This window comes from Kiritimatiellia bacterium (genome assembly GCA_018001225.1).
Taxonomy (GTDB): domain Bacteria; phylum Verrucomicrobiota; class Kiritimatiellia; order CAIQIC01; family JAGNIJ01; genus JAGNIJ01.
Window position 1 is genome coordinate 1 of the sequence record JAGNIJ010000022.1, and the last position, 55,705, is coordinate 55,705.

General features: G+C 68.0%; 55 protein-coding genes (1 of these 55 cut by a window edge). 30 read left to right on the plus strand and 25 right to left on the minus strand.

The features are described from left to right. The 3 genes from KA248_08660 to KA248_08670 form a co-directional block, all read right to left on the minus strand. The coding region (locus tag KA248_08660; GenBank protein MBP7829972.1) for a LamG domain-containing protein at window positions 1-997 on the minus strand (997 nt) is incomplete at its 3' end. Between the two features lie 89 nt (window positions 998-1,086). Next, a complete protein-coding gene (locus KA248_08665; protein MBP7829973.1) occupies window positions 1,087-2,160 on the minus strand; it encodes a HEAT repeat domain-containing protein in 1,074 nt (357 codons plus the stop codon). Window positions 2,161-2,205: 45 nt separating this feature from the next. Beyond that, on the minus strand, window positions 2,206-2,613 hold the full coding sequence (locus tag KA248_08670; protein ID MBP7829974.1) for a hypothetical protein: 408 nt from the start codon (window positions 2,611-2,613) through the stop codon (window positions 2,206-2,208). 200 nt (window positions 2,614-2,813) lie between these two features. Between KA248_08670 and KA248_08675 the strand changes: the two genes are divergently transcribed. The 4 genes from KA248_08675 (at window position 2,814) to KA248_08690 (ending at window position 6,939) form a co-directional block, all read left to right on the plus strand. Next, window positions 2,814-3,386, plus strand: coding sequence for a hypothetical protein (locus KA248_08675; protein MBP7829975.1), 573 nt, complete (start codon window positions 2,814-2,816; stop codon window positions 3,384-3,386). Window positions 3,387-3,541: 155 nt separating this feature from the next. Next, the gene (locus KA248_08680) at window positions 3,542-4,372 is read left to right on the plus strand and encodes a hypothetical protein (protein ID MBP7829976.1); all 831 of its coding nucleotides are present in this window, start codon (window positions 3,542-3,544) and stop codon (window positions 4,370-4,372) included. 125 nt (window positions 4,373-4,497) lie between these two features. Beyond that, window positions 4,498-5,733, plus strand: coding sequence for a DUF1566 domain-containing protein (locus tag KA248_08685; protein ID MBP7829977.1), 1,236 nt, complete (start codon window positions 4,498-4,500; stop codon window positions 5,731-5,733). Window positions 5,734-6,294: 561 nt separating this feature from the next. After that, window positions 6,295-6,939 carry an SGNH/GDSL hydrolase family protein gene (locus KA248_08690; protein MBP7829978.1) on the plus strand — a complete coding sequence of 215 codons (645 nt, stop codon included), beginning with the start codon at window positions 6,295-6,297 and terminating at the stop codon, window positions 6,937-6,939. 23 nt (window positions 6,940-6,962) lie between these two features. Here KA248_08690 and KA248_08695 read toward each other — a convergent pair whose 3' ends face one another. Next, window positions 6,963-7,922 (minus strand): magnesium transporter CorA family protein, encoded by a 960-nt coding sequence (locus KA248_08695; GenBank protein ID MBP7829979.1) that lies wholly within the window; start codon window positions 7,920-7,922, stop codon window positions 6,963-6,965. 133 nt (window positions 7,923-8,055) lie between these two features. Between KA248_08695 and maf the strand changes: the two genes are divergently transcribed. Further along, the gene (maf, locus tag KA248_08700) at window positions 8,056-8,667 is read left to right on the plus strand and encodes a septum formation inhibitor Maf (protein ID MBP7829980.1); all 612 of its coding nucleotides are present in this window, start codon (window positions 8,056-8,058) and stop codon (window positions 8,665-8,667) included. A gap of 143 nt (window positions 8,668-8,810) precedes the next feature. Here the strand turns inward: maf and KA248_08705 are convergent, their stop codons facing one another. Continuing rightward, window positions 8,811-9,092, minus strand: coding sequence for a DUF503 domain-containing protein (locus tag KA248_08705; GenBank protein ID MBP7829981.1), 282 nt, complete (start codon window positions 9,090-9,092; stop codon window positions 8,811-8,813). A 523-nt stretch (window positions 9,093-9,615) separates the two neighbouring features. On the opposite strand from KA248_08705, the gene ruvB reads away from it, so the two are divergent. After that, window positions 9,616-10,632 (plus strand): Holliday junction branch migration DNA helicase RuvB, encoded by a 1,017-nt coding sequence (gene ruvB / locus KA248_08710; protein ID MBP7829982.1) that lies wholly within the window; start codon window positions 9,616-9,618, stop codon window positions 10,630-10,632. 74 nt (window positions 10,633-10,706) lie between these two features. Here ruvB and msrA read toward each other — a convergent pair whose 3' ends face one another. Next, window positions 10,707-11,243, minus strand: a complete 537-nt coding sequence (gene msrA, locus KA248_08715) for a peptide-methionine (S)-S-oxide reductase MsrA (GenBank protein ID MBP7829983.1) — start codon at window positions 11,241-11,243, stop codon at window positions 10,707-10,709. 162 nt (window positions 11,244-11,405) lie between these two features. Here msrA and KA248_08720 point away from each other — a divergent pair, with 162 nt between their 5' ends. From KA248_08720 to KA248_08730, 3 genes are read left to right on the plus strand one after another with little or no spacing between them, the layout of a single operon-like run. Further along, window positions 11,406-12,629 (plus strand): HlyC/CorC family transporter, encoded by a 1,224-nt coding sequence (locus KA248_08720; GenBank protein MBP7829984.1) that lies wholly within the window; start codon window positions 11,406-11,408, stop codon window positions 12,627-12,629. Continuing rightward, window positions 12,626-13,591 carry an HlyC/CorC family transporter gene (locus KA248_08725; GenBank protein MBP7829985.1) on the plus strand — a complete coding sequence of 322 codons (966 nt, stop codon included), beginning with the start codon at window positions 12,626-12,628 and terminating at the stop codon, window positions 13,589-13,591. Before KA248_08720 ends, KA248_08725 begins: the two co-directional genes overlap by 4 nt. A gap of 12 nt (window positions 13,592-13,603) precedes the next feature. Beyond that, window positions 13,604-15,262, plus strand: coding sequence for a tetratricopeptide repeat protein (locus KA248_08730; protein MBP7829986.1), 1,659 nt, complete (start codon window positions 13,604-13,606; stop codon window positions 15,260-15,262). 10 nt (window positions 15,263-15,272) lie between these two features. On the opposite strand, the gene KA248_08735 is transcribed toward KA248_08730, so the two are convergent. The 4 genes from KA248_08735 to KA248_08750 all read right to left on the minus strand — a co-directional run bounded on the left by KA248_08735 (window position 15,273) and on the right by KA248_08750 (window position 22,323). Then, window positions 15,273-16,997 (minus strand): glycosyltransferase family 39 protein, encoded by a 1,725-nt coding sequence (locus KA248_08735; protein ID MBP7829987.1) that lies wholly within the window; start codon window positions 16,995-16,997, stop codon window positions 15,273-15,275. A gap of 80 nt (window positions 16,998-17,077) precedes the next feature. After that, window positions 17,078-19,576 carry a DUF5110 domain-containing protein gene (locus KA248_08740; GenBank protein ID MBP7829988.1) on the minus strand — a complete coding sequence of 833 codons (2,499 nt, stop codon included), beginning with the start codon at window positions 19,574-19,576 and terminating at the stop codon, window positions 17,078-17,080. Window positions 19,577-19,756: 180 nt separating this feature from the next. Further along, on the minus strand, window positions 19,757-21,127 hold the full coding sequence (locus KA248_08745) for a sigma-54-dependent Fis family transcriptional regulator (protein MBP7829989.1): 1,371 nt from the start codon (window positions 21,125-21,127) through the stop codon (window positions 19,757-19,759). Then, window positions 21,124-22,323: a PAS domain S-box protein gene (locus tag KA248_08750; GenBank protein ID MBP7829990.1), complete on the minus strand. Its 1,200-nt coding sequence runs from the start codon at window positions 22,321-22,323 to the stop codon at window positions 21,124-21,126. The genes KA248_08745 and KA248_08750 overlap by 4 nt, the downstream gene beginning before the upstream one ends. A 118-nt stretch (window positions 22,324-22,441) precedes the next feature. On the opposite strand from KA248_08750, the gene KA248_08755 reads away from it, so the two are divergent. From KA248_08755 to mutS, 3 genes are read left to right on the plus strand one after another with little or no spacing between them, the layout of a single operon-like run. After that, complete coding sequence (locus KA248_08755; protein ID MBP7829991.1) at window positions 22,442-23,056, plus strand: HNH endonuclease; 615 nt, start codon at window positions 22,442-22,444, stop codon at window positions 23,054-23,056. Window positions 23,057-23,076: 20 nt separating this feature from the next. Continuing rightward, window positions 23,077-23,364, plus strand: coding sequence for a hypothetical protein (locus tag KA248_08760; protein MBP7829992.1), 288 nt, complete (start codon window positions 23,077-23,079; stop codon window positions 23,362-23,364). Between the two features lie 51 nt (window positions 23,365-23,415). Continuing rightward, on the plus strand, window positions 23,416-25,932 hold the full coding sequence (mutS, locus tag KA248_08765; protein ID MBP7829993.1) for a DNA mismatch repair protein MutS: 2,517 nt from the start codon (window positions 23,416-23,418) through the stop codon (window positions 25,930-25,932). Window positions 25,933-26,288: 356 nt separating this feature from the next. On the opposite strand, the gene KA248_08770 is transcribed toward mutS, so the two are convergent. The 7 genes from KA248_08770 to KA248_08800 form a co-directional block, all read right to left on the minus strand. Next, complete coding sequence (locus KA248_08770) at window positions 26,289-26,717, minus strand: type II toxin-antitoxin system VapC family toxin (GenBank protein MBP7829994.1); 429 nt, start codon at window positions 26,715-26,717, stop codon at window positions 26,289-26,291. Further along, window positions 26,714-26,959, minus strand: coding sequence for a type II toxin-antitoxin system VapB family antitoxin (locus KA248_08775; protein MBP7829995.1), 246 nt, complete (start codon window positions 26,957-26,959; stop codon window positions 26,714-26,716). Before KA248_08775 ends, KA248_08770 begins: the two co-directional genes overlap by 4 nt. Window positions 26,960-27,049: 90 nt before the next feature. After that, window positions 27,050-30,376, minus strand: a complete 3,327-nt coding sequence (gene ygfK / locus KA248_08780; protein ID MBP7829996.1) for a putative selenate reductase subunit YgfK — start codon at window positions 30,374-30,376, stop codon at window positions 27,050-27,052. Between the two features lie 67 nt (window positions 30,377-30,443). After that, window positions 30,444-31,004 (minus strand): FHA domain-containing protein, encoded by a 561-nt coding sequence (locus KA248_08785; GenBank protein MBP7829997.1) that lies wholly within the window; start codon window positions 31,002-31,004, stop codon window positions 30,444-30,446. A 60-nt stretch (window positions 31,005-31,064) separates the two neighbouring features. Continuing rightward, complete coding sequence (locus tag KA248_08790) at window positions 31,065-32,024, minus strand: SDR family oxidoreductase (protein MBP7829998.1); 960 nt, start codon at window positions 32,022-32,024, stop codon at window positions 31,065-31,067. A gap of 357 nt (window positions 32,025-32,381) precedes the next feature. Further along, window positions 32,382-33,284 carry a decaprenyl-phosphate phosphoribosyltransferase gene (locus KA248_08795; GenBank protein ID MBP7829999.1) on the minus strand — a complete coding sequence of 301 codons (903 nt, stop codon included), beginning with the start codon at window positions 33,282-33,284 and terminating at the stop codon, window positions 32,382-32,384. Further along, complete coding sequence (locus KA248_08800) at window positions 33,281-34,042, minus strand: polyprenol monophosphomannose synthase (protein MBP7830000.1); 762 nt, start codon at window positions 34,040-34,042, stop codon at window positions 33,281-33,283. Before KA248_08800 ends, KA248_08795 begins: the two co-directional genes overlap by 4 nt. Before the next feature lie 91 nt (window positions 34,043-34,133). Here KA248_08800 and def point away from each other — a divergent pair, with 91 nt between their 5' ends. From def to KA248_08830, 6 genes are all read left to right on the plus strand, one after another. Beyond that, window positions 34,134-34,700 (plus strand): peptide deformylase, encoded by a 567-nt coding sequence (def, locus tag KA248_08805; protein ID MBP7830001.1) that lies wholly within the window; start codon window positions 34,134-34,136, stop codon window positions 34,698-34,700. 178 nt (window positions 34,701-34,878) lie between these two features. After that, complete coding sequence (aroE, locus tag KA248_08810; protein ID MBP7830002.1) at window positions 34,879-35,739, plus strand: shikimate dehydrogenase; 861 nt, start codon at window positions 34,879-34,881, stop codon at window positions 35,737-35,739. Then, window positions 35,736-36,560 (plus strand): prepilin peptidase, encoded by an 825-nt coding sequence (locus tag KA248_08815; protein MBP7830003.1) that lies wholly within the window; start codon window positions 35,736-35,738, stop codon window positions 36,558-36,560. The genes aroE and KA248_08815 overlap by 4 nt, the downstream gene beginning before the upstream one ends. A 151-nt stretch (window positions 36,561-36,711) precedes the next feature. Beyond that, window positions 36,712-36,936, plus strand: coding sequence for a cold-shock protein (locus KA248_08820; protein MBP7830004.1), 225 nt, complete (start codon window positions 36,712-36,714; stop codon window positions 36,934-36,936). An 84-nt stretch (window positions 36,937-37,020) separates the two neighbouring features. Next, window positions 37,021-37,548 carry a shikimate kinase gene (locus KA248_08825; GenBank protein MBP7830005.1) on the plus strand — a complete coding sequence of 176 codons (528 nt, stop codon included), beginning with the start codon at window positions 37,021-37,023 and terminating at the stop codon, window positions 37,546-37,548. Between the two features lie 67 nt (window positions 37,549-37,615). Then, window positions 37,616-38,410, plus strand: coding sequence for a tetratricopeptide repeat protein (locus tag KA248_08830; GenBank protein MBP7830006.1), 795 nt, complete (start codon window positions 37,616-37,618; stop codon window positions 38,408-38,410). On the opposite strand, the gene KA248_08835 is transcribed toward KA248_08830, so the two are convergent. Then, window positions 38,370-39,077 (minus strand): CpXC domain-containing protein, encoded by a 708-nt coding sequence (locus KA248_08835; GenBank protein MBP7830007.1) that lies wholly within the window; start codon window positions 39,075-39,077, stop codon window positions 38,370-38,372. The genes KA248_08830 and KA248_08835 overlap by 41 nt on opposite strands. Before the next feature lie 159 nt (window positions 39,078-39,236). On the opposite strand from KA248_08835, the gene KA248_08840 reads away from it, so the two are divergent. Then, window positions 39,237-39,884 (plus strand): hypothetical protein, encoded by a 648-nt coding sequence (locus KA248_08840; GenBank protein ID MBP7830008.1) that lies wholly within the window; start codon window positions 39,237-39,239, stop codon window positions 39,882-39,884. A 2-nt stretch (window positions 39,885-39,886) separates the two neighbouring features. Here KA248_08840 and hpt read toward each other — a convergent pair whose 3' ends face one another. Together hpt and KA248_08850 are read right to left on the minus strand one after the other, a co-directional pair. Continuing rightward, on the minus strand, window positions 39,887-40,438 hold the full coding sequence (gene hpt / locus KA248_08845) for a hypoxanthine phosphoribosyltransferase (protein MBP7830009.1): 552 nt from the start codon (window positions 40,436-40,438) through the stop codon (window positions 39,887-39,889). Window positions 40,439-40,470: 32 nt separating this feature from the next. Then, complete coding sequence (locus tag KA248_08850) at window positions 40,471-40,899, minus strand: response regulator (GenBank protein ID MBP7830010.1); 429 nt, start codon at window positions 40,897-40,899, stop codon at window positions 40,471-40,473. Window positions 40,900-41,084: 185 nt separating this feature from the next. On the opposite strand from KA248_08850, the gene KA248_08855 reads away from it, so the two are divergent. The 11 genes from KA248_08855 (at window position 41,085) to KA248_08905 (ending at window position 50,884) form a co-directional block, all read left to right on the plus strand. Beyond that, the gene (locus KA248_08855) at window positions 41,085-41,381 is read left to right on the plus strand and encodes a hypothetical protein (protein MBP7830011.1); all 297 of its coding nucleotides are present in this window, start codon (window positions 41,085-41,087) and stop codon (window positions 41,379-41,381) included. Then, entirely contained in the window at window positions 41,378-42,733 is a 1,356-nt protein-coding gene (rsxC, locus tag KA248_08860) for an electron transport complex subunit RsxC (protein MBP7830012.1), read from the plus strand. Before KA248_08855 ends, rsxC begins: the two co-directional genes overlap by 4 nt. A gap of 62 nt (window positions 42,734-42,795) precedes the next feature. Further along, entirely contained in the window at window positions 42,796-43,164 is a 369-nt protein-coding gene (locus tag KA248_08865; protein MBP7830013.1) for a four helix bundle protein, read from the plus strand. 72 nt (window positions 43,165-43,236) lie between these two features. After that, the gene (locus KA248_08870) at window positions 43,237-44,244 is read left to right on the plus strand and encodes an RnfABCDGE type electron transport complex subunit D (GenBank protein MBP7830014.1); all 1,008 of its coding nucleotides are present in this window, start codon (window positions 43,237-43,239) and stop codon (window positions 44,242-44,244) included. Between the two features lie 9 nt (window positions 44,245-44,253). Continuing rightward, window positions 44,254-44,808: an FMN-binding protein gene (locus KA248_08875; protein MBP7830015.1), complete on the plus strand. Its 555-nt coding sequence runs from the start codon at window positions 44,254-44,256 to the stop codon at window positions 44,806-44,808. 148 nt (window positions 44,809-44,956) lie between these two features. Next, window positions 44,957-45,619 (plus strand): electron transport complex subunit RsxE, encoded by a 663-nt coding sequence (gene rsxE / locus KA248_08880; protein ID MBP7830016.1) that lies wholly within the window; start codon window positions 44,957-44,959, stop codon window positions 45,617-45,619. Then, entirely contained in the window at window positions 45,616-46,350 is a 735-nt protein-coding gene (locus KA248_08885; GenBank protein MBP7830017.1) for an RnfA-Nqr electron transport subunit, read from the plus strand. The genes rsxE and KA248_08885 overlap by 4 nt, the downstream gene beginning before the upstream one ends. A 9-nt stretch (window positions 46,351-46,359) precedes the next feature. Then, window positions 46,360-47,274 carry an RnfABCDGE type electron transport complex subunit B gene (locus KA248_08890; protein MBP7830018.1) on the plus strand — a complete coding sequence of 305 codons (915 nt, stop codon included), beginning with the start codon at window positions 46,360-46,362 and terminating at the stop codon, window positions 47,272-47,274. Window positions 47,275-47,310: 36 nt separating this feature from the next. After that, window positions 47,311-48,180 (plus strand): sulfide/dihydroorotate dehydrogenase-like FAD/NAD-binding protein, encoded by an 870-nt coding sequence (locus KA248_08895; protein ID MBP7830019.1) that lies wholly within the window; start codon window positions 47,311-47,313, stop codon window positions 48,178-48,180. Between the two features lie 92 nt (window positions 48,181-48,272). Then, entirely contained in the window at window positions 48,273-49,679 is a 1,407-nt protein-coding gene (gltA, locus tag KA248_08900; protein MBP7830020.1) for an NADPH-dependent glutamate synthase, read from the plus strand. A gap of 26 nt (window positions 49,680-49,705) precedes the next feature. Beyond that, window positions 49,706-50,884: a M23 family metallopeptidase gene (locus KA248_08905; GenBank protein MBP7830021.1), complete on the plus strand. Its 1,179-nt coding sequence runs from the start codon at window positions 49,706-49,708 to the stop codon at window positions 50,882-50,884. 367 nt (window positions 50,885-51,251) lie between these two features. Here the strand turns inward: KA248_08905 and KA248_08910 are convergent, their stop codons facing one another. The 5 genes in view from KA248_08910 to KA248_08930 are tightly spaced (at most 13 nt apart) and all read right to left on the minus strand, a layout consistent with a single transcriptional unit that may run on beyond the window. Beyond that, window positions 51,252-52,013 (minus strand): 4Fe-4S dicluster domain-containing protein, encoded by a 762-nt coding sequence (locus KA248_08910; GenBank protein ID MBP7830022.1) that lies wholly within the window; start codon window positions 52,011-52,013, stop codon window positions 51,252-51,254. Between the two features lie 13 nt (window positions 52,014-52,026). Beyond that, window positions 52,027-53,544: an NADH-quinone oxidoreductase subunit C gene (locus KA248_08915; GenBank protein MBP7830023.1), complete on the minus strand. Its 1,518-nt coding sequence runs from the start codon at window positions 53,542-53,544 to the stop codon at window positions 52,027-52,029. After that, complete coding sequence (locus KA248_08920) at window positions 53,541-54,977, minus strand: NADH dehydrogenase FAD-containing subunit (GenBank protein ID MBP7830024.1); 1,437 nt, start codon at window positions 54,975-54,977, stop codon at window positions 53,541-53,543. The genes KA248_08915 and KA248_08920 overlap by 4 nt, the downstream gene beginning before the upstream one ends. A gap of 10 nt (window positions 54,978-54,987) precedes the next feature. Continuing rightward, window positions 54,988-55,617: a hydrogenase gene (locus KA248_08925; GenBank protein ID MBP7830025.1), complete on the minus strand. Its 630-nt coding sequence runs from the start codon at window positions 55,615-55,617 to the stop codon at window positions 54,988-54,990. A 7-nt stretch (window positions 55,618-55,624) separates the two neighbouring features. Beyond that, window positions 55,625-55,705: the 3' end of an NADH-quinone oxidoreductase subunit H gene (locus tag KA248_08930; protein ID MBP7830026.1), read on the minus strand. It continues 831 nt past the right edge of the window; only the last 81 of its 912 coding nucleotides appear in the window; its start codon lies beyond the right edge, outside the window; it ends in the stop codon at window positions 55,625-55,627.

Sequence of the window (55,705 nt, forward strand, 5' to 3'; positions counted from 1 at the left end):
GGACGGTAGTATCTCCTATCTGCGCCATAGGCCCGCCCCAGACCGTTATCCCGTGGTTTTGCTCCAATGGACCCCCATTCGGAAAGTTTGACCGCACAAAAACGGAAACTTTGAAATCCTCACCACACTTGAAGGTATGGGTCTTGACCTGGCCCGGCGAGATCAGGCGCGCCTGCGGAACCGTGTCGTCGGGCTCGTTCTCCATCATCTTGTGCAGCGTGGCCACCTCGCCGGTCGAAAGGACCCGGTCGAAAATGCGGAAGTCGTCCAGGTAGCCGTTGGGGGAGTTGGTGGCGCTGATGCCGCCTTCCCCGTCGCTGGCGGAGCCGAGGACCATCGGGAAATTCGGCCGGGCCAGCCGCAGGACGGTGCCCGACGTTTCGCCCGGCGCGAGTTCGACGCTGTCGAGCAGCAGCCGGATGCTGGCGGGGTTCGTGCCGACCAGCAGGGCCACGTGGTGCCACTCGCCGTCGTCCACGCCGGTGGCGCCGTAGCGGCGCTGGTTCAGGTTCCCCTCGTCGTCGTACAGCCGGAAGAAAATCTCCCCCTGGCTCGAGAAGTTGGCGCCCAGCTCGAACCGGTTGGTTGTGGCGCCCGAGCCGCCCGTCGTGCCGGCCCAGTACGAGCCGCGGAGTTCGGTCTCGATCTGGCGGGTCCAGAAGGACAGGCTGAAGCCCTCCGAGAAGTTGGTCCAGTTGAACATCGGCCCGGCGGTGATGTACTCGTTGCTGCCGTGGAAGCGGTACGCCCCTTTCGAGATCCCGAAGGCCGACCACTCTAGGTTGGTCGTGACCAGGCCGAGGTTGCCCCCGCCGCTCTGGTCGGGCACGGTCGCCCCGTTGTCGGTGTCGAAAGAGTAGTGCAGCATCAGGCCGTTGGTCGGCAGGCCGGCCATCGCGCGGGACGCGGCCATCGCGCCGAGGACCAGGGAGAAGGCGAGCAGGATGGAAGCCCGGCCCCCTGCTCCCGGAACGCGAGCATTTTTCCCTTCGTCCATACCGTTACCCTGTCGGTTGCGCCCCTCCCGCCGCGCCACTATGGCTTGGCGGCGCGCGGCGCGTCAAGCGGAAGCCCGCCCGCCCCGCATCAGGAACGCACCTTCTCCAGGGCCTCCTGTGCGGCCCGGCGGACCGCTGCGTCTCGCTCGGTCGAGACCATGCTGCCGAGCAGGCTCTCCACGTACTCCGGCATGAAATTGCCGAGCGCGCGTGCGGCCGCCGCGCGCGCGGCGGGGACGAGGCTCCCGTCCGTCGCCGCCGAGATCAGCAGGGGCAGCGCGTCCGCCTCGACGACCCATGAAAGAGCCTCGCCGTACGCCGCCCGCTCTTCGGGGGCCCCGGCCGCGATGAGCCGGTCCAGCAGGTATTCGACGGCCTCGGGCGACCCGATCATGCCCAGCGTCTGGAGAACAGCCGTGGCCGGGTCGCCGCCGGGCTGCCGCTCCGCCATGCCGATCAGCGCGGGCACGCGCGACGGGCTGCGGATCTGGTAGAGGATGCCGAGCAGGCGCGCCTGTTCATCCGGGGTGCCCGCCGTTTCGTACCGGTACAGGATTTCGTCCAGCAGGACCGAATCCGCCATGCGGGCGAGGGACAGTGCCGCCGCGGTCGTCAGGTCCGATTCGCCGCTGGCGGCCAGCAACTGGAACAGGAGTTCCGCGGACTCCGGGTTGGAAAGGGTGCAGGCCGCGCTGAAAATCTCGTCCCGGACCTCGTCGCTCGGCGCCTCGTGGTACAGCTTGATTAACTCGATCACGTCCTCGGGCGTCCCGCGCAGGGCCAGCATCTGTTCCCGGGGCATGACGGCCACCGGGCGCTGATTCTCCAGCAGGGTCTTCAGGGCGTCGGCCAGCTCCGGCCGTTCCGCCAGCAGTTGGCCCAGGGGAGCTTGCTCTATGTGTTCGGCCGCCCCGGACTTTTCGGCCCGGGGCGGCGCGGGTTCTTCCACCAAGGCCGCCGTCACGACGGGCGCCGGTGCCGTTTTGACGGAACGGCCGGCGGGATGGCGCACGGCCTTCGGATGGCTTGCCGCCGGCCGCTCTTCTTCCGGCCCTCTCGCCGCGCCCAGCAACAGGGCCACGCCTGCCAAGGGAACCGCAACCAGGCCCCAGCACCACCGCCGGCGGACTTTTCCTGCGAAGGAGTCATGCGTGTTTTTCATTTCATCACCGGGGCTCTGGTGGCATGGCTTGATTTGTCTGATGCGCTACGGGACGCGAAGGATCAGCGAGCGCTTGTTGTCGGTTTCCCGGCCTTCCCGCACGACGCAGGTGCTGTCCGCAAAGCCCCACAGCTTGTGCTCGCCGCGGGCCAGCGCCGGCAGGGCATACAGGTAGAACCGGTTGGCGCCCGGCCGCAGGAACCCCAGCCACTGACGCCCATAGCCCGGATTCCCGCACGCCGGATCGGACGGGGGATCGATGTACACGGTGACAAACCCGTTGGAACTGGCCGTGTTCCCCTCATTGCTCACCCGGACCCAGAGCTGCTGCACGCCGTTGGTCGCCGTGGTGACCCGCATCTCGCGCAGCACTAGGTTGGGCAGCGCCCGGGCCGCCGTCGCGAACGCCATCACCGCCCCCGCCACCAGCATCATCTGAATCCTCTTCTTCATGATCTTTCTCCTGTCTTTCCTTGTTGTTGGACCGGTCAGTCGAACCTCCCCCGATTCAATCCCGCCGCTCCGTTCATGGGTGGGGTCGTGCCGGGCCGGCGGTTTGTCGCACCTCATGAAAAAAAGCCGGCCGTGAGACAAAGCGCCTCCGGGCGGCGACTGCACCGGCGGAGGCAGTAAAAAGGAAAAAGGAGAAGGCGATGAATACAAAATGGAATGTTCTGTGGGCGATGCTGTGCGCGGCGGCGATGGCCTTTGCGCTGACGGGCTGCGAGGACAGCGACGGCGGCGGCCATGCCGAGACGGTGGTGGTCACCAACGTCGTGGACGGCGAGGTCGTGGTCGAGACCGTGGTCGTGGAAGAGGCCGGCGGGGCCGCGGCGGAGTCGGTCGAGGGCGAGGCGGAGGAAACAGAGGGCCTGACGGACCAGCCGGCCGACGAGGGCGTCGTGGACGACGCGGGGGGCGAGGAGGAAGAGACCGCGCGCGTGCCGTTCGGCAAGCAGATCCCGACCGGGTTGGCGGCGACCAAGGTCGGCGGCGGCGTGCTGACGCCCCTTCGGTACACCTTGAGCTGCAATCCGGTCCCGGGCGCGGCGCGCCATGTGTTCACCACGAGCCTGGGTACGTCCGACACGGCCGGGGCCCTGAACCCGCAGGTGACCGTCTCCATCCCCTTGAGCGGCGAGAAGAAAGTCATCTTCGAGGTCTATGCCGTGGACCGTTTCGGGATGCCCAGCCGCACGGCCCGCCACACCTTCATGCCGCGCTGAAGCCGGGCATGACACAGGACTCCAGCCCGCCGGGCCAGGACCGGCCGGCGGGCAAGGCGGAAGGAGGTGGCGAGCGAACATGTAGCAGCGGGGCCCGCACCACGGGTCGCCTGAATTCACGAAAGCGGTAAACCAGTACAAGAAGGGGAATACGTATGAAGCAGTGTGCAAAAGCAGTCATGGTGGCGGCGGCGGTTTTGCTGGCGGGGGCCTTTTCCTCGGCGGCGCAGTCGCCGATCAGGCTGGTATTCGCCGCGCCGATCGAGGGCGCGGCCGGCGGGGTCAGTTGGTCCTACAGCGACGTCTACGTGCACGTGGACAGCATGGACGGCCTGGGCGGGGCCTGGAGAGCCTTCGTGCATCATGACGGGGGCGCGGGAGGCGCCTGGGTCGACACGGGCATGTCGCTGGTCGGGCATTACGGAACGCACATGCTGTTCTACGCGCGCGTGCCGAGGGCCCGGATGCGGTTCGCGATCCGCGCCACCTGGAGCTACGCCGTCTCGGGCATGACCTTTACCCACGATTACTGGGATAATAACGGGGGCGCCGACTACTCGGTCATCGTTCACGGCGGCGCCGCCGACGGCCTCGTGGGCGGCAAGGTGGGGCTTGTCGTCGCCAGCAATTATCACCGCGTGGCCAGCAGCGTGCCGGGGCTGCCGCGCCGGTACAACCAGTACGTGGCCGGGACCCTGGTCGTCCAGAGCACCGCGCCTTCGCTGACGGCGGGCATCCGGGTCACCACCGACAACTGGGCCACGTACACCGATGTGCCGATCGTGAGTTCCACGAGTTACGGCTTCGGTTATGGCAGCGCCCAGGTCCAACTGTGCCGGTTCGAGCGGCGCGTCGGAACCCTTCTCACCAAGCCGAACCGCACCGCCAAGTTCGCGGTCTATTACCGGGATGCCTCGGGACGCGAGTTCTGGGACAACAACTTCGGGCAGGACTACACCGTCAAGTCCGGCGAAACGATACGCTGATTGCGGCGGGAGGACCCGGCGCGAGGGAGGCCCGGCAGGCCGCCCTCGCGCCGGAAAGGCTCGCGGTTATGGGGTTGAAGGGGCGGCGAAACATGGCTATGCTACGCAGGCATAAGGAGGAACGCATGAAGAAGCTTGTTGCTCTCGGCGCGGGGCTGCTGGTCCTGGCGGGGCCGGCGGCGCGGGCCCAGGAGCGGTGTCTCTGGGAGCGGTCGGAGCGGCGGTTCTACCGGCTCAACGGTACGTACGACAGCGCCATCGTCAACATCATGGAAAGCGACGCGGCGCTCGTGACCCACCACGACACGATCGGCGGCACGACCATGCTGGAAACCGCCTTCTGCGTCCTGGCCAGCAACTGGGTCAGCCAGATTCACTCGCGGAGGCAGGTGGTGGCGGCCGATATACTCATCGAGGTGGACGATCCGTCCTGCATCGCCCGGACCGGCCAGACCAACACGTACCACAGTTACGACGACGGGGAGCTGAAGTCGGGCCACTCCTGGCCCGAGCCGCGCTTCGTCATCCAGGCGGACACCAACCTGGTGGTGGATACGCTCACCGGCCTGATGTGGACCCGCAGCGCCAGCGCCGGAAGCGGGACCTGGAACACGGCTGTCGGCGCCTGCTATTTCACCCCGCGCCACAGCTACGAGGACTGGCGCCTGCCGTCCGTCCGCGAGATGGAGAGCCTGGTGGACCTCGAGCGGATCCTGCCGGCGCTGCCGATGGGGCATCCCTTCAACAATCTCCAGTTCAATTACTGGACCGGCACGGGGGACATCGTCGATACCAACCGGGCCTGGGTGCTGGGCCTGGCCGACGGCACGATCGCCCGCTGGGCGCGCACCAACACCGCGCCGCACTACTGGCCCGTGCGCAGCCATACAATGGGCAAGTCCCCGGTCCCCAAGACCGGGCAGACGAACAGCCTGGCCATCGGCGACGACGGCTACCTCCAGCCCGGCGTGCCGTGGCCCGTCCCGCGCTTCACCGTCATGTCGGATACCAACCTGGTCTTCGATAACCTCTGGGGCCGGATGTGGACACGCAAGATCGGGATAGACGCCACCACGTCCTGGGCCCTTGCCGTGGACCATTGCAAGGCCCTGATCTTCGCGGGCCACGAGGACTGGCGGCTGCCCTCCCGGCGCGAGGCCTGGAGCCTGATCGACTTCGGGAGCGCGACGTTACTCCCCGCGGGCCATCCCTTCAACGGGGCCCCCGGCTCGTTCTTCTGGACCAGCAGCACCTACAAGGGCGACACCACCCGCGCCTGGGGCGTGGAGCAGGGATACCTCGGCTCCTATCTGAAGTCCAATATCGGCGGCGGCGTCTGGCCCGTGCGGGGGGAATGGTAGGCCGCCACTTTTCCAAGTCGGCCATGGACAGGGAGAGAGGCCCGACGGGGCCTCTCTTTTTTTCAACGTTTTCGCGCGGGAGGGGACAAATAGAAAGGAGCGGGCGACGGTAGCCATGAGGGCGGGTCGGCAATAATACAGGCCGCGGAACATTATACACGATGGGAAGAAGAGGGCGGACCCATGAAATCGGTCAACATTCTTGGCAAATGCTGCGTGTGCGGCCTCGTGCGGGTTGACGGTCGCTGGGTGTTGCCGGGCCAGGCGGTCGAAGAGGTGGCCCGATACTCGCACGGCTTCTGCCCCTCCTGCCTGAAAAGGGCCCTGACCGATCTCGCGCGGGCTGAATGGTGCCTGGCGGCCTGGACGGGCGCCCGGGCTCCTGCCCTCGCGGACCGGCGTCCCGCCCCTGTGCCCGCGCCCTCCCATTAAAACTTTAAACCTGGGATGATGATCCCGAACCCGGACCTGGGGGCCGGTGTGCGTCTGAACTTTTTTTTCCTGCGCACGATAAACCGTGCCTCCGCGCCGACCGTACCCTTGGAGACAGAAAGGAACCCTATGAAAATCATCGGCGCGTACGGACTGCTGGCCCTGGCCCTGATCCTGGCGGGGTGCGAATCGGATTCGGGCGGCAGCGGCGTCATCCCGCCGGGCGAGGGGACGATCCTGATGTGCGGGCGCTCGGTGATGGCGGGGTGGATGGACTACCTCGGCGGCGACGTGGGCGGCCGCGCGCCGGTCTACGGCGGGCTGGAGACGCCGCCCGGCATCGTGGGCTCGTTCTCCGCACAGGTGGCGGCCAACCCGGAAGCACGGATCGCGTTCTTCAAGCTGTGCTTCGAGGACTTCGCCGGCGGCGACCGCGACACCGCGGCCGCGAACCTCGAGCGGAACAAGGCCTATGTCGAACAGGCCTACTCCGCGTGCGCCAACGCCGGCGTCGGGATGATCGTCGGCAACGCCCTGCCACAGGTGTCGGCTTACACCGACGGCGACCTGGTTTGGAATCACCGGCAGTACAACGCGTTCCTGCAGGACTTTGCGGCGAGCCATGCGAACTGCTGGGTCTTCGACTTCTATGGAACCCTTGCCGGTCCGGGCGGAAGCCTCAAGGGGAGCTATGCCTCGGGCTCCGAGGACAGCCATCCGAACGGCGCGGCGTACCGGGCGCTGTCGGGGAAACTGCGCGACCTCTTCGAGTAGCGCCGTGAAGCCCGGAACGGGTCTTACAGCCAGCGGGAGCGCTTCATAAACAGCAGCAGGCCCGCGGCGATCAGCGCCACCGCGAACCAGAACGCGGGATAGGCGAACCGCCAATTCAACTCCGGGATGTGCGCGAAGTTCATCCCGTAGACTCCGCACAGGAAGGTCAGCGGCAGGAAGATGATGCTGATCATCGTCAGGCGCTTGAGCAGGCGGCTCGTGTGGTGGCCCACCATGCCCATGTAGAGGTTCAGCGTGTCGGTGAGCACGTCGCGCTCGGTGGCCAGGTCGCCGCCCAGGCGGTCGAGCGTGCCCGCCAGCGTTTCGATGAACGGCTGCGTGGTTTCCGGGATAAACGGCGACTTGCGAGAGGCGATCTCGTGCAGCAGCTCGCGCGAGGCGGTCACCGACTTGCGGCACTCCAGGATATGGCGCGTGAGCTCGGCCACGCTGCGGAAGATGTCGTCGTCCGGGCTGGAAAACAACTGCATCTGAACGCGCTGCACGGATTCGCCGATCGCCAGCAGGGCGCTCCGGTAGCCGTCCACCAGGTGGTCGGCCAGCTCGAACACGAGGAACCCGTGGCTGCGGCTGTACGCGAGGAAATCCTCGCGGTAGGTCTGCCGGAGATGCGTGATCATGGCCACCGGCCCGGCGTGAAACATCACCAGGCCCCGCTCGTTGAGCAGGACATGGACCGGTGCGCGGGTCAGATCGCGGTTTTCGAAGCGGACCTCGTTGAAATAGAGGTATACCGAGCGCGGCAGCAGTCGGTAGACCACCTCGTCGCCGGACTCCAGGGCCTCCGTGGCGGCGTCGGGGTCGAAGCCGAGGGTTTCGAGGATCGGTCGCAAGTCCGTGGGGACGACGGACTCGGCGTCCACCCAGCAATACCAGCCCTCGGCCGCGGCCACGGCGACCTTGTCCGCCGGCACCGCCGTTTCCCGCTTGCCCGCGAAATCGAGCCCTGTCACGGAGATCATGTCCGCTCCTCGCCCGCGCTTGGGCAAATAGAATACACCATCTCTGCCGTGCCGGCAGCGGGAAAAGATGCAAAGGCTTGCTTTGACGCGGCCGTCTCCCCCAGTATGGAGCGCGCCGCTGGACGGAGCCCTTATGGAAAAAAAGGAATCGCTAGTACTGGCCAGTGCGTCGCCGCGTCGCCGCGCATTCCTGCGGTCGCTGGGGCTGAAGTTCCGCATCGTGCCCCCGGAACTTAACGAGACTCCCAACCGCGGGGAGCGGCCCGCGCACTATGCGCGCCGCCTCGCGGAGGACAAGGCCACCGAGGTGGCGGCCCGCGTCCGCGGTCCGGCCGTGATCATCGCGGCGGACACGATCGTGGTCCAAGGTCGGAAGATCCTGCAGAAACCCCGGGACCGGGCCGATGCCGCGCGCATGTTGCGGGCGTTGAGCGGCCGGTGGCACGCGGTGATATCCGGCCTGTGCGTGGCGCGCGCGGACGGCGGACGGATCGTCCGGATGCGCAGCCGAACGGTCCGGACCGCGGTTGAGTTCAAGAGGCTGACCCCCGGCGAGATCGCCGGCTACATCGCCACGGGCGAGCCGATGGACAAGGCCGGGGCGTACGCGATCCAGGGGATCGGCTCGTTCATGGTGCGGGCGATCCGGGGCTCCTACACCAATGTGGTCGGCCTGCCCGTCGCGGAAATGGTGGACATCCTCGAGCAGGATTTCGGATTGGTCCTGCACCTGCGGACGAAGTAACCGTTCCATTTTCCGCCGTCTTCCCGCTCATAATCCTGCTCGTACTCGTAATCGCCCCCCAAAAAACTCCGTATATCCTGCAGAAAGCGATTACGATTAGCATTACGATTACGACGGGTTGAACCCGGCCCGGCGTTCGCGTACTACAGCAGGTGTGTCTCGTAGTCGAGCAGGATTGCGCGCGGGTCGGACCGCAGGTGCTCGCTGACCGCGGCAAGGCGTTGTTCCACGACGTCCTTTTCCGCCGCCACGGTGACAAAGGCCAGCGTGGCCGCCTGCCAGAGGTCCTGCTGGTCCACCTCCGCGACGCTGACGTTCATCTTGTTCAGCGCCCGGTCCTTGAGGCTGCGCAGCACCATGCGCTTGTCTTTCAGCGAGTGCGATTCCGGGATGCTTAGCGTCGCCTGGAGCAATCCGATGACCATGGCCCCATCCTAGTCGGCCGCGCCGCTCATGAAAAGCGGCGTTTTCTTGAAGCGTCTCCAGGTCTTGCGAGGAGCCGAACGACGGGCTCCGCCCCGCGCCGGGCGGTTGAGCCGCGAGGTCCTGGTCGGTTTCTGGACAGGGCATAGGGGGTGTCGCGCAAGACGCCCCGCACGGCGGCGGGGGGCGGGTTCGATGCCGATCCGCGTACGGCACAAACCCTAGGCCATACTTTGTAAAGTATGGCCGAGGGTTGGGCGGGTGACTCGTGGCCGAAGGCGCCGCGGCTCCTGGGCGCGCAGGCCATGAAACGCAAAAAAGCCCTTAAAATAACAGCATTATTTACTTCGTGCCGGGCACAGCGCCTGCCGATGAGTATACGCTTTGTTGCCAGACGCGTCGAAGAGGGGCTAGGCCATACTTTGCAAAGTATGGCCTAGCCGGTGGTCGGGAGCGCCGGCGGCAGGCCCGGGGGCCATTGGTCTTGCCCAACCCCTGGGGCCGGCCTATAGTGGCGGCGCGATCATGAGCGAACGATTCGTCACCGATACCCTGAACAAGGCGGACACGGAGTTCGACATCAGCCTGCGGCCGGCCCGCTTCGCGGATTTCGTCGGCCAGCCCAAGGTCCGCGAGCGGCTGGAACTGTTCGTCGAGGCCGCGCGGGGGCGGGGCGACGTCCTCGGGCACGTGTTGCTTTCCGGTCCGCCGGGCCTCGGCAAGACCACGCTGGCCTACATCCTCGCCCACGCCATGGGCGTGAACATCAAGGTCACCTCCGGGCCGGTGATCGATAAGCCCGGCGACTTGGCCGGCCTGCTGACCAACCTGGAGAAGGGAGACTTCCTGTTCATCGACGAGATCCACCGGCTCCAGAAGTCCGTGGAGGAATATCTCTATGCGGCTATGGAAGACTTCGTTCTGGATATCGTCATCGACCAGGGCCCGCATTCGCGGTCGGTCCGCCTAAACCTGCCGCGCTTCACGCTGGTGGGCGCCACGACGCGCAGCGGGCTGCTGACCGCGCCCTTGCGCTCGCGGTTCGGCCTGACCGCAAGGCTGGATTACTACGAGGCGGAGGCGCTCCAGGAGATCATCACGCGCTCGGCCCGCATCCTGAACGTGGACGTCGAGCCGGACGGCGCGCGGGAGATCGCGGACCGCGCCCGGGGCACGCCGCGCATCGCCAACAACCTGCTGGCCTGGGTGCGCGACTACGCGCAGGTCAAGGCGGGCAACCGGATCACCCGCGACGTCGCCGACAAGGCCCTGTCCATGCTGGATATCGACGAGCACGGCCTGGACGAAATGGACAAGCGCATCCTGGAAACCCTGCTGCACAAGTTCAGCGGCGGGCCGGTCGGCGTGCATTCGCTGTCCGTCTCCGTCGGCGAGGAACCGGACACGATCGAGGAAGTCTACGAGCCCTTCCTGATCCAGCAGGGCTACCTCAAGCGCACGCCGCAAGGCCGCGTGGCCACCGAGCGCGCCTACGAGAAGTTCGGATTAAAGCCCAAGGGCGCGCAGCCGGGATTGTTCTGATCGGCGTCGCAGACGCTCCGCCCTCCAGCCGTCACGAAATCGGCATGGGAGGAGCGAGTTCCCTCGATCCCGTCTTACTCCTTCAGCCCCAGCTTGTTCAGCTTCGGGCGGATCAGGAACTGGCAGTAGGGCTGCGACCGGTTCCGGCGGTAGTAGTCCTGGTGATACCGCGGGGCGGCATAGAACTCGGACGCCGGGGCGATTTCCGTGGCCACGGGGCGAGCCAGCGTCCCCGATCGGTCCAGCGCCGCGCGCGAGGCCTCGGCCGCCTGCTTTTGAGCTTCGTCGTGATAGAAGATCACGGAGCGGTACTGCGTGCCGACATCGTTCCCTTGCCGGTTCAGCTGGGTCGGATCGTGCGATTTCCAGAACCACTCCAGCAACTGCTCGTACGTCACGCGCGCGGGGTCATAACGCACCTGGATCACCTCGGCATGACCGGTTTGCCCCGAACAGACCTGATCGTAGGTCGGATTCTTCACCCGGCCGCCCATGAATCCGGACGTCACCGACTCGATGCCGTCGACCTGCTGAAACACTGCCTCGACACACCAGTAGCAGCCGCCCCCGAACGTGGCGACTCCAAGCGCCTTCGCTTCGTTCTTTTCCATGGCGGCTCCCTCCGCGGCGGCCCCGAGCGCCAGGGCCAGGATGATGCCTTTGTTCATGCTTCAATATCCCCCGGAACCGGTAAATCGCAAGCGGGGCGGGGCCCGGCCGCTTTGTCCTCGAAAAGCGGCGGGGATGCGATATGCTGGGGATGCGCAAACGACATGGCCGTCATTCTTGCCATCGCCCTGGTTGTCCTGATGATCTGCTCGGGCTTTTTCTCGAGCAGCGAGACGGTCTTCTTTTCGCTCAACCCGCTGGCGCTCCGCCGGGTGACCCAGCGCAATCCGACGATCGGCGCCTGGATTCACAACCTGCTCGCCCAGCCCACCCGGATCCTCTCCACCGTGCTGATCGGCAACACGATCGTCAACGTCGGCATCGCGGCGATCGGCTTCCTGCTGGCCGACCGGTTCTTCCCGGGACGCGGCGAGGCCGTCTCGATCCCGGTGGTCACGGTCGCGCTGGTGATCTTCGGCGAGGCGGGGCCCAAGCGGGTGGGCCTGCTCCACGCCGAGCGCCTGGCGCTCTGGTACGCCCCGGTCATGGTACTGCTCATCCGGGTGCTGGCGCCGCTCCGGTTCCTGCTGGAGCGCCTGATGAAATCCTTCGAGCCGCTTTTCCGCCCGCGCGGCCGGACCTTGAGCGAGGAGGAGTTCGAGACCGTGCTGGAGATCAGCCAGGAGCAGGGCATCCTCAACGCCGACGAGCTGGCCATGCTCAAGGCCATCGTGGACCTGGAAGACCTCAAGCCCGGCGACGTCATGACCCCCCGCGTGGACCTGGTCGGCGTGGACCTGGGGGACGAGTCTGCCACCTGGATCGAGACCGCCCGAAAGGCGCGGCGCAACTTCCTGCTGCTGTACCGCGGCCAGGTGGACAACGTTGAAGGCTTCCTCGACGTGCGCAAGTTCCTGCTCGACCCGGAGCACCGCCTGGAGGCCGCGCGGCTGCCGCCCTTCTTCGTGCCGGCGAACACGCCGCTCAACCAGGTACTGATGCAGTTCCAGCGCGACCGCCTGCGCATCGCCGTCGTGGTGGACGAGTACGGCGGCGTGGCGGGGGTGATCACCCGCGGCGACATCCTCGAGGAGATCACGGGGGAGATCTACAACGAGTTGAGCAAGCCCCGCCCGCTCTTCCAGCAGGCCGGGCCGCACCGCTGGCTGGTGGACGCGAACATCAGCCTGGAGGAAATCAACCGCAAGCTGCGCCTGCACCTGCGCGCCGAGGGCGCGGATCGCCTCGCGGGCTGGATCGCCGCGCGGGCGGGACATATCCCCGTGCAGGATGACGTGGTCGAGGCCGACGGCGCGCGCGTGACCGTGATGCAGACGATCCGCCGCCGGGCGACCCTGGCCCAGGTCGAAAAAGTGGAGGGCCCATGAGCGCCTCCTGGATCCTGCTGCTGGCGTGCCTGGCGGCCGGCTGGTTCTTCGCCGGCATCGAGACGGGCCTCGTGGCGATGAATCGCTTGCGCCTGCATCACCTGGTGCGCCGGAAGGTGCACGGCGCGGAGACGATGCAGTACTTCCTGCAGCACCCGGACATGCTGCTCGGCACCACGCTGGTCGGCACCAACATCTCGTACACGGTCGCCTCGACCCTCGCCGTCAGCCTGGGCACCCGCGCCCTGGGGCCGGAGGGCGCCTGGCTGGCGAGCGCGGCCATCACCGTCGTCATCGTGGTGTTCTGCGAGTTCTTTCCCAAGGCGTGGTTCCAGGCGTTTCCGTCGCACCGCAGCCTCCCGTTCGCGCCGGTGCTCCGCGCCGCGCGCCTGACGCTGCTGCCCGTCAGCGTCCCGCTGATGGGGCTCGTGCGCCTCTTGACCCCGGGCCGGCCCCGCGAGGACGAGAAGAGCCGCCCCCTCGTCACCCGCGAGGAAATCGTGCATCTCGCCGGCGAGGGTAAGTCCACCGGCATCCTGACCCCGGCCGAGCACCGCATGATCCACGAGGTCATCGAGCTCAAGACGAAGTCCTGCCGGGAAATCATGACCCCGCGCGACCGCATGGTCGATATTCGGCAGGATGCCCCCGCCGCGGAACTGCTGGAACTGGCCCGCGCCCGGGAGATCAATCGCTTTCCTGTCCAGGATCCCGACAAGAAGACCTTCGTCGGCATCGTGCACATCTTTGACGTCCTGGCGGACACGGGCTACGCGGAGAAGCAGGTCCGCGATTACATGCGGCCCTGCCAGTTCGTGGCCGACCACGCCCCGGTGGATCACATCCTGCCGCGCATGCGTGTGACGCGGCAGCACATGATCCTGGTCACCGACGACCGGTTCGAGGTCATCGGGCTGGTGACCCTCGAGGACGTCGTCAACGAGGTGATCGGGGATTTGTAAGGAGCACGTTCCATGAGACTCCAGTCCAAAGGAATCGGTGCGTGGGCCGCCGTCGCGGCCGCGCTGGTGCTGGCGGCGGCCGCGCCGGCGCAGGAGCCGGCCGGTGACGCCTTTCTACGGGATCTCACGGAGGCCTACGTCACGTTCGGGCGGGCCAACCGGGCCCGCGAGGAAGGCGCCTGGACCGAGGCCCTTTCCCTGTACGAGGACGCCCACGCCCAGTACCGCCGGCTGCACAATCTCTATCCGGATCGGCAGGCCGACATCGTCCAGTACCGCATGGCCGACTGCGCGAACCGGATCGAGGAATTGCGCCGCCGGGCGGGCGCGGAGAAGAAGCCCGAGTCCCCGCGCGCCGGACCGAGAGCGGGCCCGCCGGCGGAGCCGCTCGCGGACCTGCGCGCGGAGAACGAGAAGCTGCGCGAGCGGCTGTCCGCCGTCGAGACGAATGCCGCGCTCGCGGCGGTGGTCTCCAGCCAGGAGATCGAGCGGCTGACCCGGGACCTCGCGGACGCCCGGGCCCGCGCGGCCGATACGAACCAGGCCGCGCGGATCGCCGAAAGCGCGCGGCAGCTGGAAAAGATGCGCGGCGAAAAAGAGGATCTCAAGGCCGCGCACCGCGAACTGGACAGGAAGATTCAGGCGCTGACCAACGAACTGGAGACCGCCCGGGCCCGCCTCGAGGCCGAAAAGACGGCGGACGAGGCCGCGCTGTCGGAGGCCCGCCGCGCCGGGGAAGAGCAGGCGCAGCTCCGGGAACAGGCCGAGCGGCATCTCGCGGAGGCCCTCCGGGCCGGCGAGGCCGCGCGCGCGCAACTGGCACAAAAGGAAAAAGACCTGGAGGCCCTCCAGGCCTCGCAGGCCGGGAGGCAGGACAAAATCGAGGCGCTGGAGGAAAAGGTCCGCAAGGCGGCGGAAACCCGGAAGAAGCAGGCCGCCGAACTGGACGAGCGGACGGCGCAGTTGGCCGCCGAGCAGGAACAGGCGGCCTCCCTGCGCGCCGACCTGGAAAAGGCGCGGCGTGACGCCGAGGCGGCCGCCGGGGAGACAGGCCGCCTGAAGGCCGCGCTCGAAGCCGCCGAGGCCCGCGTCGGGGAACTGGAGCGTGCGTTCGCGAAAAGCCGCGAAGCCGACGGCCCCGCGGCCGCGGATGCCGTCGCGCTCGAGAAGGAAGGGCGGCTGGAGGAGGCGCTGGCCGCCTACCGGTCGGCCGGCGACCGCCCCGAGGCCGTGGAGGGCGCGGGCCGCTGCCTCCTGAAGCTGGGTCGGACCGGGGAGGGCGTGGCGATTCTCGAGGGGGCCGTCGCGCGGGAGCCGGGGGATCCCGAGGCCCGCCTGCTGCTGGGCATCGGGCTCTGCACGCTGCGCCGGTACGGCGAGGCTTCGGATACGCTGGGCGCGGCAGTCCCGTTGGACCCGAGCAATGCCGCGCTGCGGAACGCGCTCGGCGTGGCGTGGATCGGGCAGGGCCGCCTGGCGGAAGCGCGGGCGGAGTTGGAGCAGGCCGTGAGCCTCAACGCCGACCTCGGCGATGCCCACCTGAACCTGGCGCTGATCCTGGCGGCCGGCCTGAACCCGGATCGCGACGCGGCGCGCCGGCACTACGAACGGGCGCTGGAACTGGGCGTGGCGCCCGAACCCCACCTGGAAAAAACGCTCGGGAGCCCGTAGCGGGCCGCGATCAGCGGCGACTCCAGCGCTCCCGGTCGGTCAGGAACAGCTGGTCCATGTTGTTGATCGGGAAGCCCTGCGTGAGCGGGAAGTCGCCGGGGATGCGGCCCTCGAGGATGGGAAACCACGAACGTTCCGGCCCGGCCACGAGGCCGCTGACGAACGGCTTGTCCCGCGTGATCGTGGTGAAGTAGAGCCCGTAAATCCGGCGGTGGTAGTCGTTGATTTCGTAAAAGTCGTCGAGGGTGGAGGGGAGCAGCAGGGAGGCGCGGTCCCCGTACCAGGCGGTCGCCCAGGGCATGTCGCTGCACATCATCTCGGCCGGCGTGAGCATGCGCGTCACGTGCATGATGTAGGGCGGGAAGTATGGCGGGTAGGGCGGCCCGGCGCGGGGCGGCAGCAGGGCAAACGCCAGCGGCAGCGCGCTGGTGACGGCGACGGCCACGATGACCGCCAGCTCGAACAGGCGCGCCTGCAACTGCAGCCGGTCCAGGAGCACGAAGAAGAACGCGAGTCCGAACAGCAGCGCGATGGGCCAGCAGACGTTCAGCAGCCGCGCGGTTTCCTCGCCGAAGAGCGCGGCGACCAGCCACAGCAGGCCGATGGCCAGCACCAGGCACCAGCGCAGCCGGTGGGCCGGCGTGTTGACAAACCGGAAGAACAGGGCCGCCAGGAAAAGGCCGAACAGCAGGCCGTCGCCGGTCTTCCAGAGATCCTGCCGGTAGAACCGGGCCAGCCCGCCCATCCACTTGGTCTGCAGGTCCCGGAAAACCTTGTCCAGCGTGAGCGCCGGCTTCAGTGCGCGGTCGAAGCCGTTGCCGGCGAAGGAATCCGTGCCGTTCAGGGCCAGGTGCGCGGTCATGCCCAGCGGGTTCCCGCTGACCATCGTGTTGCGCACGAGCCACGGCGTGATGCCCAGGAGGAACGCCAGCAGGAACAGCGAGGCCCACCGCCAGCCCTTCTTCCGGAACGAGACGCCGATGTACACCGCCAGCGCCGGCACGAACACGGCGGACGCGTACCGGGTGTGAAAAGCCAGGATGCACAGCAGCGCGCTGCCGGCGAGCTGCAGCAGGCCCTTGCCGGTCGCGCGCCCGTCCTCGGTCGGCCCGGCGGCCGCCAGGTAGGCCAGGTAGAAGGCCGTCACCACGAAGAACATCAGCATCGACAGCCCCAGGCCCGAGATGCTGTTGCGCCAGATCGTGTCGCTCAAAAAGTACAGGGTGACGCCCAGTACGGCCACCCGCCGGTCAAACAGGCGCCGACCGAAGAAGAAAAGAACGAGCCCGGTCAGCAGCGTGAAGAAGTGCCCGAGCGGCACCACGATCCATTGCTCCGGGGCGAACACGGCCGCCGGTTTGTCGGAGGAAAACGAGGTGCCCGCCATCTTGAAGACGGCGCCCAGCGCCATCGGCCAGAGCGGCGCGTTGACGATGTCCGGATGCCGGTCCATGCGCAACCCGGCGGCCGGGTTCCGGCGCGCCAGGAACCAGAGGCTGGCCGGCCGGATGTTCTGGGTGATGAAGCGGTGGTGGGTCGCCAGGTTCCGGCCGAGCTGCGCCGCGTCCATGGCGGCGGGTTCCTTCAGCCCGCGGAACTGGGTCGCCGTGTACAGCAGCATCGTGATCAGGACAAAGAGCAGGTACAGGCCGATCTTCATCAGCCAGAGGCCGATGCCCACGTCCACGTTGTAGATCAGGTCCTGGATACGGGATTCAAATGGTTTCGCGGCCATGTCAACTCCTGTCCGTTCGCGCCAAAACCTCGATCATCGTACGGTGTCTCCCGCGGCTCGGCAATGTCGAATATGGCTCCTCATGCGCTGAAGCGCACCTGGACGGGCGTGTGAACGCGCGACTGCTCCACGTCGATCTCCAGTACGAGGCCAGCGGAGCGCGCCCAGGAGGCGGAGGCCTCGAACGGCAGCGGGCCGGCCGCCGGACCCCAGGCCACCGCCAGCAGCGTCGCGCCGTGCACCGTGACGTCGTCCGGCCGGGCCGCCAGCCCGTGCACGCGGAAGGTCCAGCGGCGCCCCCCGCGCTCGGCGAGCCCGCCCGCGCACGGCTCCACCGCGAGCTCCACCCGGCCATCCGCCCGCCGGAACCGCACCGGCGTGACCCGCCAGGCGTCGCGCCTGTAGGCCGTGGTGTCCCCGTCGTCCTCGTACACCGCGCGGATCGTGTCGAAGTCGTCCGGCCGCCAGGCCAGGTCCGCGCGGAGTTCGGGCCACTGCGCGCGTCCCGTGTGAAGCCGAAGCGGAATGGAAAACAGGAGGCCCCCGCCCCGGAGCAGCATCGGCACCCGGTTCAGGGCCGCGGGGATCGCCCGCACACCCGGCCCCTGGTGCCAGGTCCCGGTCCAGGGATCCATCCAGGACCCGGGCGGAATCCAGACTTCCCGCGAGGCGTCCGGCCCGTTCGGCCGGCCCCAGAGCAGCTCGAACATCGCGTGCCAGGTCCCGAGGCTGCGGTATTCCGCGCGCAGGGCGCAGGATTGGCCGGCCCGCAGTTCCACGTCTCGCCACTTGTACACCTCGCCGGACTGCTCGAACTCGTCGATCAGCAGCCGGCCGTCCAGCCAGAGGCGCGCGCCGTCGTCCGTGCGGATGCCGAGCCGGTAGAGGCCGTCCGCCGGCACGGGCCCGAGCGTCCCTGTCCAGCGCGCGGAGAAGCCCCGGCCCTCCACGCCGTCCGCCGGGGGCCGGCCGAACCAGCCGTGGTTCACCATGGGCTCCACGAGCCGGGCCGCCGGCTCGCCCTGCAGCCGGTCGTTGCCGAAATACTCGGCCTGCAGGCCGGGCGTTCCATCCGGCGCGCGCAGGATTTCGGCGGGGATCGGCGAAAGCGGCGCCGCGGCGCGCAGGATGGGGGCGACCAGCAGGTCCGGGCCCAGCAGGTACTGTGTGTCGGACGCCGCCTCCGCGTGGCCCGGCCATTCCAGGTCGCCGCGCCGCAGCATCGGCGTGCCGTCCGCGAACGCCTGCCGCGCGGCCGAGTACAGCGTCGGCAGCAGCCGGTATCGAAGCCGGATGTACTCCGAGACGATCGAGCCCGCCGGCTCCCCGAACATCCAGGGGAACCGGTGCAGCTTGTAGGAGCAATGCAGGCGGCAAACCGGCGACAGGGTCCCGTACTGCACGAAACGAACGTACAGCTCCGGGTCCGGCGTGTCGTGGTGGCCGCCCAGGTCGTCACTCAAGAACGGCAGCAGCGAAAGTGTCCCGCTCCGGACCGCGTTGCGGACTGCCCGCTCCAGGTCGGCCCACGACGCCCGCGTGTCGCCGGTCCACCAGATCGGGAACCGGTGCGCCGCGGGGTGCGGCGGCCCGTTCAGGCGCCCGTTGTCGATGCCGTCGGCGTTGGACATGATCATCGGCCGCCGGTCCGGCCGGTAGGCCTCGACGATGTCGTGGTAGAGCCGCATGCCCCAGGTTTCCTTGCCGAGGCCCTCCGCCGGCGACCCGAGCACCGTGTGCCAGTTGCGGTCGAACCACCAGAAATCCGCGCCCTGTTCAAGCAGGCTGGTCAGCCCCCGCGCCCGGTACCCGATCTCGGCGGGCGACAGGGCGGAGGGATCGGCCGGCTCCGGATGGTCGTTGAGCATGATCCGAATCCCGCGCTCGTGCGCCGCGCGGGTGAAGCCCGGCAGGTCCGGGAACAACTCCCGGTTCACCTCGTAGCCGTGCGACGCCCCGACACGCCAGTCCGTGTCCAGCACGAAGATGTCCAGCGGGATGCCGCGCCGCCGGTACTCGTCGATGATTTCCAGCGCCTCGTCCTGGCGGTAGGGGTAGTAGCGGCTGTCGATCAGCCCGAACGCGCACAGCGGCGGCAGGGGGACCGGCCCGGTCAGCCGGAGCAGGTCGCGGACGAGCTGCCGGTAGCCGCCCGCGCCGGGCAGGAACACGTAAACGTCCCGAGCCGGGTTGCCGAGATCCCAACCGCTCACGGGGTCCGCGTCGTTCGGCGGCGGCAGCGCGCCCCACGCCGGCGGCACGAGCCGCGGCTGGTCCGCCAGCGCCCAGCTCGCGATGGGGGCGCCCGGCTCCGGCAGGAAGGCCCGCGCCGGCACGGGCGCGGCGCCGTCGAACAACACCCCGCCCTCCTTCGAAAAAACGCGCACGTCCTCCAGCTTCGGCGCCCCGCCCCGGATCTCGACGCGCAGCCCCCTGGCGTTCAGGATCGTGAGGTCTCCTTGCCTCTCGCGCTCCACGGGAACCACGTCCCATTCGCGTTCCACCACCGTGAACGTGGGCCGGTCTTCGAAGCCGCGCGGCCCGGCCTCCTCGACGCGGATCAGCGTCGGGGCCAGCATTTGGAGGCGTAAAGCGCCCAGAATAACGGTTGAATTCGAGCCATTCACAAGCGGTCCAAAATACAGCGGCTCCGGAAAAAGGAAAGCTCTGTTTTCCGCCGATAGAGCGGAAAGCCTGTAGCTCCGGCGCTCTGTCGCCGGAGAGTGTCGCCGCAAAGCGGCGGAACTACAGGGCGTTGATCACGGGCCCGGCGGCGGACCTGACTCCAGCCCGTATTCCTTGAGCTTCCGGTGCAGGGTGCGGCGGCTGATGCCGAGCTGCCGGGCGGCCGCGGTACGGTTGTCGTCGCAGGCCTTGAGCGCGCGGAGGATGAGCTGCTTCTCCGCCTCGTCGAGGGAAATCGGCCCGGCGGGCAGGCCGCCGCGCGGGCGCGACTCGTCGCGGAGCGCGGCCGGAAGATCCCGGACGGTCAGGGTGTCGCCCCTCGCCATGACGACCATGCGTTCGATGACGTTCCGCAGCTCCCGCACGTTGCCCGGCCAGGCGTACGCGGCGAGTGCGCCCATGGCCTCGGGCGTCAGCCCGGCGATCGTCTTGCCGTTCTCGGCGGCGAGCTCCTTGAGAAAATGCTGGACCAGCAGCGGGATGTCGTCCGGCCGCTCCCGCAGCGGCGGCAGGTGGATCGTGACGACGTTCAGCCGGTAGTAGAGGTCCTCGCGGAACGTCCCCTCGTCCACCATCTTCTTCAGGTCGCGGTTGGTCGCGGCGACGAGGCGGACGTCCACCTCGACGGTCTCCTGCCCGCCCACGCGCTCGAACTTCCGCTCCTCGAGCACGCGCAGGATCTTCACCTGGATGGCCGCCGGGATCTCGCCGACCTCGTCGAGGAACAGCGACCCGCCGTCCGCCAGCTCGAACCGGCCGCGCCGCCGCTCGACGGCCCCGGTGAACGCGCCCTTCTCGTGGCCGAACAGCTCGCTCTCGAGCAGCGTCGGAGAGAGCGCGGCGCAGTGGAGCGGGATGAACGGCCCGTGGACGCGCGGGCTCAACTGGTGGATCGCGCGGGCGACCAGCTCCTTGCCCGTTCCGCTCTCGCCGGTGACCAGCACCGTCGCGCGCGACGGGCCGACCTGGCGGATGGCGTCGAAGACCTCCTGCATCGGGGCGGAGCGCCCGATGAGCTGCTCCAGCCCGAAGCGGGCGTCGAGTTGCTCGCGCAGGCGCCGGTTCTCGCTCTCCATGTCCCGCTCGCGCAGGGCGCGCTGGAGGAGCAGCTCGAGCCGGTCGAGGCTGACGGGCTTGGTGAGGAAGTCATAGGCACCGCGCTTCATCGCGTCCACGGCGGTCTCGATGCTGCCGTAGGCGGTGAGCAGGATGCAGACCGGGGCGGGCGTGCGCGCGAGGGCGCGCTGCATCAGGGCCAGGCCGTCCTCGCCGGGCATGCGGATATCGCTCAACAGCACGTCCACGGGCCGCTCGTCCAGGACCTGCAAGGCGCGCGCGGCGCTGTCCGCCAGGCGCACGTCGTAGTTCCGGCCCAGGGCGCGGGCGAGCCCGTCGCGGGTGTTCTTCTCGTCGTCCACGATCAGGATCACGGGCTGCTTTTTCACGGCGGGCCTCCCTCGGGTGCGGCCGGCTCGCGGTCCGGCGAGGCCTGGAGCAGCCGCATTCGCTGCCCGGTGCGCGGCAGCAGGAGCGTGAACGTCGTGCCCTCGCCGGGCCGGCTGTGGACCTCGATCTGCCCGCCGTGGTCGCGCACGATGCGCTGGACGATCGCGAGCCCGAGGCCCGAGCCGTCCGGCCGCGTGGTCTGGTAGGGCTCGAAGATCCGGTGGATGTCCTCCGGCGGGATGCCCGGGCCGCGGTCGCGGAAGGCGATCTCCATGAACCGGTCGGTCTCGCGCAGGGTGATCTTCAGCAGGCCGCCGCCGGGCATGGCCTGGATGGCGTTGCGGATGATGTTGAAGAACGCCTGCTTGATCTGGTCCGCGTCGATCGGGATCGCCGGCAGGGCCTCGGGCGCCTCGACCTCGACGAGCACGTCGCGGTCGCGGATCTCGTGCTGGAGGAAGTTCAGCGTCTCGCGCAGGACGTCGGCCACGGAGCCGGGCGCGAGGTCCGGCGGCGCGGGCCGCAGGGCGCGGAGGAACTGGGTGAGGATGCCGTCCAGCCGCTCGACCTCGCGGCGGCTGACTTCGACCAGGTCTGTCAGCTCCTTTCGCTTCTTCGGGGTCAGCCCGGCCAGCTCGCGCTCGATCAGCTGAAGGTGTATGTGCAGCGAATTCAACGGGTTGCCGATCTCGTGGGCGACGCCGGCCGCCAGCAGGGTCAGGGCGTTGAGCCGTTCGGATTCGACCGCGCGGGCCTCGTGGTCGCGGTCGGAGGTGACGTCGCGCAGGAGGACCACGGCGCCGCGCTCGCCCTCGGCGGCGGCGGACAGGGGCACGACGTAGAAGTCCAGGAGCCGGCGCTCGGGATAGGTGATCTCGATCTCGCGTGAGACGAGGCGCGACCATTCCTCGGGATCGAGCTCGAGCAGCCGGTCCCAGTCCATCTCGCGCAGGAAGCGGCGGATGGACTGGCCCGCGGCGGCGTCGGCCTGGAACCCGAGCATTTGCTCCGCCGCGCGGTTGGCGTAGGTGATCCTCCCGCGGCCGTCGAGGACGATGATGCCCTCGCGCACGGCGCGGAACAGGGTCTCCAGCAGGCCCTTCTCGCGCGCGAGGCGCAGGAAGTGCGTCTGCAGGCTGCCGGGGTCCACCCGGTCGAGCCGTTCCATCAGTTTGTCGAGGAACGCCGATTTCATGGCGGGCCGCTCCCGGCCCGGGGACACCATGGCAAAACGCGCCGGGAAAATCAATGCGATCAGCCCTTTGACACCGCGAGGCGCCTGTGTTATTCAACGCGAAAACGGAATACGGCCCATGTCCATCGAAGCCATGCAGCACCCGGTGCTCGTGCTGAACCGCCTCTGGCAGGCGATCAACGTCTGCACGGCGGACCGCGCGCTCGCCCTGCTCTACACCGGCCACGCGCAGGCCGTGTGCGAGACGCCGCAGGGCTTCGGTACGTACTCGTTCCGAGAATGGTGCGACTTCTCCCCGCCGGCCGACGGCGACGGGGCGCTCCGGACCATCTCCCTGCGCATTCGCATCCCGCGGATCATCCTGCTGCTGTTCTTCGACCGCCTGCCGAACAAGGAGGTCAAGTTCACGCGGCACAACGTCTTCGAGCGCGACCGGAACACCTGCCAGTACTGCGGCAAGCGGTTCGACCGGCGCGACCTGAACATCGACCACGTCGTCCCCCGCCAGGCCGGGGGCCTGACGCAGTGGACCAACGTCGTCTGCAGTTGCGTGGACTGCAACCGCCGCAAGGCGAACCGGACGCCCGAGCAGGCCGGCATGCGGCTGATCCGCAAGCCGAAGAAGCCGCGCTGGCGCCCGTTCGTGGAAATCCAGTTCGTCCGCACCGCGGACCACAGCTGGCGGCATTTCCTGGATTTGGCGTACTGGAACGTGGAACTGGGCGAGGACTAGCCCGAGCGAAGGAGACCACCGTGGCCAGCGAAGAAGAAACCAACCTTTACGGCGTGGAACCCGGGTGCCCCACGCACGGGGACGAGAAGATGCGCGAGTGCAGCATGTGCGGGGCCGAGTACTGCCGCGCTTGCCATCCCCGCGCCACCGTCTGCCCCGACTGCGCCGAGCCCTCCGACGACGAGGAGGAAGAGGAGGAGGCCGATTTCGAGGACGTCAACGACCTTGGCGAGGTCCTCGACGGCGATGAGGACGAAGAAGAGGAAGGGGACGACTTCCGCGGCGGGAACAAGGACCGGGAGTATTAATTCCTTCCGGAACGCCGGGGCCGGCGCCGCCCGGGGGCGGAAAGCGCGACCATGACCGATGCCGCCACCCCGATGATGAGCCAGTACCGGCGGATCCGGCGGGACCTGCCGCCGGACGCGATCCTGTTCTTCCGGCTCGGAGATTTCTACGAGATGTTCTTCGAGGACGCGAAGGACGCCTCCGTCCTCCTCGATATCGCCCTGACCAAGCGCCAGGGCGTCCCTATGTGCGGCGTGCCCTACCATGCCGCGGACCTCTACCTCGCCAAGCTCATCCGCGCCGGCCGCAAGGTCGCCATCTGCGACCAGGTCGAGGATCCCGCCGCCGCCCGCGGCATCGTCCAGCGCGAGGTCACCCGCATCGTCACGCCGGGCACCGTCCTCGAGGAAAACGTCCTCGAGTCCGCCCGGCACAATTACCTCGCCGGCGTCGGCCTGGCCGGCGATCGCGTCGGCGTCGCCCTGCTCGACCTCTCCACGGGCTCGTTTACCATCGAGGAGCACGCCGACCCCGCCGCCCTGCGCGACCCGCTCGCCCAGGCCGCGCCCTCGGAGTGCATCGTCCCGGAAGCGGCGAAGGACGACCCCCGCGTCCGCGCCGTCCTCGAGGCCTGCGGACAGACCCTCGTGACGCCGTACGAGGACTGGACCTTCGAGCCCGCCTCCGCCACGGAGCTGCTGACCCGCCATTTCGAGGTCCACTCGCTCGCCGGGTTCGGCTGCGATGACCGGCCCACGGCCGTCGGCGCGGCCGGGGCGGTCCTGCACTACGTCGTCCACGAACTGCGCCGCCAGGTCGGCCATATCCGGCAACTGCGCCTGCGCAACCCGGCGGAGTTCATGGTCCTCGACGAATCCACGGCGGCCAACCTCGACCTCGTCGCCTCCCGCGGCCCGGCCCGCGCCGGCGTCGCGACCACCCTGCTGCGCGTCCTGGATTCCACGCGCACCCCGATGGGCGCGCGAATGCTCCGTGAGTGGGTGCTGCGCCCGCTGACGGACCTCGGCCGGATCGTCGAGCGGCACGACGCCGTGGAGGCCCTGTTCCGCGACCGGCCGCGCCTGGCCGACCTGCGCGAGCGGCTGGGCCGCGTCCGCGACCTGGAGCGGCTGATCGCCCGGCTCGGCGCCGGCGCGGGGAACGCCCGCGACATGGTCGCGCTCGGCGGATCCCTCGCCGAGCTGCCCGGCCTGCGCGACGTGCTCGCCGGCGCGCCCGCCGGGCCGCTGCCCGACCTCGCGAAGAACATCCGCCCCCTGCCCGACCTCGTGGCCTTGATCGCCCGCGCGATCGTCGACGAGCCGCCCGCCGTGATCAAGGACGGCGGCCTTTTCCGGAAGGGCTATCACCCGGAGCTCGACGAACTGCGCGCCGCCGCCACCGAGGGCCGCCAGTGGCTCGCCGACTTCCAGGCCGCCGAGCAGCAGCGCACGGGCATCAAGTCGCTCAAGGTGCGCCACAACAAGGTGTTCGGCTACTACATCGAGATCACCAAGAGCAACCTCGACGCCGTGCCGGCGGACTATATCCGCAAGCAGACCATCGTCAACGCGGAGCGGTTCATCACGCCGCAGCTCAAGGAGTACGAGAACAAGATCCTCGGCGCGCAGGAGCGCGCCCTGGCGCTCGAGCTGGAGTTGTTCGCCGAGCTGCGCGCGGCCGTGGTCAAGGAGACCGCGGCGGTCCAGCAGTCCGCCGAGGCGCTGGCCGCGGCGGACGTCCTGTCCTCGCTCGCCGAGCGCGCGCTGGCCCTGGGCTATGTCCGCCCGGCGATGAACGGCGGCGACGCGCTGAAGATCCGCGAGGGGCGCCACCCGGTGATCGAGCAGATGCCCGAGTCCGAGCGGTTCGTGCCGAACGACACCGAGATGGACGGGACGAGCAACCAGCTCATCATCATCACCGGCCCGAACATGGCGGGCAAGTCGACCTACATCCGGCAGGTCGCGCTGATCGTCATCATGGCGCAGGTCGGGTCGTTTGTCCCGGCCTCGTCGGCGGAGCTCGGCGTGGTGGACCGCGTGTTCACCCGGGTCGGCGCCAGCGACGACCTCGCGCGCGGCCGCAGCACGTTCATGGTCGAGATGCAGGAGACGGCGAACATCCTGAACAACGCCACGCCGCGCAGCCTGATCGTACTCGACGAGATCGGGCGGGGCACGAGCACGTTCGACGGCATCAGCATCGCGTGGGCCGTCGCGGAGCATCTCCACAACCACGCGCCCGTGAAGGCCAAGACGCTCTTCGCCACGCACTACCACGAGCTGACCGACCTCGCGCTGACCATGCCGGGCGTGAAGAACTACAACGTCCTCGTGCGCGAGCGCGGGGAAAAGATCGCGTTCTTGCGCCGGATCGTGCCCGGCGCCGCGGACAAGAGTTACGGGATCGCGGTGGGCCGGCTCGCCGGCCTGCCCGCGGCCGTCGTCGATCGCGCGCGGGAAATCCTGGCCAACCTCGAAGAGGGCGAATTCGGCGAGGGCGGCCAGCCCAAGCTCGCCCGGCACGGCGGCAGCCGCAAGCGCCTCCGCGACCCGAACCAGATGTCGCTGTTCGGGCAGGAGTGATACCATGTACGGGTGAGAGGCGGTACGAACGGCGTCGCAGAGCTCCGCCCTCCAGTTGCAGGAATCATGGAGGGGCGAACTCCTGCGAGCCCAAAAATCCACCCGCCTTCACCCGGATTTGGTCAAGGACGCGCCCCTATCTTCAGGCCAGCAAAGCCTCCGGCGGTGGCCGGAACGCTCAAGGGATGAAACTTTGATGACTGCGCAAGGCCCGTGCGGTGCTTGCCGGACATAGAAAGGGGAGCATGTCATCCCGAGCGCAGCGAGGGATCTCTGCGCGGCCCAACAAGTCGGAGATCCCTCACTTCGTTCGGGATGACAGCCACCCTCATAATCATCAAGCCGGCATTGAAGTTTCAGGCCAGGGGGTTGCGCCAGCGCAGGCCGGGGAAGCGCGAAAAATCCGAATCGGTGGAGACCAGGTCGCAGTCATGCTCCACGGCCAGCGCCGCGAGGTGCGCGTCCATCACAAGATTGGCCGTGGCCTGGCCGCCGGTCAGCATCGCCTGGAACACCGTCCAGTGCCGCTCCGTGGCGTGGACGATCCGCGCGCACGGTTGATCGATCCAGCTTTGGACGCGGGCCAGCGCCTGGTCCAGCGAAAGCGGATGTTCAAAGACCCGGGGATTGGTGCCGATACGCAGGAAGGCATTGAGCACTTCCCAGCAGAAACACACGGGGGCGGGGCCGGACAACTGCGCGTCCCACCAGGCGCGGGCGGCGACGTGATGCGGGCTCAATTCGTCTTCGGCGTACAAAAGGAGGTTGGCATCCACGAGGATCATCGGTGCGCCTCGCCCTCGACCAGCGCGAGCAGCTCCTGGATATTGTCCAGGTTCCTCCCGGCCTTCAGACCCATTTTGCAGGGATGGGTTTCGTACGGCCGGACCCGCGCCGGCTCCTCGACCGTGCGCAACCCGGCGCGCAGGGCCTCGTTGACCACTCTCTTAAAAGGAGTTTTCAGCCTGTCCGCGACCGCCCTGGCGCGATCCAGCACGTCGTCCTCTATGTTCAGGGTCGTCCTCATAAAGACATCATAGCATCATTAAATATGATGTCAAATCATTAACTGCAAAAAACACAGTATCTACATTGGGAAGCAGAGATCTGAAGCTGGTCAGTTCGCCACGGGCAGCGCGGGCTGTGACGTGGTCAGGCCGTCGAGCAGGACCGCCATCTTCGCGCAGAAGTCGAGGCCCAGGACGTCGCCGTCGGCCGCGCCAGCGGCCGAGGCCTCGCGCACCGAGAAGTCGGACCCCAGCTTCACGCGCCAGCCCGGCGTGGTGTAGCGGAGTTCTTCGCCGGCGGTCACGAGTTCGTGGGTCTGGCCGGCCTTGCGGCCGCGTATGCCCATGTGCCCGTTGGAGCGGAAGATCATGAACGCGTTGTCCTGCTCCGCGTCGAACTCCTTGCGGCGCAGGTACAGGCGGGGCTTCTGCTTGTACGGCGCGCCCGCGGTCGGGCAGAAGGTCTCGCAGTTGCCGCACTCGTTGCAGAAGTCCGTCAGGACGGCGACCTGGAACGGCTGGTCCACGCGGACCGTCGTGCCGGGCGAGGCGACGCCCTGGCCGCCGCGCGCCGTGAGGTCGGCCAGGCGCCGCTCGAACGCCTTGACCTTGTACGTCAGGATCGCGCGGTTCGGGCACACGCTGACGCAGATACTGCAGTAGGTATGGCAGTCCAGGCAGCGCGAGGCCTCGCGCTTCGCCTCCTCCTCGGAGAGCGTAAGCTGGACTTCCTCGAAGTTGAACCGGTCCGACGGGTCGCGGTGCGGCAGGTGCACTCGGTACTCGCGGCGCGCCTTGCGCCGGATGAGGTCGGTCTCGTTCACCGCCGGCCACGCGGCGCGGCGCTCCTCGATGGTCTCTTCCTTGCGCCGGATGGCCTCGGCGATCTTGCGGCCGTCGCCCATGGCCATGACGATGGATTCCGGGCCGTCGCCCACGACGTCCCCGCCGGCGTACAGGCCGGGCACGGACGTCTCCATGGTGACGCGGTCCACCTTGAGATAGCCGGACTTGTTGCGCTCGACCGGCTCGCCTTCGAGGAACTTCAGCGCGGGCTCCTGGCTGATCGCGACGATCAGGTTGTCGAGCGGGAGCTGGAAGTCGGAGCCGGGGATGTCCACCGGGCGGCGCCGGCCGGACTCGTCCTTGTCGCCCAGCTTCATCCGCCGGACCTCGAGGGCGGTCATTTTCCCGTCCTTCGCGATGACGCGGAGGGGCTTGACCAGCTCCATGATCTCGATGCCCTCCTCGATCACGCCGGCGATTTCCTCGGGGGCGGCGGGCATCTCGGCGATGGTGCGCCGGTAGACGATGGTGACCTTGGCCCCGGTCAGCCGCCACGCGCTGCGCGCGCAGTCCATGGCCACGTCGCCGCCGCCGATGACGCCGATGCGCTTCCCGAGCGGCGGCGGGTGCCCCTCGCGCGCGTCGCGCAGGAACTGCAGCGCGTCCAGCACGCCGGCGCTGGTTTCGCCCTCGACGCCCAGGGTCTTGCCCTTCTGGGCGCCCACGCCGAGCGCGATGTAGCGGTATCCCTGCTTCCGCAGGTCGGCCAGCGTGAAGTCGCGGCCGGCCTCCTGGCCGAACCGGAACTCGACGCCGAGCTTGCGGATGACGTTCAGGTCCTGCTCGATCACCTTGTCCGTCGCGCGGTACGCGGGGATCGTGCCGGAGACCATGCCGCCGACGTACGGCCGGGCCTCGAAGACCGTGACCCGGTAGCCGGCCTGGCCGAGGAAGTAGGCGGTCGACAGGCCCATCGGCCCGCCGCCGACCACGGCGACCCGGATGTCGCGCGCGGGCGCCTGCGGCCGGTAGTGCGGTTTCACCTCGTGGTCCATGATGAACCGCTTCATCTCGCGGATGGCCAGCGGGTCGTCGTAGTGCGTGCGGATGCAGGTGTTCTCGCAGAGGTGGTTGCACGCGCGGCCGAGGACGGACGGCAGGGGGTTGTCCAGCCGCGTGATCTCGACCGCCTCGTCCACCCGCCCCTCGCGCACGAGGGTCATGTACTGCGGGACTTTCTGGTTGATCGGGCACTCGTCCGTGCACGGGGCCTCGATGCAGTCGAACAGGTCCAGTTCGCGGACGGTCTTCGTGCGCGAGGTGTCGAACCGGTCCTTGCGGTAGCGCGGGTCCTTGAGGACGGCCGCCGCGTAGCGCTCGAGGTTGGCCAGCGCGCCGGCCTCGCCGGCGGCCCCGCCGGACTTCTTCGCGATGAGGCCGGCGATATCCTTCGCGCCCGCGTCCCGGACCGCGTCCCGGACGTGGTCCAGGTACTGGACGATGCGCAGGTAGCCGCCGGACTTGAGAATGTCGGAGCAGACGGTGATCGTCCGCATGCCCGCCGCGAGCAGGTCGGCGACGTTGAACGCGTCCGCGCCGGCGGAGAAGGACATCATCAGCTTGCCCCCGAACTCCCGGCCCAGCTTGGCCGCGAGGTTGGTCGTGACCGCGTGCAGGGCGCGGCCGGACATGTACATCATCTTCTCCTTCGCGGGGAAGACCGGGCGCCAGTTTTCGACCTCGAGCGTGTTGGAGAGCTTCACGCCGAACTGGAGGTTCCGCGCGCGGGCGGTCTCGCCGAGGCGGCGCAGCATGGGCACGGCGTCGGCGTACTTCAGGTCGTGCTCGAAGGCGATGTCCGGCACGGTGACGTCGCGGAAGCCGAGGTCCTGGTTCAGGATGCGGCGCAGGTCGGCCGGGCCGATCAGCGTCGGGTTGCACTTGACGCTCGTGTGCAGGCCCCAGGTTTCGAGGAGATATTTCGAGATCTGCTCGATCTCGCCCGGCGGGCAGCCGTGCATCGTGGACAGGGTGACGTTGTCCGACATCCGCGCGGGGATGTGGAGCGAGCGGACGGCCGGGTCGCGGCGCGCGACGATGTCGAGGTCGCGGGCCAGGTCCTCGCCCGCGTCGTGCATCTTCTCGAGGTACCACTGCATGTTGGGCTTCTGCAGCCCCTCGAGGTTGTAGCCGACGCTCATGTTGAAGACGATGCCGGGCTCCTTCCCGGGCAGGCCCAGCTTGTGGTGGAGCAGGTGGATCAGTATCCAGGCCCGCAGGTACTCCTCGAACGACTCGTGGACCTTCAACTCCTGCGACCACTCGCAGTTGTAGCCCTCGTCCTGCATATCGATGCACGGCTTGGAAATATCGAGCTCGTCGAGCGTCTGGACGGTCTTGAGCTCGATGAACCGCGCGCCGCAGAGCCAGGCGATGATGATGTTCTGGGCCATCTGCGAGTGCGGGCCGGCGGCGACGCCGAAGGGCGTCTCGAGGGTCTTGCCGTAGACCGAGGCGCGGAAGGGATCGTCCGGCCGCGGCTGGAAGAACAGCGCGCGCGGGATGCCGAAGATGGAATTCGAGCCCTCCAGCTCGTCCAGGATCCAGCGGGCCAGTTGCTCCGTCGTGAGGGGTTGGAACTTGTCGGACATGGTCTCTCCTCCGGTCTATGTTTGCACAACACTTTCGAAAAGCCGGCCGACGGCGGAAGGCCGGATGCTATGGCGCGGGCTTGCGGATGACGACCTTGAAGGGCGTGCCGGTCTTGGGCGCCGCCGGCTTCTTGACCACGGTCTTGGGCGCCGCGGTCTTTTCGGCCGGTGGCGCGGGAACCGCCGGCTGGGCGGCCGGGGTGACCGGCGCCGGCGCGCCATCCGGGGCCGGGGCGGCGGGGGTCGCGATGTCTTCCACGATCTCGTGCAGGATGGTGCTGTACCCCTTGCCGTCCGCCATCGCCTGTTGCATTTCCTTCAAGGCGTCGTCCGTCTGCGGGCCGGGCTCCTGCTCGAAGAGGAACGCCGTGGAGCCCACGCGTATGCGGTCGCCGGGATTGAGCTTCACCATTTCCACGCGCTGGCCATTCACCGACGTGCCGTTCCGGGACTTGAGATCCTTGATGAAGAACTCGCCGTCCCACAGTCGGATGCCGCAGTGGACCCGGGAAACCTTTTCGTCCAGCACGACCACGTCGGCCTCCGGGCTGCGCCCGATGGTGATGGGCCGGTCGCCCAGCTCGAACTCCATCTGGGTCCCGTCCTTCTTGGCGTAGCGCAGGCGCATGGTCTTCGTCCCGTTGACTGGGGCGTATCCTAGGCCAAACGGCCGCCGGGAGGCAAGCCGCTAAATCAGGCCCTTGGCGAGCAGGTCGCGGAAATACTCGATGGTCAGGGCGAGACCCTGGTCCAGGTTCGTCTTCGGTTCCCAGCCCAGCACGGCGCGCGCCTTGCGGATGTCCGGCTGGCGAATCTTGGGATCGTCCTCCGGCAGCGGCTTGAAGACGATCGGAGAGTCCGCGCCGCACAGGGCGCGGATCTTTTCGGCGAAGTCCAGCACGGTCATCTCGCTCGGGTTGCCGATATTGACGGGCTCGTGGCAATCGCTCATCGCCAGCTTGCAGATCCCGTCGATCAGGTCCGAGACATAGCAGAAGCTGCGCGTCTGCCGGCCGCTGCCGAAGACCGTGATCGGTTCGCCCTTGAGGGCCTCGGTGATGAACGCCGGCACGACGCGCCCGTCGCGCGGCCGCATGCGGGGGCCGTAGGTGTTGAAGATGCGGACGATCCGCGTGTCCACGCCGTGGAAGCGGTGGTAGGCCATGGTCATGGCCTCGGCGAACCGCTTGGCCTCGTCGTACACGCCGCGGGGGCCGATCGGGTTGACGTTGCCCCAGTAGGTCTCGGGCTGCGGATGGACCAGCGGATCGCCGTAGACCTCCGAGGTGGAGGCCAGGAGGAACCTTGAGCCCTTGGCCCGCGCCAGGCCCAGTGTCTTGTGCGTGCCCAGGGCGCCGACCTTCAGCGTCTGGATCGGCAATTCCAGGTAATCGATGGGGCTGGCGGGCGAGGCGAAGTGGAAGATAAAGTTCACCGGCCCCGGCACGTCGATGTATTCGGTGACGTTGTGCCGGATGAACTGGAAATCCTCACGCCCCTCGAGGTGCGCGATGTTGGCCAGGTTGCCGGTGATCAGGTTATCCATCGCGATCACGCGGTGCCCCTGGCCGAGCAGCCGGTCGCAGAGGTGGGAGCCGAGGAACCCGGCGCCCCCCGTGACGAGCGTGACTGGCTTGCTTTCCGGCATGACGGCAGCACACGCTAGCGGCACCCGTGCCGCCCGTCAAACGGAATCCTCGATTCCCCGGCGCATCCCTGCATGATGATGAGGCCCCCTTTTCAGTCCCGAGGGGAACGGTCGGCGGCCGGACCGGTGCGCCGGGCTTTCGGGGTCCGCGGCCGGTCTCCCGATCGCTTCCGCCGCCCGTATGCCTCGCAGTTTATAAAGTGTGAGCCTTGTGTTTTGAGGGCGAGGAACATCGATTTCATTGGGAAATCCGCGCGTGAGAACCCGAAAGGCCTCGCTGTTTATAAACTGCGAGGCATAGGCCCTGACCCTCATCGGAGGAATGCACAGGGGAGGGAAGCCCGGCCCAGCGGCGCCTCAAGGCCGCCCATAAAGCAGAATCCCGAGAACCGTCAGGCCGTATAAGGCCAGGTCCACCAGCAGGGGAACGTCCGTCAGCAGGATCTGCTCCGGCCGGTCGCCCTTCTCGTGGCGGTAGACGATGTCCAGGTAGCGGAACAGGCCGAAGATCACGAACGGGATCGTCAGGCCCAGCTTCGCCGTGCCGAATTTCAGCACCGTGTCCGGCCATAACGTGTACAGCGCGTAGCAGACCAGCGTCGCGGCGCTGACGATGGCGATCAGCTGGTCCAGCAGCCGCTCGTCGTACTGGCCCATGCTCTCGCGCGTCGCGCCCGCCACGTCGTTCAGCACGACCTTCTCGTGCCGCCGCTTGCACAGCGCGAGGAACAGCGCCAGCAGCAGCGTGCACAGCAGCAGCCAGGGCGAGATCGTCGCCCGCACCGCCACCGCCCCCGCCAGCGCCCGCAGCACGAACCCCGCCGCGATCACGAAGATGTCCACCAGCGCGATCCTCTTCAGCGCCAGCGTGTACACGATCTGCAAGACCACGTAGCCGCCGATGACCGTCAGCAGGTCCCGCGAGACCATCCAGGCGCCCGCCAGCGCCGCCGCCAGCAGCAGGACGGCCAACCCTAGCGCCGCGGGCACCGGCAGCTCGCCCGCCGCGATCGGCCGGAGCCGCTTCTTCGGATGCACCCGGTCCTGCGGCAGGTCCTTGATGTCGTTCAGCAGGTACACCGCGCTGGACGCCAGGCAGAACAGCAGCGCCGCCTCGATGGCCAACCAGATCGCGGCGGCCCCGACCCCCTGTTGCCGGTCCCCCAGCGCGAAGACGAAGGCCGCCAGGACAACCGCGTTCTTCGTCCACTGCTTCGGCCGCATCGCGCGGACTGCGCTCCACATGAGCTTCGCGCTCATGAGGCCGCCCCGGCCGCGACGCTGCGCGGATGAACCGGCCCCGGCCGTCGCTTCAACCCGTTGCGAAGAAATATTTTCCACACGAGCCAGAGGGCCTCCCCCACGATCCCGCCGCTCATCTTCGATTGCCCCGACCGGCGCTCCTCGAACACGATCGGGGTCTCCACGATCTTGAATCCCCGCCGCCAGGCCTGGTGCGTCATCTCGATCTGGAACGAGTAGCCGTTGGACTTGATGTCGTCCAGCGGGATGGTCTCCAGCACGGCCCGCCGGTAGCACTTGAACCCGCCCGTCGGATCCATGAACGGCATCCCCGTGATGATCCGGACGTACAGCGCCGCGCTTTTGCTCAACATCAGCCGGCTCAACGGCCAGTTGATCACCCGGATGCCCCCGACGAAGCGCGACCCCAGCACGAGGTCCGCCCCCCCGGCGGCCTCCAGCAGGCGCGGCAGGTCGTTCGGGTTATGGGAAAAATCGGCGTCCATCTCGAACAGGAACTGGTAGTGCCGCTCCAGGCCCCACCGGAACCCCGCCAGGTACGCCCGGCCCAGCCCCTGCTTGCGCTCCCGGTGCAGGACATGAATCCGCGGATCGCCCGCCGCCATTTCGTCGGCCATGCGGCCCGTGCCGTCCGGCGAGTTGTCGTCCACGAACAGCAGGTCCGCCGAGGGACAGGCCCGGCCCACGGCCGCCGCGATCTCGCGGATGTTCTCCTTCTCGTTGTACGTCGGAATGACGACGAGCGCCTCGTTCATCGTGCCGTCAATGTAGGACACTCCCCCCGGGTCGGCAAGCTTAAGCCGTTGAAATCCGCCCGGGAATGCGTATGGTGAGGCAGGAACGCGCGTGAAGAAACCGATCCATACCTACGGCGACGCCGTGCTGCGCAAGAAGGCGCGGCCGGTGGAAATAGTGGACGAGTCCGTCCGCGCCCTGGTCCGCGACATGATTGAGACCATGCGCGGGGAGCGCGGCGTCGGCCTCGCCGCCGAGCAGGTCGGCGCGGACGTCGCCGTCTGCGTCATCGAGGTGCCCCCGGAACTGGACCGCGACGACAAAGGGATGTTCTACAACCCCGGCGCCACCATGCCCCTCGCGCTCATCAACCCGAAGATCGTCGCCGCCTCGCGCGAAACCGAGACCGCCGAGGAGGGCTGCTTGAGCTTCCCCGGTATCTACGCGCCCATCGAGCGGCCCGTCGAAGTCACCGTCGAATACCTTGACCTCCAGGGCAAGTCCCGGGCACAGACCTTCCGCAAATTCGTCGCGCGCGCCGTCCAGCATGAGATGGACCACCTCGCCGGAGTCCTCTTCGTCGACCGCATGTCCGCCCTGAAGAAGATCGCCCTCTCCGGCCAGCTCAAGCGCCTCAAGCGCGAGACGAAGGAAGCGCTGGCCGGAGCCGAAGGATAGGTGGCCCGCGCGCTCCATCGCAGGCGGACTTTTCCAATCATTGGAAAAAGTGCTGTCCATTTTTTCCAAACATTGGAAAAATGGCGGCGAGATTTTCCAATCATTGGAAAAACAGGGGCCCTAAGTTTCCAATGATTGGAAAACCCGAACACTGAACACCGAACACCGAAACCTCCCCATGGACATCACCGGCCACACGAAGCTCTACGCGGTTCTCGGCCACCCGGTCGCGCATACGCTGTCCCCGGCGATGCACAACGCCGCGTTCGCCGCGCTGGGGCTCGACGCGGTCTACGTCGCCCTCGACGTGACGCCGGACAAGCTGCCCGGCGCGCTGGCCGCGCTCTCGGACCTGGGCTTCGGCGGGCTGAACGTCACCGTGCCGCTGAAGGAAGTCGCCGGCCGCGCGCTGCCGAACCTCGACGAGTCCGCCCGCCTGATGGGCGCGGTGAACACCGTCCAGTTCACGCCGGCCGGCCCGGTCGGGCATAACACCGACGGCGCGGGGTTCCTGCGCGCCGTCGAGGAATCCTTCGGCGCGCCCGTCGCGGGCCGCTCGATGTTCCTCCTCGGCTGCGGCGGCGCGGGCCGGGCCGTCGCGCTCGCCTCGGCCGGCGCCGGGGTCACGAAGTTCGCGCTGGCCGACCTTGACGCGGCGCGCGTCCGGAAACTGGCCATGGAACTGGAAACGCAATTCCTGGTGTCCGAGGCATGCGTGATCGAGTCGGCGGGCGCGATCCCGGAGGCCGCGCGCGCGGCGGACCTCGTCGTGCAGGCGACGCCCGCGGGGCTGAAGGCGGGCGACGCCTCGCCGCTCGGCGCGAAGGCGTTCCGCCCCGGGCAGTGGGCGTTCGACCTCGTCTACGGTGCGCCGGAGACGCCCTTCATGCGCGAGGCCAGCAAGGGCGGGGCGAAGGCGGCGAACGGGCTGGGCATGCTGCTGCACCAGGGCGCGAAGGCGTTCGAGATCTGGACCGGCCGCGCCGCGCCGGTGGACGTCATGCGGCGGGCGCTCGAGCAGAAGGTGTACGGCGCATGAGCGACCTCCCGCCGCTCCTTTATGGGTACCTGACGTTCCTCGTGTTTGCCTTCGGCGCGTGCGTCGGCAGCTTCCTGAACGTCGGCATCTACCGCATCCCGCGGGAGGAATCCGTGATCGCGCCACGCTCGCACTGCCCGCGCTGCGGAAAGATGATCGCGTGGTACGACAACATCCCGCTCGTCAGCTGGCTGGTCCTGCGCGCGCGCTGCCGGCAGTGCGGGGAAAAGATATCGATCCGCTATTTTCTCGTGGAATTATTGACGGCGGTTCTCTTTCTATGGGTGTGGCGGGAATACGGCGTGGATCCGCGCACGCCGGTATACCTGTTGATCATGGCGGGCCTGGTCCTCGGGACGTTCGTGGACCTGGAGCACCTGATCATCCCGGACCGCGTATCCCTGGGCGGGATCGCGGCGGGACTGATATTGAGTCCGCTCGTGCCCTCGCTGCACGGCGTGACCGGCGCGCTGGCCGGGTTCCGGATGGCGCTGATCGGGCTTGCGGCGGGCGCCGGGGTGTTGTGGCTCGTGGGCGTGCTGGGCAAGCTGGCGTTCAAGAAGGACGCCATGGGGCTGGGCGACGTCAAGCTGCTCGGCGGGCTGGGCGCGCTGCTGGGCTGGCAGGCGGTGGTGTTCATCATCATGGCCTCGTCGCTGGTCGGCTCGCTCGTGGGCGTGGGCATGATCGTCGGCGGGCACAAGGAGTGGCAGAGCCGCGTGCCGTACGGGCCGTACCTCGCGGTGGCCGCCGGGGTGTGGATCCTCTGGGGCTTCCGCTGGTGGGCGGCGTACCTCGCGTGGCTGCGGCCGCCGATGTGACGGCGCCGGTCGTTTTCGCGGGGCGAGGGCGCCCCGCCTCCATCGGCGACCGGGTGGATCGTCACTTCGGCAACCGATCAAACATTTCTCTTGTGTTCCAAAAAAGGGACGGCACAATGCGCGCTTCAGCAACGTGGAGGAAGTAATCGCTATGGCTACCGGTATTGTGAAGTGGTTCAACGAGAAAAAAGGGTACGGGTTCATCATTCCGGATGGAACGAACCAGGACGTGTTTGTCCACTACTCCGCCATCATGTCGGAGGGGTTCAAGACATTGAACGAAGGGGACAAGGTTCAGTTCGAGATCTTCCAGGACGCCAAGGGTGCCCGGGCTCGCGATGTCACCCTGGTGAGCGCCGCCGTTCCCGCCCCGTAAGGGCGACCTTTTCGTGCCGCTGTTGTTCCGTCGACGAAACCCCGGAAGCTCCCGGGGTTTCTTCGGCCTTTACCCGGACGCGAGATGAAACACGCCAACCTGGTCCTCGTCGGGTTCATGGGCACCGGCAAGTCCGTGACGGGTCGCCGACTGGCGGCGCGTCTCGGGCGCCGGTTCGTGGACATGGACGCCGTGATCGAGGAACGGGCGGGGCGGACGGTCCCCGAGATCTTCGCCCGGGACGGGGAGGCCCGTTTCCGCGAATGGGAGCGTGCGCTGGTTGGTGAATTGGCCGCCCGGCAGGACCTGGTGATCGCCGCCGGCGGCGGCGTGGTGCTCCATCCCGAAAACGTGCGCGATTTCGAGCGGACCGGGTTCGTGGTCTGCTTATCCGCCGCTCCGGAAGCGATCCTGAAGCGGGTGGGGCACCACCGGAACCGACCGCTTCTCGAAGGCGCGGACAAGGAGCGGCGCGTGAAGGAATTGCTCGAAAAACGGCGTCCCCTGTACGAGGCGATCGCCCTCCAGGTGGATACGACCGGCCTCACGCCCGACGAGGCGGCCTCGCGGATCCTGGCGCTTTGCGAAGAGAAGCCCGATCCGGCCCCGTAATCTGCTGTTGCGTTTTGGCGGGGCAGAGGGTAAACACGCGGGGTTTTCCAACGGAGAGGACACGGCCATGGCGGAAGAAAAAGCAGCAGTGGAACCCGGCGCGGAAGCGCCCGCCCCTCAAACGGAAGCCGACCGGCTTCGTTCGCTGTGGAAAGAGTACGGGCAGCCGGCCCTGATCGGCCTGGCGCTCGCGGCGGCCTTCCTCCTGGGGTTCGGGGCGTACCGCGCCTACCGCCAGAACAACGTGCTCAAGGCGGCGCAACTGCTGGCCCGCGCAGGCTCGGTCGAGCAGCTTCAGCAGGTGGTCAGCCAGTATCCCTCGACGCCGTCCGCGCCGCTGGCGATGCTGACGCTGGCCGCGCGCCAGTTCGACGGGGGGCAGATTGAACTGGCCCAGTACAGCTACGCGCAATTCGAGCAGAAATTTCCCAAGCATCCGATGAAGACGGCGGCCGAACTGGGCCGGGCCCAATGCCTGGAGGCGATGGGCAGCCTGGAGCAGGCGGAACAGGCGTACGACGCTTTTGTGGCGGCCCACCCGGACGACTACCTGGCGCCGCTGGCGAAGCTCGGCAAGGCCCGCGCGCTGGCCCAGGGGAACCGCCTGGAGGACGCCCGGGCCGCGTACGAGGATTTCATTGCGGCCCATCCCGAGAGCGGCTGGCTCCCGATGGCGGAGAACGCCCTGGAGCAGGTCAATCGGCAGATCCGGGCGGGCCCGGCCGCGGCCCCGGCGGCGGCGCCGGCCGTGACGATTCCCGACCTGTCCACGGCGGTGACCATCCCCGCTGCGCCTGAAGGCGCGACGCCCGCGCCGGCCGTCACGATTCCGGAGACGCCGGCTCCCGCCCCAGCTCCTTGAGCAGCAGCGCCCGCGCGCTGATGCGCGGCCCCGGGAACAGCTCCAGCAGGCGCGGGGTCTGCTCGTCGTGGTCGAACATCTCCGCCATCGTGGCATACACGCTCCGGTCGTACTTCAGCATGGCCTCCAGCTTGCGCGTGGCCACGTCCTGCACCACGAAGCAGAGGGTTTCCTCGTTGGAATCCTCGGCGCTGAAGAGCAGGGCCTTTTTTGCGGGATCCAGGCGCTCGGCGTTGCGCGTGTAAAGGAGGTGTTTCAGGTACTCGATGATCCGTTCGTTGAGGCCGGCCTCCAGCAGGAAAATGCGCTCCACCAGCTCGACGCGGTTGAACACCAGGCCGATGCCCGGGGGCCGGATGTCGGCGGGGAGAAGGCCCTCTAGCCGGACCAGCAGCTCGGCGAACTGCCGCTCGCCGGCGGACAGGTCTTCGTCGGCCAGCGGGATGAGGTAGATCATGATGCGGCGCGCCGGGTCGTGGTACAGCAGGGGCTTGTCCACGCGGAAGGAAAGCCCGCATTCGCCGCAGCGCACCACGTTGATGGCGTTGGCCATCAGCTTTTGCCGCAGGTCCGGGTCGGTCTTGACGTTGACGGACTCGTAGAGCGCCGCCGCCTGCTCGTGCCGGCAGCGGGGACAGCGGATGGGATATGTCTTGGCCTCGGACATTTCAGGTTCAGGCGGTGGAGGGTACCCGGCGGCCTGCGGCGCGTCAACCCGCCCGCCCGGAAACTCCCCTCTTGAAACGTTTTGGGCGGCCGTGCTACCGTCCGTCCGCCATGTGTTGCCCGCCGGATTCACGGCGGGGCCGGGCGAACAGGAGTCCGTATGAGTTTGTTGGATGGTTTGAAGCGTTTGTTCGGAGCGAAAAGCGGCGCGGGACGGGTCTATATCCTGGATGCCGGGTCGCTGCACGGTTCGGCGCGTCCCGGGGATCGGTTGAGCCCGCGCGACCAAGTGCAGGTCCTGCAGCAGCTCTCGCGCTTCGTGGAGCGGGAGAAGATTCAGGCCCAGGCCGTTTTCGAGGGCCGGCCCCTGCGCGAGGTCGCCGAGGGGGAGAACTTTGGCCCTGTCCAGGTCTTCTTCGTGGAAAACGGCGCCGCGCTGCCCGACCGGATACTCGACCTTTTCCGGCGCGCGGGCGCCGGGCGGTCGGTTGTGGTCTCCGCCCATCCCGAGGTGGAGAAGCGGGTTTCCGAACAGGGCGGCTCCCTGATCCGGCCCGGAACCTTCCGCCGGGCGTTCGATAACGGCGGGGGCGGCGGTCGTCCGGAGGGCGGCGGCGGGGGCGGTGACCACCGCATGAATTCCCGGCGTCGTCGCCGTCCGCGCGGCGGCGGGGGTGGCGGGGGCGGTCGCGGACGCCCGGAAGGCGGCGGGAACGGCGGCGGAGAGGCGGCCCCTCCGGCCCAGTCCGGCGGCGCGCCGGCCCAGCCCAAGGATTCCGTGCGGGACCTGATCGACCTCGTCGAGTAGCTTCAGGCGGGCGTGTCGAGGAACGTCACCCGGGCAATGTACGGCAGTTCCCGGTAGTGCCCGTCGTAGTCGAGCCCGTAGCCGACCACGAAGTGGTTCTCCACCACGAACCCCACGTGGTCGGCCTCGCAGGGCACGATCCGGCGCGAGGGCTTGTCCAGCAGCGTGCACGTCCGCACGACGGCCGCGCCCTTCTCCCCGATCCATTGCCGGGCGAAGGAAAGCGTGCGCCCGGTGTCCAGGATGTCGTCCACCAGCAGCACGTGCGCGCCGCGCACGTCGAGCGTGATGTCCTTGGTCACCCGGACCCGCCCCGAGGACTCCGTGCCCGAGCCGTAGCTTTCGAGCGTGATGAAATCGATGCGCGGGTGGATGTCGTGCCGGTAGAGGAGCCGCACGAGATCGGCCAGGAACATAAAGCTGCCGCGGAGGATGCCGATCATCACGAAGTTCTCCGCCCGGCAGTCGCCCGCCAGCGTGTCCACGAGCGCGTCCAGCCGGCGGGCGATCGTTTCCGCGGTGAACAGGATCTCGTGAATGTGATGGGGTCGCATGACCGGGTCCGGCAAGGCGATGCCCGCGACGGCTATTTCCCCGTCGATTCCTGGGCCTTGGCGTTCAGCAGGTCGGCTCGAACCTCGTCCGCCGTCTTGTGGCGCTCCACGTTGCGCACGCAGTCCAGGATGGCGCTGCTGGACGCGGGTTTCACGAGGTAGGCCTTCGCGCCCAGGGACATGATCTCGTTGATCACGCCTTCATCATCCTGGACGGACATCACGACCACGTGAAGCCCCGGGAACTTCCGGTGGATGATGCCGAGGACCGTGGCCCCGTCCATGTCCGGCATGATCAGGTCGAGGAAGACGATGTCGTAGCGGTTCTGACCGAGCTTCTCGATGCCCTCGTGGCCGTTGCGCGCCGTGTCGCAGGCGATGCCCTCGGCGAAAAAAAGGGTCTTGAACAGCGTGAGGACCTCGCTGTTGTCGTCGATAATGAGTGCCGATACTTTTTTCATGTCCATCTTTAACAAAACCGCCGATCCGCCAAGGCCAGCCAAGCCAGTCTTCCTACAGGCCGCGCCACGGCAACGCAATGATAAAACACCGCCTTCCTGTTTTCCTACAAAAAACGAACAGGCTCGATGCGGCCCGGCGTTTTTTTCTTGTATCCGGCGCCCGGAACGCTAGACATATGGGCCCGATGAGCCAGCCCCCAAAAACCGGCCCGGCCGCGTGCGGCGGACACTGCGACCAGTGCGCCGCGGCCCCCTTTGCCGGGGCCGCCGACGAGCCGGACGCCCTCTCCGGAGGACGCATGGTGCTGGCCTCCTCCTTCGTTTTTCTCCTGCCCCTGGCCACGGCCATAGCCGGGGCCGCCTGGATTCGAAACGATCCGGCTCGCCAGCTAACCGCGGCGCTGGCCGGCTTCGCCGGGGGCGTGGTCGCGGCCGCCCTCCTCACCCGGCTCCTTCGCCGGCCGCGCAAGGCGGGTTCATGATCGCGACCCCTTCCAGCGCGCAGGGGCCGGGAACGTTCGCCCGCGGCATCCATCCCCCTGAACGCAAAGGCTTTGCGGCGGAAGCGGCCATCGAGGTGATGCCGAATCCCGCCCAGGTGGCCATCCCCCTGCTCCAGCATACGGGCGCGCCCTGCGAGCCGCTGGTGAAGGTCAAGGACGAGGTCGCGCTGGGCCAGAAAATCGGCGAGGGCAAGGGCTTTATCACCGCGCCGGTCCACGCGTCCGTCACCGGCGCCGTGGGCATGCCTTCGGTCACTACGTTGCCGAACGGGAGGCACGTGAAGACGATCCCGATCAAGACGGGCCCAGTCCAGCTTTCCGCGGACGAATTGAAAGCCTCGCTGCTCGGCGGCGACTGGCCGGTCTCGGGCCTGGACGCGCAGGCGCCGGAGCAGATCGCGCAGACGGCCCGGGAGGCCGGCCTCGTGGGCCTCGGCGGCGCGGCCTTCCCGACGCACGTCAAACTGACGCGCAACGAGAAGCGGCCCGTGGACACGCTGCTGCTCAACGGCTGCGAGTGCGAGCCCTACCTGACCGCGGACTACCGCCTGATGATCGAGTTCCCGCGCCCCATCGTCACCGGCGCGCTGCTGGCGGCCCGCGCGACGGGCGCGCGGCAGATCGTCATCGCCGTCGAGGACAACAAGCCGGCCGCCATCGCGGCCCTGCGCCAGGCCGCCGAGGGCACGGGCGTCGAGGTCCGCGTGATGGAGACGCGCTACCCCATGGGCGGCGAGCGGCAGGTGATCCCGGCCGCGCTGGGCCGCGAGGTGCCGACCGGCGGCCTGCCTCTGGACGTCGGCGTCGTGGTCATGAACGTCGGGACCTCCGCCGCGCTCGCCGCGGCCGTGCTGCGCGGGAAAGCGCTGACGCACCGCGTGGTCAGCGTCACCGGCGCGGGCATCGCGCAGCCGAAGAACGTCCTGGCGCCCATCGGCGCCAGCTACAAGGACCTGATCGATTTCTGCGGCGGGCTCAAGCCGGACGCGGCGCGCGTCATCGCGGGCGGCCCGATGATGGGCTTCGCGCTGAACGACCTGAACATCACCGTCACCAAGGGCACCAGCGGCATCACGGTCCTGACCCACGCCGACCTGAAAGCCGTCGAGGAAACGGCGTGCGTCCGCTGCGGGCGTTGCGTGGATGTCTGCCCGCTGAACCTGGTTCCCACGCGCCTGGCCCTCGCCTCGCGCTACCAGGACTGGGACATGGCCCGGCGCTACCACCTCATGGCCTGCTGCGAGTGCGGCTGCTGCGCTTATGTTTGCCCGGCGGCGATACCGCTGGTCCAATTGATGCGCATGGGGAAAGCCCAATTGCCCAAAGAATAAATTCGAATATCGAATGTCGAAATTCGAAACAATATCGAAAGCGGAAAATTCAAAAGGCGGAAATGACTCAAGGGAGTAATAAGCCTTACGATCTGGAAGCGAGGACCGAAGCGTTTGCCAAGGCTGTAAGATTATTCGTGAAGAGGCTCCCGGATATCCCGGTCAACTGGGAGGATATTAAGCAGGTATTGCGTTCATCCGGTTCGGTGGGGGCGAACTACATCGAAGCCAACGAGGCCCTGGGGAAGAAGGATTTCCTGATGAGGATCAGGATATGCCGGAAAGAGGCCAAAGAAAGTGGATACTGGCTGCGGTTGCTGGATGCGGGCGGAGACGCGGCTCTGGAGCAAGAACAGCCGACGCTTGTGAATGAATCCGTGGAATTGATGAGGATTTTCGGAGCGATCCTCCGCAAGAGCGAAGATAAATAGAGTTTTGACCATTGCTTTTTTCGGCGTTTTGAATTTGTTTCGGATTTCGATATTCGGATTTCGGATTTAATCATGGCCAGCGAGACACAGACCGCCGAACCCTCCGCCGCGGTGGCCGCTCCCGCGATTCACATCGCGCCGGCCCCGCACCTGTTCGGCGGGGCGCTGACGACGCGGGGCATGATGTTCGACGTGCTGCTGGCGCTCCTGCCGGTCCTCGTCGCCGCGCTCTGGCAGTTCCGGCTCTACGCGGTGTTCCAGTTGGTCATCTGCATGGTCAGCGCGGTCGCCGCCGAGGCGCTCTTCACCGCCATGCGGAAGAAGCCCATCCTGGTCCGCGATGGTTCGGCGCTGGTCACCGGCGCGATCCTGGCGTTCTCGCTCCCGGCGAAGGCTCCCTGGTACGCGGGCGCGGTAGGCTCGTTCGTCGCGATCGGCCTGGGCAAAGTGATCTTCGGCGGCGTCGGCCAGAACATCTTCAACCCGGCGATGCTCGGGCGCGCGTTCGCGATGATCGCCTTCCCGGCCGCGCTGGGCGCCTCGGCGTACGTGGCGCCGGACGCCGCGATCGACGGCCTGACGCACGCGACGCCGCTGACCGCGTTGAAGATGCTGGGCCAGGGCACCGGCCTGCTGCCCCTTTTCCTCGGCACGACCAACGGCTCGATCGGCGAGACCAGCGCCCTCGCCTGCCTGCTCGGCGGCGCCTACCTGTGCCTGCGGCGGACGGCCTCGTGGGAAATCCCCGCCGGCGTCATTCTTTCCTCGGCGGCCATCGGCCTGCTGGTCCAGCTCTTCAGCCCGGTGGCCGGGTGGACCGTGCTCCACGAACTGTGCGGCGGCGCGCTGCTGTTCGGCGCGTTCTACATCGCGACGGACCCCGTCTCCAGCCCGCTCGCGCCGCGCGGGAAGTTCGTCTTCGGGTTGGGCGTCGGCGCCCTGGTGATGCTGATCCGCAAGTTGAGCGGCTATCCCGAGGGCGTGATGTTCTCGGTGCTGATCATGAACGCGCTGGTCCCTCTGATCAACCGGGCGACGATCCCGGTGCCGGTCGGGGGACCGGTTCCGGTGAAGAAGTAAATCCGAATGATGAAAAACAGCTACATAGGCCAGGCCTGGCTGGTGATCGTGCTGGCGCTCGCGTTCGGCGCGGCGCTGGCCGGCGTCCAGGCGGCGCTCTCGCCGAAGATTGCCGCCAACAAGCTGAACGACACGTTGAGCCAGATCCCGGCCCTTGTGCCCGGCGCGACGACGGGCCAGCCGGAGACGATCGGCGGCCAGGCCGTCTATCGGGCGATGAACGACCAGGGCGAGCAGGTCGGCTGGGTCATCTCCGCCCGCGGCCTCGGCTTCGCGGACATCCTGGACCTGCTGGTCGGCCTGAACCAGGACCTGACGCGGGTCACGGGGCTGTACGTCCTGGAACAGAAGGAAACCCCGGGACTCGGCGACCGGATTACGGAACCGGCCTGGCGCGACCAGTTCAAGGGCAAGCCGACAGCGCCCGAACTGTCCGTGACCAAGGCGGCGCCGCAGTCGGACAGCGAGATCCAGGGGGTCACCGGCGCGACGATTTCCTCGGGCAGCGTGGTGGGACTGGTCAACGGCGCCGTGGCGCGCTTCCGGGAGGCGCTGAAAGAATAAGGGATGGCGGCTTGCTTCGCCCGATGGGATGACAGGGCCCATTGCGCAGGCATCTCCGGCGGCAGAGCGCCGGAGCTACAAAGGACTGTAGTTCCGCCGCTCTGTCGGCGGAAAGGGAAAGGAACGGCGGGACTAACCCGCCCGAGCCATGAGCAACGACGGACCGACAGCGTTGGAGCGGTTTCTCAACGGGATCATCCCGGAGAACCCGATCTACCGCCAGATCCTGGGCATCTGCCCGACCCTGGCGGTGACCAACACGATGGAAGGCGCGATGACCATGTCCGGCGCCGTCGCGTTCGTGCTGATCTGCTCCAACATCCTGATCAGCCTGATCCGCGGCCTGCTCAAGCCGCACCTGCGCATCCTGGTCTTCACCCTGACCATCGCGACGTTCGTGACCATCGCGGACAAGATTCTCGCGGCGTTCATGTACGACATGAGCAAGCAGCTCGGCCCGTACATCCCGCTGATCATCGTCAACTGCGTGATCATCGCGCGCTGCGAGATCTGCGCCTCGAAGCAGGGGATCGGCACGGCCGTCAGCGACGCCGTCGGGCAGTCACTCGGTTTCACCCTGGGCCTGGCGACGATCGCCAGCGTGCGCGAGATCCTGGGTTTCGGCACGTGGTTCGGCAAGTGGCTGGGCTGGCGGGTGATCCCGGTGACCGCCCCCGAGCACTGGTCCACCTGGGTGATCATGATCCTGCCCCCGGGCGCGTTCATCACCCTCGGCCTGCTGATGGGCGTGATGAACTGGATCGAGGCAAAACACAGTGCGCGGGCCAAGAAAGCGGTGGTGGCGGCATGAGCTACATCGCGTCTCTCCTCGTCCTGGCGATCACGACCGCGCTGATCAACAACATGGTTTTCCACTTCTTCGTGGGAAACTGCCCGTTCATCGGCGTCTCCCGCAAGCTGGACATGGCCTTCGGCATGGGCGCGGCGGTGACGTTCGTCACGACCATCGCCGCGGCGTTGAGCTGGGTGGCCACCTACTTCGTCATGGCCCCCGGCGCGCCGCTGGCGACGTGGCTGTACCGCGCCCTGACCCACGACCCGGCGCGCGTCAGCGACTTGAGCATCCTGAGCTACATCGCCTACATCTTCCTGATCGCGTGGGCGGTGCAGCTCGTGGAGATGTACGTGCGCAAGTTCTTCCCGGCGCTCTACAAGGCGTTCGGCGTGTTCCTGCCGCTGATCACGACCAACTGCGTCATCCTCTTCGTCTGCCTCGAGATCATGAAGCACATCGGCGCGGGCGCCGCGGACCCGTGGGGCCTGGACAAGGCGCTGGTGTACGCGTTTTTCGCGGGCGCCGGCTTCCTGGTCGCCATCGTGATCATGGCCGGCATCCGCGAGGAGCTGGACCACTGCGACGTGCCGAAGCCCCTGCGCGGGCCGGGCATCACGCTCATCATCGCCGGCATCCTGTCGCTGGCCTTCATGGGCCTGACCGGCGTGGACAGCAACCTGGCGAAAATGATCAAAAAGACACCGCCGCCCCCGGCGGAGTCCGCCCCATCCACCATTAACCATTAACCATTCCCCATGGACCCCACGATCATGCTTCTGGCGGGCGGGACGATGCTGGTGATGGCGATCGTCGCCGGCTACACGCTGGGATGGGCCAACAAGGTGTTCCACGTCGCGGTCGACCCGCGCATCGAGGCCATCAACGCCGCGCTGCCCGGCGCGAACTGCGGAGGATGCGGCTGCGTCGGCTGCATGAGTTACGCCGAGGCCGTCGCGGGCGGGAAGATCGCGCCGGACAAGTGCACCGTCGGCGGCTCCAGCTGCGCCCAGGCGATCGCGAAGATCATGGGCGTGGACCTGAAGCCCTCGTGGCCGTACCGTCCCGTGGTCCACTGCCGCGCCCATTACGCGGAGCGGCTCGGCCGGGCGGATTACCGCGGCGAGAAGACCTGCACGGGCGCCAACCTCGTGGGCGGTGTGCAGGGCTGCACCTACGGCTGCCTGGGGTTTGGCGACTGCGTCGCGGCCTGCGAGTTCGATGCCATCCACGTCGTGGACGGGCTCGCGACGGTGGACTACGACAAGTGCGTCGGCTGCGGCGCCTGCGAGAAGGCCTGCCCGCGCCACATCATCTCCATGACCCCGTTCAAGTCGCAGCGCATCATCGCCGTGGGCTGCTCGAACCTGGACATGGGCAAGGACGTCAAGGCCGTCTGCAAGATCGGCTGCGTCGGCTGCATGGCCTGCTCCAAGGCCAGCCCGATCTTCAAGATGACCGAGGGCAAGATCCCGCGCATCAATTACGACGAGTACGACCCGGAGAACATGGACGCCACACTTGTTGCCGTGAAGAAGTGCCCGGTGAAGAACCTGATTTACGTCGGCCAGCCGACCCCCGAGCACGTCGAGGCGGTGAGGGACCAGGAAAAGCCGAAGATCGTCCAGGTGGACTTCAAGACCACCGTGGACCAGGCCGAGTGGCGGGGATAATCCGGCGGCGGCCGTTCCCAGGCGGGCCCAGCGGGGATGAATACTATCCTGAAAAAACAGCAGTTGGCCGAGGAGGTTTTTCTCCTCGAGGTCGGCGCGCCCCTCATCGCCGGGGAGCGCAAGCCCGGCCAGTTTGTCATCCTGCAGCTCGACAGCGACTACGGCGAGCGCGTCCCCCTGACCATCGCCGACGCGGACGAGAAGGCCGGCACGATCACGCTAATCTTCCAGGCCGTGGGCAAGTCCACGCACGAACTGGCCGAGATGCACGAGGGCGACCGGATCGCCAACCTGGTCGGCCCGCTCGGGCACCCGACGCACATCGAGAAGTTCGGCAGCGTCGTCTGCGTCGGCGGCGGGATCGGCGTCGCCCCCCTCCACCCCATCGCCCAGGGCATGAAGCAAGCGGGCAACCGGCTGATCGTCATCCTCGGGGCGCGGACGCGCGGCCTGGTGGTGCTGGAAGACCGGATGCGTGCGCTGGCCGACGAACTGATTGTCTGCACGGACGACGGCACGTACGGCCGGAAGGCGCTGGTCACCGAGCCGCTCAAGGAAATCTGCGGCCGGAACCCGAAGCCGGACCTCGCCGTGGCCATCGGCCCGCCGGTCATGATGAAGTTCTGCGCCGAGACCACGCGCCCGTTCGGCATCCCGACCATCGTTTCGCTCAACTCCATCATGATCGACGGCACGGGGATGTGCGGCGGCTGCCGGGTCAGCGTCGGCGGCCAGACGAAGTTCACCTGCGTGGACGGCCCGGAATTCGACGGGCACCAGGTGGATTTCGACAACCTGATGAAGCGCCTGCAGGCCTACCGGCGGCAGGAGAAGGAAGACCACGCGCGCTGCCACCTGGAAGAGGAAGTGGAGCGGCTGCGGTCGACGGTTTGGAAAAAACCGTGAGTGAAGTCTCTCCAGGGGCCTTGCGCGAGGCAGCGGCGAAGAGCCTGGCCGGACTCGAGGCCCGCGCCGGGGCCCTGAAACCCCGCGACCGGATGGCGATCCCGCCGCAGGAGATGCCCTCCCAGCCGCCCGCGGACCGGCGGCGCAACGTCGCCGAGGTCGCGCTCGGCTACTTTCCGGAGCAGGCGCGGCTGGAGGCCCTGCGTTGTCTCCAGTGCAAGAACGCCCCGTGCGTAGAAGGCTGCCCGGTGCGGATCGATATTCCCGGCTTCATCCGGGCCATCGCCGAAAACGACTTCGCGAAGGCGGTGGCGATCATCAAGCAGAGCTCCCTGCTGCCCGCCGTTTGCGGGCGCGTCTGTCCGCAGGAAACGCAGTGCCAGGAGCCCTGCACCCTCGGCAAGTCGCTCAAAGACGTGGACAAAGCCGTCAGCATCGGCCGCCTCGAGCGGTTCGTCGCGGACTGGGAGCGCGAGACGGGCCGGCTTCAGCCCCCCGCGGTCAAGCCGCCGACCGGCCGCAAGGTGGCGGTCATCGGCAGCGGTCCGGCCAGCCTCGTGGTGGCGGCCGACACACGCCGCGAGGGCCATGCCGTGACGCTGTTCGAGGCGTTCCACAAGCCCGGCGGCGTAATGATCTACGGTATCCCGGAGTTCCGCCTGCCCAAGGCGATCGTCCAGGCCGAGATCGACACGCTGACCGCGATGGGCGTCGAGTTCTGGCCCAACTTCGTCGTCGGCCGCACGCGCAAGCTGAAGGACCTACTGGAGAAGGACGGCTACCACGCGGTGTTCGTCGGCACCGGCGCGGGGCTGCCCCGGTTCATGGAGATCGAGGGCGAGAACCTGATCGGCGTTTTCTCGGCCAACGAGTACCTGACGCGGATCAACCTCATGCGCGCCTACGACCGCCGGCGGGCGGACACGCCGATGCTGGAGGCGCGCTGTGTGGCCGTGCTGGGTGGCGGCAACGTGGCCATGGACGCCGCTCGAATGGCCTTGCGCCTGGGCGCGGTGGAAGTCCATCTCGTCTACCGGCGCACCGAAAAAGAGATGCCCGCGCGCGTGGAGGAGGTGCGCCACGCGAAGGAGGAGGGCGTCGAGTTTCACCTCCTCCAGAACACGACGCGCATCCTGGGCGACGACTACGGCCGCGTCGCGGGCCTCGAATGCCAGCGTTGCGAGTTGGGCGAACCCGATGAGTCGGGCCGTCGGCGCCCCGTGACGATTCCGGGCAGCGAGTTCGTATTGCCCTGCGACATGGTCATTGTCGCCATTGGGAACGAATCCAACCCGCTGATCCGCCAGACGACGCCGGACCTCAAGGTGGACGAACGCGGGCGCATCGTCGCCGACGAGAACGGCCGGACCTCGATCGCGGGCGTGTACGCGGGCGGCGACATCGTGCTGGGCGCCGCGACGGTGATCCTGGCCATGGGCCAGGGCCGCATCGCGGCGCGGTCCATCAACGAAGACCTGGCGGGGAAGACGCCGGCCTGATCTACCGGACGTTCCCGGGCGACATCATGCATCTTCCCCTCCACGAATTGCGTCATCGTCCCACGTCGTCCGCAGCGCCGGCGCCGCGTCGCCGGCGCGGGTTGAAGCATCTGGCCTGGATCGTTCCCCTGGTGATCTTCGACATCTGGTTCTTCGGGTGCCGCCGGGGCGGCGGATGTGCGCCGCGGCCTCCCGAGGAGGAGCCGGCCGCGATCCTCGAGAAGGAAGTGCCGCCGGAGACGCCTCCGCCCTGGGCGGGCCTCGTGTATCCCACGGATCAGAAGGCGCTTCTGGACGCCGGGGCGCTGGGGGTCTACCAGCCCACGGCATCGGGCAACCCCGAATCGGCGATGTACGGCTCGGTCCGGACGGGCTCCCGGGGCCGGCGGCTGGTGCCGACCTTCCACGAAGGGCTGGATATTGCCGCGCTCCGGCGCGATGCACAGGGCCGGCCGCTCGACCGGGTGCGGACGGTAGCCGACGGCGTCGTGGCGCACGTCAGCCGGTTCGGCGGGAATTCCAACTACGGCATCTACGTCGTGGTCCGGCACGACGATCCGATAGGCCGGGTCTTCACGCTGTATGCGCACCTGTTGAGCCTGGCGCCGGGAATCCAGCCGGGCTCCGTGGTGAAGGCCGGCGATGAACTGGGCCGGATGGGCAACACGTCGTCGTCGCCCATTCCCATGGCCCGCGGACATCTTCATTTTGAGATCGGCCTGATCTTGAACGGCCAGTTCGGGAACTGGTTCCGCGCCAAGAAGCTCAAACCTGATCACGGCGTGTATCACGGCTGGAACCTGCTCGGCCTGAACCCGCTGGATTTCCTGCGCTTCCAGAAGGAACGGCCCGAAGCCTCGTTCCTCGACTTCGTGGCGACGGTCCCGTCGGCGTTCGACATCCTGCTCGCGGCGCGTCGGAAGCCTGACTTTTTCGATCGCTATCCCGCGCTGTGGAGCGGCGAGCCGCCGGGCGGCGCGGTCGTGCTGGCCTGTTCCGAGAACGGCGTACCCCTGCGCGGCCGCGCGGCCACGGCCGCGGAGCGCGAGCAGTTGGGCAAATTAAAATCCCGGATCGTCCGGGTCCACGACGAGGTCTTGGGCCGCAACGGCAGTCGCCTGGTCACCCGCCGCGCCGGGGTATGGGTGCTGGCCGAGGCCGGCGAGCAGTGGCGGGAAATGCTGCTGTATCCTGCCGTGCCGTAGCCGGGGCCCATGAGTTCAATTCAGGCGGCCCGCAAGCCCGGTCGGACCTAACTCCGGCGGGAAGGCCGCCGGCGCGGTCGGGGGGAGCTATCGTACCAAATCCGGGTGAAGGCGGGTAGATTTCGGGCTCGCAGGAGCTCGCTCCTCCATGATTCCTGCCACTGGAGGGCGGAGCTCCCGCCTTCGCGCAAGGGCTACGGCGGGCAAGCTTGCGACGCCGTTCGTACCGACTCTCACCCGTACCTGGTATCACGCACTGCAGGGTGTGATCGTAATTTCAGCATATTATAATCTGCGTTATTACTTCGCCCTTATGATGATGTAGAAGAAGTATTCCACACCTTGCAAGGTGTGGAATCGTTTGCGATTACCGGATGCGTCCCAGCAGGCGAAGAAGACCGTCGAGGATCGTGAACGGGTGCGGCGGGCAGCCCGGGATGAACAGGTCCACCGGGACCAGGCCGGCGGCGCCGTTGTGAACCTCGGCGTGGTCGGCATAGGGTCCCCCGGCTATCGCGCAGGATCCCACCGCGATCACGAGCTTCGGCGCGGGCACGGCCTCCCATGTCTTCAGCAGCGCGGTCCGCATGTGGGCTGGGACCGGACCGGTAATCAACAGCCCGTCCGCGTGCCGGGGCGACGCGACGAACTGGACGCCGAAACGACCCAAATCGAAAAACGGCGTGTTCAGCACGTTCGTGTCCGCCTCGCACGCGTTGCACCCGCCCGCGCTGACCTGCCGCAGCTTGAGCGAACGCCCGAACAGCCGCCGCATCCGCGCGTCCAGGGCCTCGACCTGGCCCTCCCGCGGACCGCCGAGCACGAGATCCTCTTTCCGCCGGGCGGACATGGCGTACTCGCCCGTGAACCGGATCGCGTCCGCCGGGCAGGCCGCCGCGCACTCACCGCAGAACAGGCATCGGCCCAGGTCCAACGTCATGCGCCCGGCGGAGTCCATCCGCAACGCGCCGGTCGGGCATACTGCCGCGCATCGACCGCAATCCGCCGCGCAACGGGTGAAATCCACCTCGGGCCGGCCCTGGTACCGATCGGATAACCGCGGCTCGGTCGGCGGGAAGGGCCGCGTCCGGTGCTTCTGCTGTATCCGGGCCTCGATGATTTTCAGCATGGCGTTGCCCTTGTCATAGATCGTGCCCGCAGTACGAAAGGTTGAAACTCTTGTTGCAGAGCGGGAAATCGGAAATCGGCTGGCCGCGCAGCGCGAGAGCCAGCCCGAACCAGTTGTGGAAGGACGGATCCACGACCTTATACCGCCGGAACCGCCCGGCCGCGTCCGTCAGGGCCGCATGGCAGATTTCGCCGCGCCAGCCCTCGACCATCGTGACGACGAACGATCCCGGCCGGAGCGGTCCGGACCCCGCGCGGAGTTCGCCCGGCGCGAGGGCCTTGAAGACATCGCGGATGAAGCCGGCGGAACGCTGGATCTCCAGCCAGCGCACGTACGCGCGCGCTTGTACGTCGCCGCCGGGCGCCGTGGAGATCGGCACCTGCACGAAACGATAGGCGCCCGATGGGAAATCGACGCGGACATCGCGCTCCCGGCCCGAGGCCCGCGCCGCGGGGCCCACGAGCCCGATCTCCAGCGCCGCCTGCTCGGGCACGACGCCGGTTTCCTCGAACCGCGCGCGGACGGAATTGGTATCCCACAGCAGGTTGACCGCGACCGCGCCGTCCGTCATCGCCTGCTCGAATCGCCCGGACATCTCCTGCAGACGCGCGGGCTCCAGATCGAACGCCACGCCGCCCGGCCGCACGAGGCGGCGCCCGAACCGGTTGCCGCACAACAGCGCGGTCAGGTTCAGGAAATCGCCGCGGATGCGCCCGCAGTAGGCCGACGTCGGCAGGTAGCCGACATCCGCCGCCAGCGCGCCGAGGTCGCCGGTATGATTGGCCAGCCGTTCCAGCTCCAGGGCCAGGGCGCGCAGGAGCTGCGCCCGCGCGGGCACGCGGCAGCCCGCCAGGGCCTCGACCGCCTGGCTGTACGCCGTCGCGTGCCCGAGCGTCGTGTCCCCGGCCAGCGTCTCGGCGTAGTGGATGGACCGCGCGTCCGGTCCGCCCGCGAGCGCCCGCTCGAGGCCGCGGTGCTGGTAGCCCAGCGAGATCTCGAGGTGGTAGACCTCCTCGCCGTGGCACTGGAACCGGAAGTGCCCGGGCTCGATGATCCCCGCGTGGACCGGGCCGACGGCCACCTCGTGGACCTCCTCGCCGTCCATGCGGAAAAACCGCGTTACGCAAGGCTGGATTTTCGCCGCCGCGCACTCGGGCAGCACCGGCGCGGCGTCGCGGAGCGGGCGGTGAAAACGCACCGGCTTGAGCCAGGGATGGCCCTCCGGGCGGATCGCCCACTGCTCGGCGATCTCGCGCTCGAACAGGTGCGCCTGCGGGCACGCGGGCGTCAGGGCTGGGTACGCGTGGCCGGGGTCTGCGCACAGAACTTCGAGCGTCGAAGCCGGGTCGCGGGCCAGGACGGCCGTCAGGCGGACCCGTCCGTCAGGCTCGCGGTGGCCGAAGAGGGAACTGATCCGCGCGCGGGCGTCCACGGCATCGAGGATCGCCTCGCGCCACTCGGGCACCGGCAGCACCGGCAGGCGGTCGGCGGCCACGGCCTCGCCGTTGCGAAGGAGCAGCCCGCCGCTCATGGCGCGCCTCCCAGGGTCCGCGCGGCCCGGGCCAGGACCTCCGCTAACGGCGCGGGCAGCCAGAGCCCCAGCGCCAGGGAAGCCAGCAGGAGAACGAGGGACGGCAGGACCGCGCCCCAGCGTTCGCGGACGGGGCTGCGGCTCCCGGGCGCAGGCCCGAAGACCATCGGCAGCATGCGGGCGGACATGGCGACGAAGATCATCGCCAACAGGACGGCCAGCAGGCCCGCCAAGCCGATGTACCCGTCCTGCACGGCGGAGCGAAGCAGGAGAAACTTGCCGACGAATACGCCGAACGGCGGGAAACCGGCGATCGCGAACAGGCCCAGCAGCCAGAGCCGCGCCGTTCGCGGCGCCACGCGCAGCGCCCCGCGGACGTCCTCCACGGCCTTCGACCCGTACACCGTCAGCAGGTTGCCCGCCAGCAGGAACAGCGCCGCCTTGACGAGCGAGTGATTCAGCGCGTGGAACAGCGCCGCGTACGGCCCGCTCCCGCCGAGGCCGATCCCGATCGCGAGCAGGCCCATGTGCTCCACGCTGGAGTACGCCAGCAGCCGCTTGAAGTCCGCCTGGCGCACGATGAAGACCCACGCCAGCGCGACGGATAGAAAACCGAGCACGAGAAACGCGCCCGCGTCGAAGGCCTGCAGGCCGGCCGCGACGACGACCTGGCGCACCCGCAGCAGGCCGAGGAACGCGCAGTTCAGCAGCGCGCCGGAGAGCAGCGCGGAGACCATCGAGGGGGCCTCGCTGTGCGCGTCCGGCAGCCATGTATGCATTGGCGCCAGGCCCATCTTGGTCCCGTACCCGACGAGCAGGAGCAGCGCGGCGGCTTGCAGCCAGGCCGGGTTCAGTCCGGCCGCGCGCCGGACCAGTTCGTCCACCGACAGGCTCGCGAGACCCGCCCCCTCCCCCGCGACGGAAAGGGAGAAGGTGCCGAGCAGGGCCAGCGCGATGCCGACCGAGCAGAGGATCAGGTATTTCCACGTCGCCTCGAGCGAGCGCGCGTCCCGGTGGTAGTAGATCAGCGGGGCGCTGGCCAGGGTCGTGGCCTCGACGGCAACCCAGAGCAGGCCGAAGTGGCGGCTCAACGTGACGAGCGTCATGCTGGCCAGGAACAGCAGCGCGCAGCCGGCGAAGAGCGGCTCGCCCATCGTGCGCGCGTCGCGGTCGCGCCCGCGCAGGTAGCCCGGCGCGTAGATCGCCGCGGCGAGAAACAGGGCGCTCGCGATGGAGAGGAACAGCAGGCCCGTATCGTCCAGGGCCAGCCAGTTCGGATGGGCGGACCCCGGGCGGACGAGCCACGCCGCCGCCGTCAGCATCGCGTGCGCGGCGGCCCCCGCGGGCAGCAGGAACCGCGCCGCGCCGGGCCGGCGCCAGGCCAACGCCAGCGCGCCCGCCGCGGCGGGGACAAGAAGCAGGGCGTAAAGCAGCATGGCCATTTCAGTCCCGTAATTGCGTCAGCTGGTCCGCGTCCAGGCTCTCCACGTCGCGCTGGATATGGAACATCGTGATGCCCATGACGAAGACCGCGACCAGCAGGTCCAGCAGCACGCCGAGTTCCACCAGCAGCGGCTCGTCGCGCACGGCGACGACGCCGAAGAGGTAGATGCCGTTTTCCATGACGAGGTACCCGAGCGCCTGCGTCACGGCCTTCTTGCGGCTGACGATCAGGAACAGCCCGGCGAACATCGAGAAGAACGCGACCGGCACGAACAGCGGGCCCGGCAGGCCGGGCAGCGGCAGCCGCCGACCGAGCCAGAACGACACGCCGAGCGCGGCCAGGCCGATGGCGAGGGAGAGATTGTAGCCGACGTACGGCTCCATCTCGCGCCGGATCTCGCTCTCGCGGATCGCCCGGAAGATCAGCCACGGGAAGACCCAGCCCTTGATCGCGGCGGTGAAGAGCGCGAAGAGGATGCCGAGCAGCGTGATGTGATCCTGGCGACCGACCACGGCGAGCAGGCCCAGCAGAATCCCCTGCGCCGCGACCCAGCGGACACAGGCGTGGATCCGGCTCGAGACCAACAGCCGCAGGTTCGTCAGCAGGATGAGGATGAGGAGGGTGTTCATCGCGGCATCATCCGGCGGCCAGCAGCAGGAATCCCACGAGCGCCAGCGCGGCCGCCCCAAGCAGCAACTGCGGCACACGGGCCAGCCG

Coding starts and splice junctions, on each gene's coding strand:
- KA248_08665 (MBP7829973.1), bottom strand. CDS start 2,160: ATGAAAAACACGCATGACTCCTTCGCAGGAAAAGTCCGCCGGCGGTGG.
- KA248_08670 (MBP7829974.1), bottom strand. CDS start 2,613: ATGAAGAAGAGGATTCAGATGATGCTGGTGGCGGGGGCGGTGATGGCG.
- KA248_08675 (MBP7829975.1), top strand. CDS start 2,814: ATGAATACAAAATGGAATGTTCTGTGGGCGATGCTGTGCGCGGCGGCG.
- KA248_08680 (MBP7829976.1), top strand. CDS start 3,542: ATGAAGCAGTGTGCAAAAGCAGTCATGGTGGCGGCGGCGGTTTTGCTG.
- KA248_08685 (MBP7829977.1), top strand. CDS start 4,498: ATGAAGAAGCTTGTTGCTCTCGGCGCGGGGCTGCTGGTCCTGGCGGGG.
- KA248_08690 (MBP7829978.1), top strand. CDS start 6,295: ATGAAAATCATCGGCGCGTACGGACTGCTGGCCCTGGCCCTGATCCTG.
- KA248_08695 (MBP7829979.1), bottom strand. CDS start 7,922: ATGATCTCCGTGACAGGGCTCGATTTCGCGGGCAAGCGGGAAACGGCG.
- maf (MBP7829980.1), top strand. CDS start 8,056: ATGGAAAAAAAGGAATCGCTAGTACTGGCCAGTGCGTCGCCGCGTCGC.
- KA248_08705 (MBP7829981.1), bottom strand. CDS start 9,092: ATGGTCATCGGATTGCTCCAGGCGACGCTAAGCATCCCGGAATCGCAC.
- ruvB (MBP7829982.1), top strand. CDS start 9,616: ATGAGCGAACGATTCGTCACCGATACCCTGAACAAGGCGGACACGGAG.
- msrA (MBP7829983.1), bottom strand. CDS start 11,243: ATGGAAAAGAACGAAGCGAAGGCGCTTGGAGTCGCCACGTTCGGGGGC.
- KA248_08720 (MBP7829984.1), top strand. CDS start 11,406: ATGGCCGTCATTCTTGCCATCGCCCTGGTTGTCCTGATGATCTGCTCG.
- KA248_08725 (MBP7829985.1), top strand. CDS start 12,626: ATGAGCGCCTCCTGGATCCTGCTGCTGGCGTGCCTGGCGGCCGGCTGG.
- KA248_08730 (MBP7829986.1), top strand. CDS start 13,604: ATGAGACTCCAGTCCAAAGGAATCGGTGCGTGGGCCGCCGTCGCGGCC.
- KA248_08735 (MBP7829987.1), bottom strand. CDS start 16,997: ATGGCCGCGAAACCATTTGAATCCCGTATCCAGGACCTGATCTACAAC.
- KA248_08740 (MBP7829988.1), bottom strand. CDS start 19,576: ATGCTGGCCCCGACGCTGATCCGCGTCGAGGAGGCCGGGCCGCGCGGC.
- KA248_08750 (MBP7829990.1), bottom strand. CDS start 22,323: ATGAAATCGGCGTTCCTCGACAAACTGATGGAACGGCTCGACCGGGTG.
- KA248_08755 (MBP7829991.1), top strand. CDS start 22,442: ATGTCCATCGAAGCCATGCAGCACCCGGTGCTCGTGCTGAACCGCCTC.
- mutS (MBP7829993.1), top strand. CDS start 23,416: ATGACCGATGCCGCCACCCCGATGATGAGCCAGTACCGGCGGATCCGG.
- KA248_08770 (MBP7829994.1), bottom strand. CDS start 26,717: ATGATCCTCGTGGATGCCAACCTCCTTTTGTACGCCGAAGACGAATTG.
- KA248_08775 (MBP7829995.1), bottom strand. CDS start 26,959: ATGAGGACGACCCTGAACATAGAGGACGACGTGCTGGATCGCGCCAGG.
- ygfK (MBP7829996.1), bottom strand. CDS start 30,376: ATGTCCGACAAGTTCCAACCCCTCACGACGGAGCAACTGGCCCGCTGG.
- KA248_08785 (MBP7829997.1), bottom strand. CDS start 31,004: ATGCGCCTGCGCTACGCCAAGAAGGACGGGACCCAGATGGAGTTCGAG.
- KA248_08790 (MBP7829998.1), bottom strand. CDS start 32,024: ATGCCGGAAAGCAAGCCAGTCACGCTCGTCACGGGGGGCGCCGGGTTC.
- KA248_08795 (MBP7829999.1), bottom strand. CDS start 33,284: ATGAGCGCGAAGCTCATGTGGAGCGCAGTCCGCGCGATGCGGCCGAAG.
- KA248_08800 (MBP7830000.1), bottom strand. CDS start 34,042: ATGAACGAGGCGCTCGTCGTCATTCCGACGTACAACGAGAAGGAGAAC.
- aroE (MBP7830002.1), top strand. CDS start 34,879: ATGGACATCACCGGCCACACGAAGCTCTACGCGGTTCTCGGCCACCCG.
- KA248_08815 (MBP7830003.1), top strand. CDS start 35,736: ATGAGCGACCTCCCGCCGCTCCTTTATGGGTACCTGACGTTCCTCGTG.
- KA248_08820 (MBP7830004.1), top strand. CDS start 36,712: ATGGCTACCGGTATTGTGAAGTGGTTCAACGAGAAAAAAGGGTACGGG.
- KA248_08825 (MBP7830005.1), top strand. CDS start 37,021: ATGAAACACGCCAACCTGGTCCTCGTCGGGTTCATGGGCACCGGCAAG.
- KA248_08830 (MBP7830006.1), top strand. CDS start 37,616: ATGGCGGAAGAAAAAGCAGCAGTGGAACCCGGCGCGGAAGCGCCCGCC.
- KA248_08835 (MBP7830007.1), bottom strand. CDS start 39,077: ATGTCCGAGGCCAAGACATATCCCATCCGCTGTCCCCGCTGCCGGCAC.
- KA248_08840 (MBP7830008.1), top strand. CDS start 39,237: ATGAGTTTGTTGGATGGTTTGAAGCGTTTGTTCGGAGCGAAAAGCGGC.
- hpt (MBP7830009.1), bottom strand. CDS start 40,438: ATGCGACCCCATCACATTCACGAGATCCTGTTCACCGCGGAAACGATC.
- KA248_08850 (MBP7830010.1), bottom strand. CDS start 40,899: ATGAAAAAAGTATCGGCACTCATTATCGACGACAACAGCGAGGTCCTC.
- KA248_08855 (MBP7830011.1), top strand. CDS start 41,085: ATGAGCCAGCCCCCAAAAACCGGCCCGGCCGCGTGCGGCGGACACTGC.
- rsxC (MBP7830012.1), top strand. CDS start 41,378: ATGATCGCGACCCCTTCCAGCGCGCAGGGGCCGGGAACGTTCGCCCGC.
- KA248_08865 (MBP7830013.1), top strand. CDS start 42,796: ATGACTCAAGGGAGTAATAAGCCTTACGATCTGGAAGCGAGGACCGAA.
- KA248_08870 (MBP7830014.1), top strand. CDS start 43,237: ATGGCCAGCGAGACACAGACCGCCGAACCCTCCGCCGCGGTGGCCGCT.
- KA248_08875 (MBP7830015.1), top strand. CDS start 44,254: ATGAAAAACAGCTACATAGGCCAGGCCTGGCTGGTGATCGTGCTGGCG.
- rsxE (MBP7830016.1), top strand. CDS start 44,957: ATGAGCAACGACGGACCGACAGCGTTGGAGCGGTTTCTCAACGGGATC.
- KA248_08885 (MBP7830017.1), top strand. CDS start 45,616: ATGAGCTACATCGCGTCTCTCCTCGTCCTGGCGATCACGACCGCGCTG.
- KA248_08890 (MBP7830018.1), top strand. CDS start 46,360: ATGGACCCCACGATCATGCTTCTGGCGGGCGGGACGATGCTGGTGATG.
- KA248_08895 (MBP7830019.1), top strand. CDS start 47,311: ATGAATACTATCCTGAAAAAACAGCAGTTGGCCGAGGAGGTTTTTCTC.
- gltA (MBP7830020.1), top strand. CDS start 48,273: ATGGCGATCCCGCCGCAGGAGATGCCCTCCCAGCCGCCCGCGGACCGG.
- KA248_08905 (MBP7830021.1), top strand. CDS start 49,706: ATGCATCTTCCCCTCCACGAATTGCGTCATCGTCCCACGTCGTCCGCA.
- KA248_08910 (MBP7830022.1), bottom strand. CDS start 52,013: ATGCTGAAAATCATCGAGGCCCGGATACAGCAGAAGCACCGGACGCGG.
- KA248_08915 (MBP7830023.1), bottom strand. CDS start 53,544: ATGAGCGGCGGGCTGCTCCTTCGCAACGGCGAGGCCGTGGCCGCCGAC.
- KA248_08925 (MBP7830025.1), bottom strand. CDS start 55,617: ATGAACACCCTCCTCATCCTCATCCTGCTGACGAACCTGCGGCTGTTG.